52 protein-coding genes, 1 other RNA gene and 2 pseudogenes (1 of these 55 only partly in view) are annotated in these 57,671 nt (G+C 41.5%); 8 read left to right on the top strand and 47 right to left on the bottom strand.

The annotated features are described in order from the left end of the window. From HA044_RS00545 to HA044_RS00530, 4 genes are all read right to left on the bottom strand, one after another. Nucleotides 1–1,707: the 5' portion of a primosomal protein N' gene (locus tag HA044_RS00545; protein ID WP_187538262.1), read on the bottom strand. 678 nt of this gene lie to the left of the window's left edge; 1,707 of the gene's 2,385 nt are visible here — the first part of the coding sequence; the start codon lies at nt 1,705–1,707; the stop codon falls past the left edge of the window. A gap of 87 nt (nt 1,708–1,794) precedes the next feature. Beyond that, complete coding sequence (gene rpoZ, locus HA044_RS00540) at nt 1,795–2,109, bottom strand: DNA-directed RNA polymerase subunit omega (RefSeq protein WP_187538260.1); 315 nt, start codon at nt 2,107–2,109, stop codon at nt 1,795–1,797. 25 nt (nt 2,110–2,134) lie between these two features. Beyond that, entirely contained in the window at nt 2,135–2,767 is a 633-nt protein-coding gene (gene gmk / locus HA044_RS00535) for a guanylate kinase (RefSeq protein WP_187538258.1), read from the bottom strand. A 107-nt stretch (nt 2,768–2,874) separates the two neighbouring features. Then, entirely contained in the window at nt 2,875–4,482 is a 1,608-nt protein-coding gene (locus HA044_RS00530) for a ribonuclease Y (protein WP_187538256.1), read from the bottom strand. A 235-nt stretch (nt 4,483–4,717) separates the two neighbouring features. Between HA044_RS00530 and HA044_RS00525 the strand changes: the two genes are divergently transcribed. Continuing rightward, complete coding sequence (locus HA044_RS00525; protein ID WP_187538254.1) at nt 4,718–5,200, top strand: S-ribosylhomocysteine lyase; 483 nt, start codon at nt 4,718–4,720, stop codon at nt 5,198–5,200. A gap of 77 nt (nt 5,201–5,277) precedes the next feature. On the opposite strand, the gene HA044_RS00520 is transcribed toward HA044_RS00525, so the two are convergent. The 5 genes from HA044_RS00520 to HA044_RS00500 form a co-directional block, all read right to left on the bottom strand. Beyond that, nucleotides 5,278–6,699 carry a cell division site-positioning protein MapZ family protein gene (locus tag HA044_RS00520; protein WP_187538252.1) on the bottom strand — a complete coding sequence of 474 codons (1,422 nt, stop codon included), beginning with the start codon at nt 6,697–6,699 and terminating at the stop codon, nt 5,278–5,280. Between the two features lie 12 nt (nt 6,700–6,711). Then, a complete protein-coding gene (locus HA044_RS00515) occupies nt 6,712–7,869 on the bottom strand; it encodes a class I SAM-dependent RNA methyltransferase (RefSeq protein WP_187538249.1) in 1,158 nt (385 codons plus the stop codon). A gap of 66 nt (nt 7,870–7,935) precedes the next feature. Then, an RNA gene (gene rnpB / locus HA044_RS00510) (RNase P RNA component class B) lies at nt 7,936–8,301 on the bottom strand. A 15-nt stretch (nt 8,302–8,316) separates the two neighbouring features. Then, a complete protein-coding gene (gene gpsB, locus HA044_RS00505) occupies nt 8,317–8,658 on the bottom strand; it encodes a cell division regulator GpsB (RefSeq protein WP_187538247.1) in 342 nt (113 codons plus the stop codon). 69 nt (nt 8,659–8,727) lie between these two features. Continuing rightward, nucleotides 8,728–9,255, bottom strand: a complete 528-nt coding sequence (locus HA044_RS00500) for a DUF1273 domain-containing protein (RefSeq protein WP_187538245.1) — start codon at nt 9,253–9,255, stop codon at nt 8,728–8,730. A gap of 64 nt (nt 9,256–9,319) precedes the next feature. Between HA044_RS00500 and recU the strand changes: the two genes are divergently transcribed. Continuing rightward, nucleotides 9,320–9,913, top strand: a complete 594-nt coding sequence (gene recU / locus HA044_RS00495; RefSeq protein ID WP_187538243.1) for a Holliday junction resolvase RecU — start codon at nt 9,320–9,322, stop codon at nt 9,911–9,913. Next, the gene (gene pbp1a / locus HA044_RS00490) at nt 9,914–12,031 is read left to right on the top strand and encodes a penicillin-binding protein PBP1A (RefSeq protein ID WP_187538241.1); all 2,118 of its coding nucleotides are present in this window, start codon (nt 9,914–9,916) and stop codon (nt 12,029–12,031) included. 172 nt (nt 12,032–12,203) lie between these two features. Here the strand turns inward: pbp1a and pepC are convergent, their stop codons facing one another. From pepC to rsmH, 13 genes are all read right to left on the bottom strand, one after another. Then, on the bottom strand, nt 12,204–13,538 hold the full coding sequence (pepC, locus tag HA044_RS00485) for an aminopeptidase C (RefSeq protein ID WP_187538239.1): 1,335 nt from the start codon (nt 13,536–13,538) through the stop codon (nt 12,204–12,206). A gap of 67 nt (nt 13,539–13,605) precedes the next feature. Beyond that, nucleotides 13,606–14,157: a GNAT family N-acetyltransferase gene (locus tag HA044_RS00480; RefSeq protein WP_187538236.1), complete on the bottom strand. Its 552-nt coding sequence runs from the start codon at nt 14,155–14,157 to the stop codon at nt 13,606–13,608. A 334-nt stretch (nt 14,158–14,491) separates the two neighbouring features. Continuing rightward, nucleotides 14,492–15,316 (bottom strand): ammonia-dependent NAD(+) synthetase, encoded by an 825-nt coding sequence (gene nadE / locus HA044_RS00475; RefSeq protein WP_187538234.1) that lies wholly within the window; start codon nt 15,314–15,316, stop codon nt 14,492–14,494. Further along, nucleotides 15,313–16,773, bottom strand: coding sequence for a nicotinate phosphoribosyltransferase (locus HA044_RS00470; RefSeq protein ID WP_187538232.1), 1,461 nt, complete (start codon nt 16,771–16,773; stop codon nt 15,313–15,315). Before HA044_RS00470 ends, nadE begins: the two co-directional genes overlap by 4 nt. A gap of 141 nt (nt 16,774–16,914) precedes the next feature. Further along, a complete protein-coding gene (gene trxB / locus HA044_RS00465; protein ID WP_187538230.1) occupies nt 16,915–17,826 on the bottom strand; it encodes a thioredoxin-disulfide reductase in 912 nt (303 codons plus the stop codon). 59 nt (nt 17,827–17,885) lie between these two features. Continuing rightward, nucleotides 17,886–18,113, bottom strand: a complete 228-nt coding sequence (locus HA044_RS00460; RefSeq protein ID WP_003003995.1) for a DUF4059 family protein — start codon at nt 18,111–18,113, stop codon at nt 17,886–17,888. Between the two features lie 81 nt (nt 18,114–18,194). Continuing rightward, on the bottom strand, nt 18,195–18,938 hold the full coding sequence (locus HA044_RS00455; RefSeq protein ID WP_187538228.1) for an amino acid ABC transporter ATP-binding protein: 744 nt from the start codon (nt 18,936–18,938) through the stop codon (nt 18,195–18,197). Beyond that, nucleotides 18,938–19,738, bottom strand: a complete 801-nt coding sequence (locus tag HA044_RS00450; protein ID WP_187538226.1) for an amino acid ABC transporter permease — start codon at nt 19,736–19,738, stop codon at nt 18,938–18,940. The genes HA044_RS00455 and HA044_RS00450 overlap by 1 nt, the downstream gene beginning before the upstream one ends. A gap of 196 nt (nt 19,739–19,934) precedes the next feature. After that, the gene (locus HA044_RS00445) at nt 19,935–21,278 is read right to left on the bottom strand and encodes a DEAD/DEAH box helicase (protein ID WP_187538224.1); all 1,344 of its coding nucleotides are present in this window, start codon (nt 21,276–21,278) and stop codon (nt 19,935–19,937) included. 126 nt (nt 21,279–21,404) lie between these two features. Continuing rightward, on the bottom strand, nt 21,405–22,406 hold the full coding sequence (gene mraY, locus HA044_RS00440) for a phospho-N-acetylmuramoyl-pentapeptide-transferase (protein WP_187538222.1): 1,002 nt from the start codon (nt 22,404–22,406) through the stop codon (nt 21,405–21,407). A gap of 1 nt (nt 22,407) precedes the next feature. After that, nucleotides 22,408–24,690, bottom strand: a complete 2,283-nt coding sequence (gene pbp2X, locus HA044_RS00435; protein WP_187538220.1) for a penicillin-binding protein PBP2X — start codon at nt 24,688–24,690, stop codon at nt 22,408–22,410. After that, on the bottom strand, nt 24,683–25,018 hold the full coding sequence (gene ftsL, locus HA044_RS00430) for a cell division protein FtsL (RefSeq protein WP_187538218.1): 336 nt from the start codon (nt 25,016–25,018) through the stop codon (nt 24,683–24,685). The genes pbp2X and ftsL overlap by 8 nt, the downstream gene beginning before the upstream one ends. An 11-nt stretch (nt 25,019–25,029) precedes the next feature. Next, entirely contained in the window at nt 25,030–25,980 is a 951-nt protein-coding gene (gene rsmH / locus HA044_RS00425) for a 16S rRNA (cytosine(1402)-N(4))-methyltransferase RsmH (RefSeq protein WP_187538216.1), read from the bottom strand. Nucleotides 25,981–26,130: 150 nt separating this feature from the next. Between rsmH and HA044_RS00420 the strand changes: the two genes are divergently transcribed. Next, a complete protein-coding gene (locus HA044_RS00420; RefSeq protein ID WP_187538214.1) occupies nt 26,131–26,307 on the top strand; it encodes a hypothetical protein in 177 nt (58 codons plus the stop codon). A gap of 201 nt (nt 26,308–26,508) precedes the next feature. Here HA044_RS00420 and HA044_RS00415 read toward each other — a convergent pair whose 3' ends face one another. The 21 genes and pseudogenes from HA044_RS00415 to HA044_RS00320 form a co-directional block, all read right to left on the bottom strand. Beyond that, complete coding sequence (locus tag HA044_RS00415; protein ID WP_187538212.1) at nt 26,509–27,891, bottom strand: amino acid permease; 1,383 nt, start codon at nt 27,889–27,891, stop codon at nt 26,509–26,511. Nucleotides 27,892–28,059: 168 nt separating this feature from the next. Continuing rightward, nucleotides 28,060–28,317, bottom strand: a complete 258-nt coding sequence (locus tag HA044_RS00410; RefSeq protein WP_187538210.1) for a DUF896 family protein — start codon at nt 28,315–28,317, stop codon at nt 28,060–28,062. Nucleotides 28,318–28,350: 33 nt separating this feature from the next. After that, the gene (gene glyS / locus HA044_RS00405; protein WP_187538208.1) at nt 28,351–30,387 is read right to left on the bottom strand and encodes a glycine--tRNA ligase subunit beta; all 2,037 of its coding nucleotides are present in this window, start codon (nt 30,385–30,387) and stop codon (nt 28,351–28,353) included. Nucleotides 30,388–30,593: 206 nt separating this feature from the next. Beyond that, nucleotides 30,594–31,511 carry a glycine--tRNA ligase subunit alpha gene (glyQ, locus tag HA044_RS00400; protein ID WP_187538206.1) on the bottom strand — a complete coding sequence of 306 codons (918 nt, stop codon included), beginning with the start codon at nt 31,509–31,511 and terminating at the stop codon, nt 30,594–30,596. Between the two features lie 192 nt (nt 31,512–31,703). Then, a complete protein-coding gene (locus HA044_RS00395; protein ID WP_000429572.1) occupies nt 31,704–32,465 on the bottom strand; it encodes a hypothetical protein in 762 nt (253 codons plus the stop codon). Nucleotides 32,466–32,779: 314 nt separating this feature from the next. After that, on the bottom strand, nt 32,780–37,201 hold the full coding sequence (locus HA044_RS00390; RefSeq protein WP_187538204.1) for a S8 family serine peptidase: 4,422 nt from the start codon (nt 37,199–37,201) through the stop codon (nt 32,780–32,782). Nucleotides 37,202–37,468: 267 nt separating this feature from the next. Further along, nucleotides 37,469–38,311, bottom strand: coding sequence for an aldo/keto reductase (locus tag HA044_RS00385; protein ID WP_187538202.1), 843 nt, complete (start codon nt 38,309–38,311; stop codon nt 37,469–37,471). Next, nucleotides 38,308–38,526 carry a hypothetical protein gene (locus HA044_RS00380; RefSeq protein WP_187538200.1) on the bottom strand — a complete coding sequence of 73 codons (219 nt, stop codon included), beginning with the start codon at nt 38,524–38,526 and terminating at the stop codon, nt 38,308–38,310. The genes HA044_RS00385 and HA044_RS00380 overlap by 4 nt, the downstream gene beginning before the upstream one ends. Nucleotides 38,527–38,677: 151 nt before the next feature. Next, nucleotides 38,678–39,829, bottom strand: coding sequence for an N-acetylglucosamine-6-phosphate deacetylase (gene nagA, locus HA044_RS00375; protein WP_187538198.1), 1,152 nt, complete (start codon nt 39,827–39,829; stop codon nt 38,678–38,680). Nucleotides 39,830–39,980: 151 nt separating this feature from the next. Beyond that, on the bottom strand, nt 39,981–41,612 hold the full coding sequence (locus HA044_RS00370) for a Na/Pi cotransporter family protein (RefSeq protein ID WP_187538196.1): 1,632 nt from the start codon (nt 41,610–41,612) through the stop codon (nt 39,981–39,983). A 177-nt stretch (nt 41,613–41,789) separates the two neighbouring features. Continuing rightward, nucleotides 41,790–42,140 carry a 30S ribosome-binding factor RbfA gene (gene rbfA / locus HA044_RS00365; protein ID WP_009732309.1) on the bottom strand — a complete coding sequence of 117 codons (351 nt, stop codon included), beginning with the start codon at nt 42,138–42,140 and terminating at the stop codon, nt 41,790–41,792. Between the two features lie 71 nt (nt 42,141–42,211). Further along, nucleotides 42,212–44,206, bottom strand: a pseudogene (gene infB, locus HA044_RS00360) (translation initiation factor IF-2); the annotation flags it as partial. Between the two features lie 98 nt (nt 44,207–44,304). Continuing rightward, nucleotides 44,305–44,926, bottom strand: a pseudogene (locus tag HA044_RS10135) (translation initiation factor IF-2 N-terminal domain-containing protein); the annotation flags it as partial. A gap of 16 nt (nt 44,927–44,942) precedes the next feature. Next, a complete protein-coding gene (locus tag HA044_RS00355; RefSeq protein ID WP_187538192.1) occupies nt 44,943–45,242 on the bottom strand; it encodes a YlxQ-related RNA-binding protein in 300 nt (99 codons plus the stop codon). Then, nucleotides 45,235–45,531: an RNase P modulator RnpM gene (gene rnpM, locus HA044_RS00350; protein ID WP_187538190.1), complete on the bottom strand. Its 297-nt coding sequence runs from the start codon at nt 45,529–45,531 to the stop codon at nt 45,235–45,237. Before rnpM ends, HA044_RS00355 begins: the two co-directional genes overlap by 8 nt. A 14-nt stretch (nt 45,532–45,545) precedes the next feature. Continuing rightward, on the bottom strand, nt 45,546–46,688 hold the full coding sequence (gene nusA, locus HA044_RS00345) for a transcription termination factor NusA (RefSeq protein WP_187538188.1): 1,143 nt from the start codon (nt 46,686–46,688) through the stop codon (nt 45,546–45,548). 41 nt (nt 46,689–46,729) lie between these two features. Beyond that, nucleotides 46,730–47,209 (bottom strand): ribosome maturation factor RimP, encoded by a 480-nt coding sequence (gene rimP / locus HA044_RS00340; protein WP_187538186.1) that lies wholly within the window; start codon nt 47,207–47,209, stop codon nt 46,730–46,732. A 97-nt stretch (nt 47,210–47,306) separates the two neighbouring features. Further along, nucleotides 47,307–47,942, bottom strand: coding sequence for a tRNA (guanosine(46)-N7)-methyltransferase TrmB (gene trmB / locus HA044_RS00335; RefSeq protein WP_187538183.1), 636 nt, complete (start codon nt 47,940–47,942; stop codon nt 47,307–47,309). Further along, on the bottom strand, nt 47,939–48,733 hold the full coding sequence (gene ccrZ, locus HA044_RS00330) for a cell cycle regulator CcrZ (RefSeq protein ID WP_187538181.1): 795 nt from the start codon (nt 48,731–48,733) through the stop codon (nt 47,939–47,941). The genes trmB and ccrZ overlap by 4 nt, the downstream gene beginning before the upstream one ends. A 40-nt stretch (nt 48,734–48,773) precedes the next feature. Continuing rightward, nucleotides 48,774–49,829: an ABC transporter permease gene (locus tag HA044_RS00325; RefSeq protein ID WP_187538179.1), complete on the bottom strand. Its 1,056-nt coding sequence runs from the start codon at nt 49,827–49,829 to the stop codon at nt 48,774–48,776. Beyond that, a complete protein-coding gene (locus HA044_RS00320; protein ID WP_187538177.1) occupies nt 49,826–50,557 on the bottom strand; it encodes an ABC transporter ATP-binding protein in 732 nt (243 codons plus the stop codon). The genes HA044_RS00325 and HA044_RS00320 overlap by 4 nt, the downstream gene beginning before the upstream one ends. A gap of 67 nt (nt 50,558–50,624) precedes the next feature. Between HA044_RS00320 and HA044_RS00315 the strand changes: the two genes are divergently transcribed. Together HA044_RS00315 and HA044_RS00310 are read left to right on the top strand one after the other, a co-directional pair. Beyond that, nucleotides 50,625–51,038, top strand: coding sequence for an HIT family protein (locus HA044_RS00315; RefSeq protein ID WP_187538175.1), 414 nt, complete (start codon nt 50,625–50,627; stop codon nt 51,036–51,038). A gap of 14 nt (nt 51,039–51,052) precedes the next feature. Continuing rightward, complete coding sequence (locus tag HA044_RS00310) at nt 51,053–51,343, top strand: hypothetical protein (RefSeq protein WP_187538173.1); 291 nt, start codon at nt 51,053–51,055, stop codon at nt 51,341–51,343. A 29-nt stretch (nt 51,344–51,372) separates the two neighbouring features. Here the strand turns inward: HA044_RS00310 and brpA are convergent, their stop codons facing one another. From brpA to HA044_RS00290, 4 genes are all read right to left on the bottom strand, one after another. Further along, nucleotides 51,373–52,575 (bottom strand): biofilm formation/cell division transcriptional regulator BrpA, encoded by a 1,203-nt coding sequence (gene brpA, locus HA044_RS00305; protein WP_187538171.1) that lies wholly within the window; start codon nt 52,573–52,575, stop codon nt 51,373–51,375. Between the two features lie 13 nt (nt 52,576–52,588). Further along, on the bottom strand, nt 52,589–53,119 hold the full coding sequence (locus HA044_RS00300; RefSeq protein WP_187538169.1) for a GNAT family N-acetyltransferase: 531 nt from the start codon (nt 53,117–53,119) through the stop codon (nt 52,589–52,591). Further along, complete coding sequence (gene tsaE / locus HA044_RS00295) at nt 53,112–53,567, bottom strand: tRNA (adenosine(37)-N6)-threonylcarbamoyltransferase complex ATPase subunit type 1 TsaE (protein WP_187538167.1); 456 nt, start codon at nt 53,565–53,567, stop codon at nt 53,112–53,114. Before tsaE ends, HA044_RS00300 begins: the two co-directional genes overlap by 8 nt. Before the next feature lie 288 nt (nt 53,568–53,855). Beyond that, nucleotides 53,856–55,277 (bottom strand): NCS2 family permease, encoded by a 1,422-nt coding sequence (locus tag HA044_RS00290; protein WP_187538165.1) that lies wholly within the window; start codon nt 55,275–55,277, stop codon nt 53,856–53,858. Between the two features lie 174 nt (nt 55,278–55,451). Between HA044_RS00290 and HA044_RS00285 the strand changes: the two genes are divergently transcribed. Both HA044_RS00285 and adhP read left to right on the top strand, forming a co-directional pair. Continuing rightward, entirely contained in the window at nt 55,452–56,267 is an 816-nt protein-coding gene (locus HA044_RS00285; RefSeq protein WP_187538163.1) for a Cof-type HAD-IIB family hydrolase, read from the top strand. 335 nt (nt 56,268–56,602) lie between these two features. Next, nucleotides 56,603–57,625, top strand: a complete 1,023-nt coding sequence (gene adhP / locus HA044_RS00280) for an alcohol dehydrogenase AdhP (protein ID WP_187538161.1) — start codon at nt 56,603–56,605, stop codon at nt 57,623–57,625. Nucleotides 57,626–57,671 lie beyond the last annotated feature (46 nt).

Raw genomic sequence — 57,671 nt, 5'->3', positions numbered from 1 at the left:
TGCTTCAGGAAAGATCTCTTGCAACTCATCATATGCTTTTTGTGTGCCTGTCCCATAATAACGAATGGAACGGCTTTGGCAATTGGGGCAGTGCCGAGGAATTGCCTTGCTATAGCCACAATAATGGCAGTTCATGGTCTTGGTATCCATGTGAAGGGTCAGAGAAATATCACAATTGGGACAAGTATCCACTGTCCCACACTCGCGACACATGACAAAACTAGAATAACCACGACGGTTCAGCATCAGGACCACTTGCTCTTTCTTTTGCAAACGATCAGCAATTGCTTCAACAAGAATCGGAGTATAGTTACCAGCTTCATTTTGACCAATATAATCCCTAAAATCAACCACTTTGACTTTTGGAATGTTGGCTGAGGGATTGGCTCGTTTGGTTAAACGAAGCAATTGATACACTCCTTTTGTGGCACGCGCCCGCGATTCCAAACTAGGTGTGGCTGAGCCAAGAAGCAAAACTGCTTGATTGTACTGAGCTCTTAAGATTGCGACTTCCCGCGCATGGTAGCGAGGGTTGCTATCTTGTTTGTAGGAAGCCTCATGTTCCTCATCAATGATGATGGCACCTATATTCTTCAAAGGTGCAAAGATAGCTGAGCGTGCGCCAACGACTACCTTGGCCTCTCCGCGTTCGACCTTTCGCCACTGGTCATACTTCTCTCCGTTTGATAAGCCTGAGTGTAAAATGGCAACTTCCTGACCAAAACGTGAGATAAAACGGTTGGTCATCTGAGGTGTCAGGGAAATCTCAGGGACCAACATAATAGCTGTTTTCCCCTTTTTAAGGACTTCTTGAATAATCTGTAAATAGACTTCTGTCTTTCCACTTCCAGTCACCCCTTCTAAAAGAAATGGGGTCGAAGTTTTTCCAATTTGGGAAACAACCGCCTCTACCGCCTTTGCCTGTTCTTGGTTTAAAATCAAGGCCTGGCTTTGTTTTTTTCCTTCGAAGTATTGAGCAGCACGATTGACTTCACGTTCGCTAACCTTGAGGGCACCTTGCTCCACAAAATAGGCTACTACCGGCTTTGAAAATTCCTTATACAGATCTGCCAACGGTTTTTCTTGCGTCTCTAATTGCAATTTTTCCTTCAAAACAAGACGCTTTTTAGCTCTGGCAGACGGTTGAAGTTCTTTCAACTTTTCTTGATCAACCCAATACCATTTTTCTGTTTTGATCTGTTTCTGATCCTTAGCCTGGTATTCTAAGAGAAGATCACCCCTCCTCACCAATCGCATCACTTGGGCTTGATCAGCCACATCTAGTGATGAAAAAGCCACCTCTTGTTTCGAACCAAAGAGTTTTGTTTGGATTGATGGATCTAATGAAGATTGCGGATACAAGATCTTATCGTAACTCGAATTCAAAAGAGAGGGCAACATGGATTTCAAAAGAGTGATTTTATAAGAAAACACACTTTTTCGTAATTGGTCTGCTAACCAAAATTGTTCTTGATTTAAAACTGGAGTGTAGTCTAACACCTCCACGATAGACTTCAATTCCTCGGGCATGTCTGCTTCTTTTGATACTTCGGTCACAATTCCTTGAATGAGACGGTTTCCTATACCAAAAGGCACATGCACACGCATCCCTGCTTCTACCATATCTTCAAACTCTGAAGGGATCTCATAGGAATAGGGTTTATCTGTCTGCATCAATGGAACATCCACGATCACTTTTGCTATCATGTTTTCACCTCCTGTCTTCTCTGTGTGCGCTTGACTCTATCACGGGCCCCTTTAAATAGCAAAAAATAAGATTGAGAAGCCCCAACCTTAAATTTTTTCACCTTCTTCTTTTTCTTTGGCAATTTGTTCCTTAATTTTGCGCTCTTCTTCTTCCTTACGAATGCGCTCTGCTTCCATACGGCGACGAAGCGATTCCCGTTTTGCTTCTGGATCAGGATGGACAACGACATTTCCTGATTCAATTTCTTCAAGTGCTTGCAAGGTTGCTTTCACCGACTGAAATTCTTGGGTTGGAGCCGCACCACTTTCCAATTCATGAGCTCGTTTTGCTTCAAGAATAACCAATGAATATTTTGAAGGTACTTTGTCGAGCAACGTATCAATAGAAGGTTTTAACATCATAATTTTTTACCTAATTTCTAATTTTTTATCTCGTAGCCACGGTTTGTGTTTTGGGCAACATGTCCATGTAATGGCCAATCACACGGTCCACACGGAAGTGTTCAGCTTCGATCACCCGTTTAACCCGTTCAGCTGCAAGAGGAACTTCATCATTAACAATCGCATAATCGTATTCACGCATCATAGCAATTTCTTCTTTCGCTCTCTCAATACGCTGTGCAATCACTTCTTCACTATCTGTTCCGCGTCCCACCAATCGATCTTGCAATTCATCCAAATCAGGCGGTGTTAAGAAAATAAAGACAGCATCGGGTACTTTTTTCTTGACTTGGAGAGCGCCTTGAACTTCGATTTCTAGGAAAACATCAATGCCCTTGTCCAAGGTTTCATTGACATAGGTCAAAGGAGTGCCGTAGTAATTTCCAACATACTCAGCATATTCCAGCATCTGACCTTGACGGATCAACTCTTCAAACTCTTCACGTGTCCGGAAGAAATAGTCTACGCCATCCACTTCACCAGGACGTTGTGCACGTGTCGTCATAGAAACAGAATACTGGAACTGATTGTCCGAGTTTTCAAAAATCTCTCGTCTGACCGTTCCTTTTCCAACCCCGGATGGGCCTGAAAATACGATTAATAAACCACGATCCGCCATGATATCTCCTTCAATGTCTTTCTATCTAGTGTAACAAAAATCAAGCGATTTTTCAACTGCTTTATGATTGAAAAAAAGCTTGAGATGCGAAATCTCAAGCTTTTCGGCTATTTTGCGTAATCTACTGCACGCAACTCTCGAATAACCGTAACTTTAATATTTCCAGGATATTCGAGGTTGGACTCGATCTTCTCACGAATATCATGCGCTAAGATCGTAACCTTATCATCCTTGATTGCCTCAGGGCTGACCATAATACGGATTTCACGTCCTGCTTGAAGGGCGAAACTTGTCTTGACTCCTTCAAAACTATTTGCAATTTCTTCCAGATCTTGCAAGCGTTTAATGTAACTTTCAAGCGATTCACTTCGTGCTCCAGGTCGAGCGGCACTTAAAGCATCTGCTGCAGCGACAATGACTGCAATAACACTTTCAGGTTCCACATCTCCATGGTGACTAGCAATGGTATTGACAACCACTGGATGTTCCTTGTACTTCCGTGCCAATTCAGTCCCAATTTCAACGTGACTACCTTCAACCTCGCGGTCAATGGCTTTCCCAATATCATGCAAGAAACCTGCGCGGCGTGCTAGTGTTGCACTTTCACCCAATTCACTCGCAATAATACCAGAAAGTTTTGCAACCTCAACTGAGTGGCGCAAAACATTTTGACCATAGGAAGTCCGAAATTGCAACCGTCCCATGATTTTCATCAAATCTGGATGGAGGTTTGGCGCACCGATTTCATAGGCAGCGGCCTCACCGTATTCACGAATACGATTGTCAATTTCCTGACGATTTTTCTCAACCAACTCTTCAATACGAGCTGGATGGATGCGACCATCTTTGAGAAGACTTTCCATTGTCATACGGGCAATTTCACGACGAATCGGATCAAAGCCTGACAAGGTGACAACTTCCGGAGTATCGTCAATAATCACATCAACACCTGTCAAGCTCTCAAAGGTACGAATATTACGACCCTCGCGACCGATAATACGGCCCTTCATGCTATCATCTGGCAAATGAACTGTTGAGTTTGTTTGCTCAGCAACAAAATCACCTGCCATCCGTTGCATGGCTTGGACGAGAATGTCTTTTGCCATCTTATCAGAACGTTCCTTCACTTCCAACTCAGCATCACGAATGCGTGACGCAATTTCTTTGGAAAGTTGATCTTCCGTCTGATTTAAAATAATGTCACGCGCTTCTCCTTGACTCAAAGAAGCAACACGTTCCAGTTCTTCCACTTTCTTGTGTTCAAGCTCTTCCAGCTGTTGTTCACGCGCATCAATGTGTTTAGTTCTATCTGTAAGACTTTGCTCTTTGTGTTCAAGAGACTGTTCTTTGCTTGTTAAATTGTCATCTTTACGATCAAGATTGCTGGCACGATCTGCCAAACGGCTTTCTAACTGCTTCAATTCTTGTCGTTCTGACTTAAACTCAGCATCGACTTCTTCACGATATTTTCTGGCTTCTTCTTTTGCCTCCAAAAGTGCTTCTTTTTTAAGTGAACTTGATTCATGCTTAGCTTCTTTTAAGATCAAATCAGCTTCGCGTTCTGCTTGTCCACGTAAATTCGTTGCTTCTTGTTCAGCATTTAAAAGAGTGAGTTCTGCTGCTTCTTTAGAAGCTTTCATTTTTAGAGCAGTTCCCACATATCCAATGACTAAACCAATGACCGCGGCAAAAACACCTGTAATTAAAAAATGCATGCTTTTACCCCAAATCTAATTTCATTAGTTGAATTAAAAAATTCTTTATCATTTTACCATAAATTACCAAAATTAACAATCTAAAAAAACAAGAAGAAGCTAGGATATTTTTGTTCTATGATTCCTATTTTAAACTGTTTTTCCTGATGCTATCCCTCTAAGAAATCCAGCGATTTCCACTTTGTTGATTCTTCTTTTTATGCTATAATCAAGAAAAACAAAGAAGGAAGAAAGTATGTCAAAAGAAGTCATCGTTGAAAGTTTTGAATTAGACCACACAGCTGTAAAAGCCCCTTATGTCCGCTTGATTGGAGAAGAAACAGGTCCTAAAGGAGATATCATCTCCAACTTTGACATTCGGTTGGTGCAACCAAACGAAAATGCCATTCCAACTGCGGGACTCCACACCATCGAACACCTGCTTGCAATGCTCATTCGTAAACGAATTGATGGCATGATTGATTGTTCACCATTTGGATGCCGGACTGGATTTCATATGATTATGTGGGGCCAACATTCGAGTACTGAAATTGCTAAAGTGTTGAAAGAATCTTTGGAAGAAATTGCAACTGTCAGCACCTGGGAAGATGTTCCAGGTACAACCATTGAGTCTTGTGGAAATTACAAGGATCACAGTCTCTTCTCAGCCAAAGAATGGTGTCGCCTGATTTTAGATCAAGGAATTTCGGACGATCCATTTGAACGTCATGTTGTTTAAGACTCAAAAAAGATGAACCTGTGGTTCATCATTTTTTTATTGTCATTTTTCCCAGAAATGGTAAGTTGGCTCATGCATTAATAATCCAAAGCATCTGAGTGACCTTTTCCATTTCCAACAAAATAGCCAGTTTTAGCATTTATACTAAAGAGGTAGGTTCCATCAGGTTTGAAGAGATTGTAATAGCCATTTCCCTTAATGATATTGACACGTTCCAAAATGTACTGGTCACCAGTGATATAACCACGTTGACGGGCAATATTCAATACTTTTTCAAGAATACCATCTCCAAATACCCAAGCCGGGTTATTGACATCATCAATTGCAGCTTGGTTGTATGGTACACGGCTCAAGCTGCGTTGAAGGGCAACACCATTGCTTGAAAGTCCATATCCTGAATAGCCTGGTTGAGCAGCTCCTGAAGGATTTGCGGCAGAACCTCCAGCTGGGATAGCCGACTGAGCAGGCGTTGCAGCTGCATTAGAAGCTTCTGTACCACCAGTTCCTGTTACAGGTGCTGGTGTCGCCACTTGTTGCGAACGGCCTTGTGCAATTGCATTGTTCAATAAGCTATCCAATTTTTCATTACCGGTCTTTGTATCGCCAAAAGTCGCATCACTTTTTGCTTTAGCATTTTCGTCAAGAACACCATCTTTGATCACAGGAGATGTAAATTGTGAATTGACTTTCTGAATAGCAGAGACCTGTTTCACTAGATCATCATATTTCGTTTTAGCTGCCTGATACTCACTGCTTCCTTCTAGCTTATCAAGTAACTTCTTCAGATTTTCTAGATCTCCGAATTTATCATTTTTAAGGGCACTTTTTGAGTCATCTACGAAAAAGGCATCATAGGCCTTCGTAAACTCTTCCAGTTTTTGAGCTTGTGTTTCACTGCTACTTGATTTTGCAGTCGAAGTTGATTTGCTTGATGAAGAGGATACAACAGTTGTACCACCAGATTTTCCACGACTGTGCATCCAGTTATAAGTTACAAATCCAGCTGAAGCAATAATTGCTAACCCTAAGGTAGAATACAAAATCGTTTTGAGGCGTTTACCACCATTTTGGGGTGTTTCCTCTGGAAGATCCACTGGTTCAGTGATTGGTTCTGTCGAAACAGGACCAAACTTTATCTTGGTTGGAAGCTCTGTTGAAATGGCATCCATTTCCGGCCTTTGCTCCAAGACCGTTTCCTTCACTTCTGGTATTTGGGCTGTTGGTGCTTCTACTACTTCAGTAGCTGCCTCCTTAGCTGCTAACTCTTCTGCTTTGGCTAATTCTTCTTGAGCCAAAATCTTTGTATCGTATTTATCTGCCTCAATTTCTGCCCGGTGTTGCTTGATGTATTTATCCAAGACATTATCGTCTTCTGTCACACCAGCTTCTATCTCTTCTGCTTTTCGATTGGCCTGTCCAATCGTCATATCTTTAGCATCTTCAAAATCCAAAATAGATTCCGTTTCTTGCTCCAATGGTTTCTTGTCCTTCTCTGTCATAAAAAATCCTTTCTACGCCTTTATTTGCCGTTTCACACGTTCCCCAAAATATTGGTAGAGATCAACTTTTAAGGTTCCGTTATACAGTTTTCGTTTTTTGTCAGCTTTACTTCCGTATTTCGCTTCAAAACCTTCATCACTCGTCAAGATAAATTTGCTCCAGGTTTTGAGAGGAGCAAAAACTTGTCCCATTTCCGCATACAACTTCGTGACACCTTGATCATCTGATAAGCGCTCTCCATAGGGAGGGTTGGAGATGATCACCCCGTTGATCTTATCCGAGCGAAGATCTTGGACCCGCATTTGTTTGAAGGTGATATCATTGCCAACACCTGCTTTTTGGGCATTTTCTTTGGCAATTTCAATCATTCGCGCATCAATATCAGTCCCCATGATGTCCAAAGTGATATCACGATCAATTTTTTGACTTGCTTTTTGACGGATTTCGTAAATCAACCGATCATCTATCCAATTCCATTCCTCAAAAGAAAAGGTCCTGCGCAAGCCAGGTGCCATATTGCGAGCGATCATCACTGCCTCAATACAAAAAGTTCCAGAGCCACATGTCGGATCAATCAATGGCTTATCAGGGTACCAATTAGACAACTGAAGAATGGCTGCCGCCATATTTTCCTTGATGGGAGCGCCTCCTTTTTCAGTCCGATAGCCACGTTTGAAGAGGCTACTACCTGTTGTATCGATAAAAACAGTTGCCTGATCTTTCAGAATGGACACTTCAATCTTGAACTCTGGACCGTTTTCCATCAGAGGAATTCCTTCTGGACGAGCATAGTACTTTTGCAACTTTTTAACAACAGCTTTTTTTGAAATGGCTTGAACACTTGGCTCATTATGAAGTTTGGATTTAACACATTTGGCTTTTGAAATAGGGAAACGTGCCCACAGGGGCAAATAATATTCCCAATCCAAGGCAAAAACACCTTGAAAGAGTTCCTCAAAGGTTTTGGCTGGAAAACTTCCAACGACAATCTTCACTCTATCCGCCGCTCGCAACCAAAGATTGGTCTCAATAATCGCGCTACTATCCCCTTGAAAGCGAACCCGTCCATTTTCAACCTGGCAATCATAGCCCAGCTCTCTCAGTTCGCGACCAACCACCGCTTCCAAACCCGCTGCTGCCGTTGCCACCAATTCAAATTGTTTTTTCATCTTATTCCTATCATTTTAAAAAAGGAGGTTGAGATCTCTCTCCCCCTCAACAACCTATATGCAATTTTCTATAAGCCATGTTTTGTTCCAGAAATGACTAGGTACCATTTCCTTCGATAATCATCTGTCTACTGTTTCCAGTCAGAATGCTATGTTCGTTTCCACGCATCCCATGCCCCGACCAAAGTTTGGGTTGCTAGCTTGAGGGGTTTACCGCGTTCCACTTTTTAGGTTTCCCTAAAAACTACGTCACTGTGGCACTTTCAGAGTTACTAAAACCTATCCTAAGACTTAGCTCCTTCGCTCGCCGTAACTTGAAGATCAAGTCCCTAGGCTTATGGATTCACCTAGCACAAACACTACAGGCATCACAGCCTGTGCTAGCATGGACTTTCCTCATGAGAAAAAATACTCACGCGATTATCCAAAAATTGCACGATCAATTTGTTAGAAATCCCGATCTACAATTTGTTTACCAAACACTTCTTTTTCCAAACGATTCAGTCGTTTCAAAATATCAAAGTTTGTGGCAGTTGTCACTTGCGGAAATTCTTGCCCAGTACTACTTGCTACAGAAGCTGCTTGCGGTACTTCCTGTGCATGTTTCGCAAGTTCTTCACGAAGACGCGCATTTTCTTCACGCAACTCCTTTACCAAAGCCGCATAGGTTTCATAGTCTTTTATAACATCATCTAAAAATTCGTTTACTTCAACCTTACTAAACCCGCGAACTTCTCTATTAAAATCTTGATCATAAATATCTTTCGCAGTAAAATGAATACTTGCCATTACTCTCTCCAATCTAGTTCATCAACTCAATTATATAAAAAAATGGTAAGAAAAATCAAGGTATAACACTTAATTTTCGTAAAAATTTTCAGCAAGATCATTTAGGTCATCAAAACTTAATCGTTTGACATAGAAGGGATCTTTTTCTGCCATCATTTTGTAAAGATAGTTTAAATTTGTTTCGTTTTCAGGATCATAAAAAATATAGCCACCATCCGCATTGTCGACTAAAAATTGATTGTATTCTTTCAATTGCCCAGGATTGGTGTAGTGTGGATAGGCATATTTTACAAAATCTACCTGCTTGAAACGAGCCAGTATTTCTCGGTTCGCTTCATTCCAATTTTCACCCACATTTTCGAACAAAAAGATCGTCGCCATTTTAAAATCATAATCCTTCTTTAAATCAATGGCGACCTCCAAGACCCAAGCTTCAAATCCCAAATTACCTGTAAAAATCAGCCACTGAACTCCTTCTTCAAACAAACGCTTAAGATCCCTTTCGATGGCTTTTTTGATAATGGTTAGTCTTGGATCCTGCTTGGAAAAGATTCCTACTTCAAAGTTTTTATAGCCTACAACAAGTATGGTATTCATTTTTTCCTCATTCTTCTATTTTGTGATATAATAGAGTGATATAATTGTACCAATAAGGAGAACAATGGTCAACTATCCACATAAAGTAGCTAAAAAAACAGTCGTCTCTACTCAAAGGAAACAGCCGATCGACTTTGCCAATCGTGGAATGACATTTGAAAAAATGATCAACGAAAGTAATCAATACTACCTCTCTCGAGGCTTGGCGGTCATTCATAAAAAACCGACCCCCATTCAGATTGTAAAAGTAGATTATCCACAGCGTAGTCGAGCAAAAATAGTAGAAGCTTACTTTAGGCAGGCCTCTACTACGGATTATTCTGGAGTATACAAGGGACATTATATTGATTTTGAAGCCAAGGAAACACAGCAAAAGCAGTCCATGCCAATGAAAAATTTTCATCAACATCAGATCGATCATATGGCTGCGGTTGTCCAGCAAGGTGGGATCTGTTTCGTACTATTGCACTTTGCAAAGCTGAATGAAACCTATTTGCTACCGGCTCTTGCTTTAATTTCCTACTACAATATCGATCATGGCACTAAATCCATGCCCCTCTCCTACATTCAGGAGAATGGCTTTCTTGTGGGGAAGGATCAACTTCCAAGTATTCCTTATCTTGATATTATCGAACAGAAACTTCTAGGCGGTATTTAAATGAATAAACAAACAGTCATCCAATGGTTGAAATATGTTGCAATCGCAGCCATTTCATTCTTCTTACTTTTATTTGTTCTAGGTGCTCTCATTTTTGGCTACTATGCCATGAAGGCTCCAACCTTATCTGAAAAAGATTTGGTTGCTACCACATCGAGTAAGATTTATGACAACAAAAATAACCTAATTGCAGATTTAGGGGCTGAAAAACGCATCAACGTAACAGCCAATGAAATTCCTACAGATCTAATCAATGCCATTATAGCTATTGAAGACCATCGTTTCTTCAATCACCGGGGGGTTGACATTGTTCGGATCGGCGGTTCCTTCCTTCACAACTTGCGAGGAGGAAGTCAAGGTGGATCAACCTTGACGCAACAATTGATCAAATTAACCTATTTCTCTACTTCGGCCTCTGACCGTACCCTCTCTCGTAAGATCCAAGAAGCTTGGTTAGCAACTCAACTAGAAAAGAAAGCAACCAAACAAGAAATCTTGACCTATTACGTCAATAAAGTATTTATGGCGAATGGGAACTACGGAATGCAGACAGCTGCGAAAAGTTATTACGGAAAAGATCTAAAAGATCTTTCGCTCCCTCAAGTAGCGCTTCTAGCAGGGATGCCTCAAGCACCGAACCAATATGATCCTTACTCTCATCCTGAAGCAGCGCAACAGCGCCGAAACTTAGTATTAAAAGAAATGCTCGATATGAAGACCATTTCTAACAAACAATACGAAGCAGCGGTCAATACACCTGTTACAGATGGTCTGCAAAGTCTTAGTTCTTCAAGCAGTTACCCAGCCTATATGGATAATTACCTGAAAGAAGTCATCGAGCAGGTCGAAGAAGAAACAGGCTACAATTTGCTCACAACTGGGATGGATGTCTATACTAACGTTGATACCGAAGCGCAAAAGAAATTGTGGGACATCTACAATACAGATGAATATGTCAACTATCCAGATGATGAATTGCAAGTAGCTTCAACAGTTATCGATGTTAATAATGGTAAAGTCATTGCACAACTTGGCTCTCGTCACCAATCTAGCAACGTTTCCTTTGGTACAAACCAAGCCGTTGAGACTAACCGTGACTGGGGTTCTACTATGAAGCCAATCACAGACTACGCCCCAGCCCTTGAGTATGAGGAATACACTTCTACTGCAGCTACCATTACAGATGAACCATATAATTTCCCTCATTCCTCAACACCATTCTACAACTGGGACCGTTCTTACTACGGTAGCATTACTATGACTTATGCCATCCAACAATCTCGGAACGTTCCAGCGGTGAAGGCCCTCGAAAAAGTCGGGCTTAAAAAAGCCAAGAAATTCCTAAATGGACTGGGAATCGATTATCCAGAAATGGTCTACGCTAATGCCATCTCAAGTAATACTAGCGATTCAAGTAACAAATACGGAGCTAGCAGTGAAAAAATGGCTGCTGCCTATGCTGCTTTTGCAAATGGTGGTACCTATTACAAACCGAAATATGTCAGTCGAGTTGTCTTTAGCGATGGAACCACAAAAGAATTCGATTCCGAAGGAACTCGCGCAATGAAGGCAACAACCGCCTACATGATGACAGATATGATGAAGACAGTTCTCATGTCTGGTAATGGTACAAATGCGGCTATTTCAGGAGTCTACCAAGCTGGTAAGACCGGTACTTCAAATTACTCTGACAATGAATTAAACAAATTAACAAAGAACTCAAGTTATTCAAGTATTGTAATGCCAGATGAATCATTTGTCGGATACACACCTGAATATGCTATGGCCGTCTGGACAGGTTATTCAAATCGCTTTACACCAGTATTGGATAATGGAAAACAGGTCGCAACGGATGTCTACCGTCAAATGATGCTCTATCTTGCTAATAATAATAACTCTGGTCATACGGATTGGACGCAACCAAGTGGACTGTATCGAAGTGGTTCTTATCTCTACTTAAACAATGGTAAGAACAACTACAATAACTACTACTATGAGCCAAGTTATTCCACTGATCAGTATTCGTATGAAGAACCATCGTCTAGCTCTTCGAACGAAGAAAATCAATCTAAACCATCTGAGCCTTCTTCGCAAGACTCTAACAATCATAACGAATAATAGAATGGAGAAGTCGGGCTTTTGCCCGGCTTTTTTAAAACAATGATTGAAACATCAGAACCTTCTGCTTCTTGATTTAGATGCCAGAACGAATAAAGCTGGTTTATTTAGATTAATTTCCCAGCTATTTTTGAGCATATAGAAAAGAGCCTTCCGGCTCTTTTCTATATCATTATTTTGCTAAAGCTCCCATTGGATCCCACGGTGCTAGGACAATTGGTTCTGCTTCATAGGCTGCTAATTCGTCTGAGGTTAAGAATTCTTTACGAACCACGATTTGGTAGGTATATTCATCCATCCAAGCATCAGAAGCCACAAAGTAACCATCTGTACCGACCTTGTCTCCCCATGAATTTTCAACCTTCCATTTACGAGACTGACCTGCTTCGTCTAAATCAACTCCTGTCAAGACCATAGCATGTGTCATGAGGCTTTCTGCATAGTCCAAGCGCCCCGCCTTGTCTTGTGTCAAATGAATGTCCATGCCTGCTTCAAAATCGTAGACATCTGTTGCCAGGATTCCGGCTTTACGGTTGCTGACTTGGCCTACATCTGAACCAAACCAGACAGTTTCTCCCGCTTTCATTTGAGCGATGGCTAGTTCTTTCAATCGATCCATTGGAACATTTAGATAACGGACTGGACGGCTACCAACAACATTGCCCAGCATCTCAACTGTGTAAGATTTTCCATATGGCTTATCTGTGGTTGGGGCATTGATAATGGAGACGTAATCATCTAATTGAAGGTCTACATATTTTTTGTAGAAGCTTTGTGGAGTTAAGCCACTTTCGCTATGGAATTGGTTGTCCTTATCACGGTATGAAAAGTCAAATTCACGTGGAGGCAATCCTAAAGACATGGCTAAGAAGTTAAAAATTTCTTGCAACAAGGCTTGTTTCTTGCTCGCAACCGCCTCTTTATCTGTACCTGAATGGATCAAGTCACGCAAGATTTGCGCATCTTGACGCAAGAGTTTATTGAGGTAGGTGTTCAATTCCCGGCTATTGCTTGAAGAAATCGATTCTGGATAAACTGATTTTGGAACCACTCCATATTTTTCAAAGAGAGATACTACCATATCCCATTGACCGCCATCTTGTTGAGGGGTTTGTAGGAGAAAAGCCACCTTACGGCTGGTTAATTCTTGGTCTGCTGTAGCAATCACTTGCTCCAAAAACCAGTTTGATTTTTCATACTTATCCCAAAAGAAAGTATGTGCTTGAGACAATTCAAAATCCTCCAATTGGAAGCTTGAAATCATCTTGTGACGGAAGGTATTTAAAGCAGCAAACATCCAACAACGTCCAGATGTTTTTTGGTTTGTCACCTTATCCTTGGTCAAATCAAGTGAAAAAACTGGTGTATTTTCTACTGCACTCTTGCGCGTTTCAAGTGATGCATGGATCCCATTGTGGGTAACAGCATTTTCAAGAGCCGCATATTTCACATTTGCTTCATAATTAGCATAGAGCTGGTCTGTAAATTCTTTCGTTAATTCTGACATAGCAATCTCCTTTTTTCGTTATTTACTATTATAATCCTTTGAGCAGAATCTTCAAGTAAAAATCACCCTATAGAGAGGGATTCTGTATAGAATAGATGATTTTATCCCCACAATATCCTTTGCGTTTAATGGCATGAGGGATGGTTTCTACATACTGCATTCCAGCCTTAATCATGACTTTCCCTGAAGCAGGATTTAAACTGACATAAGTGGCTTTGATTTCTTTAAATCCGACTTCGTTCAATAAGAAATCCAAAACAGCTGTGAGCGCTTCTGTCATGAATCCCTTCCCCCAGAATTTCTTGCCAAGGATATAACCTAGCTCGCAAGATTGACTTTCCTGGTCTTGAGAAACCACGCTAATATCTCCAATTACCTGATCCGGTGATGTTTTCAAACAGATCGCCCATTTATAAGTATACGGTTTTTGATACTGTTCGACCCATCTTTTGATCGATTCTCTGGTCCTCTCAGATGATGTATGGGCATCCCAGGTGACATATTTCAGATTTTCAGGATCAGAAGCCCAATTTTCAAACATTGCTGGCGCATCCTCCAAAACGAAAGGCCTCAAGTATAAATGCTCTGTCTCTATGATAAGACTACCAATATGATTCATATGTTGTCCCCTCTCATTTTTTCATGCAACTTGAACGTTGCAAGTTGGTTACTTTAATCTAGAAGAAAAGGACGGATGAAACCGCCCTTCTTTTTGATGCTTTTCACAATATTGTATGATGAGACTACGAAATAGAACTCTACGAGTTACCGATTTCTGTCTAGTATTAATAGAAAAATTCTATTTGTTTCCACCTCATCCATGAGCTTTTCAATGATACATTGACGCAGTAGCTGGCTGATTTGAACGGAGCTCTTTGAGCACCTTTCAAATCTAGACAGCCTTGCGGGGGTGAGACTACGAAATCGAACTCTACGAGTTACCGATTTCTGTCTCACTCCCAGAAATGATCAAATACTGTGATTGGCAAGTGGCGTTTGTGTTGGCCTTTGTACCACCATTTTTCAATAGTTGCTTGAGCTTCTGGGCTCACTTGTTTGCCTTCTAGGTAATCATCGATTTCATTATAGGTGACACCCAGCGCTACTTCATCAGCAACACCTGGTTTTTCTTCTTCCAAATCTGCAGTTGGGATTTTCTCATAGAGATCAGGATCAGCTCCTAGGGCTTTAAGCAATTGTTTTCCTTGGCGCTTGTTCAATCGGAATAGAGGTAAAATATCGGCACCACCATCCCCAAATTTGGTGAAGAAACCTGTAATGTTTTCCGCTGCATGGTCCGTCCCAATTACGGCTCCACTCCGCGCTCCTGCTAAAGCATACTGAGCAATCATACGGCTCCGTGCCTTGATATTGCCCTTGTTGAAGTCGGAGATATCCGTTCCTGTTGCTTCAACAGCACGTTCCATGGCATCGACCGATTCCTTAATATTGACAACTAAGCTCACATCAGGCTGGATGAAGGCCAAGGCTTTTTGGGCATCTGCTTCATCTGCCTGCACGCCATAAGGAAGACGAACAGCAATAAATTGGTAAGAGGTATCTCCAGTCTCGCTCCGCATTTCTTCCATGGCTAGTTGGGCTAATCGTCCAGCAAGAGTCGAATCTTGTCCTCCTGAGATTCCTAATACAAATGTTTTCAAGAAGGGATGTTTTTTTAGATATCTTTTTAAGAAATCAACCGAGCGGCGAATCTCTTCCTGAGGATCAATGCTAGGCTTGACACCCAATTGTTGGATAATCTCTTCTTGCAAACTCATTTTGTTTCTCCTTCTCCATTGGCCTTGTTTCGCATTTTCTCGATCAGATCCATCTTATCCTGCCAAATATCTTTGGCCAAGTCAACTGGGTAATGCTGTGGATTGAGGACTCGCTTGTATTCGTCCCACAATTGCTCGTAATTCTTCCGAGCATATTCTTGAATTTCTGACAATGTTGGCAATTGATAAACCAATTCTCCCTCTTTGAAGATCTCTACTAAAAGAGGAACAGCCTCAAAATTCTGAACTGTTTTATTGATGTAGGTATATGTCGGATGGAACATCTTAAGCTCGGTCAACTGGGAAACATCTACACCATCATAGGTGATGTAATCCCCTTCCGACTTGCCTTTTTCACGGCTGGTAATTCGCCAGACTTGCTTCTTACCAGGAGTAGAAACTTTCTCTGCATTATTAGAAAGCTTGATGGTATTGATCATCTCGCCTTTTTCATTTTCTACAGAGACAATCTTGTAGACTGCCCCTAGAGCTGGCTGATCATAAGCAGTGATTAATTTTGTACCGACTCCCCAAACATCAATCTTAGCCTTTTGCATCTTGAGGTTGAGAATGGTATTTTCATCAAGGTCGTTCGATGCATAGATTTTAGCATCTGTAAAACCAGCCTCATCTAATTGCTGACGAACTTTTTTAGAAATATAGGCAATATCTCCTGAATCAATCCGGACACCTAAAAAATTGATTTTATCACCCAATTCACGTGCTACCTGAATAGCTGCTGGTACTCCAATACGAAGAGTATCATAGGTATCGACGAGGAAGACACAATCTTTATGGGTTTCCGCGTAAGCCTTAAAGGCTTGGTAGTCATTTCCATATACCTGTACAAGAGAATGGGCATGGGTTCCTAAAACAGGAATTCCAAAGAGTTTTCCTGCCCGAACATTACTAGTCCCATTTGCACCTCCGATGACTGCCGCACGAGTTCCCCAAATCGCAGCATCCATTTCTTGCGCACGACGGGTTCCAAATTCCATCAAAGGTTCATCTTCTATCACCGAACGAATACGAGCTGCCTTTGTTGCGATCAAGGTTTGAAAATTGACGATATTCAAAAGGGCTGTTTCTACCAACTGACACTGAGCCAGAGGGCCTTCGACCTGGACAATTGGTTCATTGGCAAAGACTAAGTCTCCTTCTTGAGCCGAGCGTACTGTCAGTTCCAGCTTGAGATCACGGAGATAGTCCAAGAAGGCCCCGTGATAACCAAGTGACTCTAAATAAGCAATATCACTCTCTGAAAATTGCAGATTCTTTAAATAATCTACAATTCGCTCTAAACCGGCAAAAACAGCATAGCCATTTTTGAAAGGTTGGTTACGGAAAAACACTTCAAAAACAGCATGTTTATTGTGAATTCCTTGATCAAAATAGACCTGCATCATATTTATTTGGTATAAATCAGTATGCAAGGTTAAACTGTCATCTGGATACATATGTACTACCTCTTTTTTTATTGATTTGTTCTATGAAAGACTACCATAAAATTAGTACCATTATAGCATATTTCAGCCCTATTGAATACTGAAATAAAAGCAGAAAAAATCTGAGACACAAAGCCCCAGATTTCTTAAAGTTTAATCATTTTCTGTGATATATTTATAAACTTCCTGTCCCGCAATCGCGCCATCTCCGACTGCTGTCGTCACTTGACGCAAGTCTTTTTGACGGACATCTCCGACTGCAAAAATACCTGGAACAGCCGTTTTCATATGATCATCTGTCACCACCCAACCGTTCTCATCCAAAATACCAAGATCGTTTGCAAAATCGCTAACAGGGTCTAAACCGACATAGATAAAGACGCCACCAACGGCTTGCTCTCTGACCTCTCCTGTCTTGACATCTTTTAAAAGAACAGAGGTTACCTTTTGATCTCCCTTAATTTCTTCAACAACAGTATTCCAAGCAAAGTGGATTTTATCATTGGCAAAAGCTCGATCTTGAAGAACTTTTTGGGCCCGAAGCTCATCTCGACGATGGGCAACGGTCACTGTTTTTGCAAATTGCGTCAAAAAAACAGCTTCTTCTACCGCAGAATCGCCACCACCAACGACTAGGAGATCCTCATCTCGAAAGAAAGCTCCATCACAGACAGCACAATAAGAAACTCCTCTGCTATTCAGTTCCGCTTCACCAGGGACATTCAATGAACGGTGGTTAGATCCTGTTGCAATCACAAGAGTTTTAGCTTCAAATTCCCCATCATCTGTGACAATCTTTTTGCTTGCTCCGTGGTCTTCAATACGCTCTACTTGACCAAACAAATGTTCCACACCAAGGTTTTCTAAAGGTTCAAACATTTTTTCAGCCAATTCTGGACCACTGATATTTGCATAGCCAGGATAGTTTTCAATGTCAGACGTATTGTTCATTTGACCGCCTGGAATCCCTCTCTCAATCAATGCGACTTTTAAATTACTTCGTGCCGCATAAAGGGCAGCGGTCATCCCTGCAGGACCTGCTCCAATAATCACTGTATCAAACATACTCAACCTCTTTTCCGTTTCGTTGTCATCATTATAATTCTAACACGATCTTTTTGCAATTACCGTGCTTGAAAGATAAACAAAATCCCTATGACCGCAAAGGTTAAAATAGGAATCGTCATGATATCAATTAAGAGGATATCATACAAATGCGCTTGTCGTTGCTTGGCTGTTTTATCTTTCTTCTTAAGGGCACGGTAGCCAATCCAAATACAAGAAGCGATCCCAACTAAAATCGTTGTCGTCACTAAACTTTGTAAATATAAGGACAATAATTTATTTAACATCACGACTCCAAATATTTTTACATTTTCAGAAAACAAACCCAGCTAGCACCGCCAGCTGAGTCTTACCTCTTTTCTATTATATCAAACATAGGTCCGTTTGTAACTAGCAAAGAATTCTTTTGTCCGTTCTTCTTTTGGATGTTGCATGATTTCCTCTGGTGTTCCAGATTCAAGAATCCGTCCTTTATCCAAAAACAAGACCTTATCTGCCACTTGCGCTACAAAAGACATATCATGGCTGACCAGTACCATGGTTTGCCCTGATTTGGCTGCATTAGCAATGGATTTTTCCACTTCTCCAACTAATTCTGGATCCAAGGCTGAAGTTGGTTCGTCCAGCAAAAGAACTTCTGGTTTCATGGCCAAGGCACGAGCCAAAGCCACCCGTTGTTTTTGTCCACCTGAAAGGTGACGAGGATAGTGATTTTCACGATCCGATAGGCCGACTTTTGCTAGTTCTTCCCGTGCAATTTTCGTTGCTTCTTGATCGGATAAGCCCTTGACAACAACGAGCCCTTCTTTCACATTTTCAAGAGCTGTTTTTCTTCCAAATAAATTAAACTGTTGGAAAACCATGGCCAATTTTCTTCTTAAGGTTAAGATTTGATCTTGGCTAATGTGCTCAAAATCAACCTCGAAATCATCAATCTTAATTCTACCGCTATCCGGTGCTTCCAAATAGTTTAAACTACGTAAGAAGGTTGATTTCCCGGCTCCCGAAGACCCAATCAAGGCTACGACTTCCCCTTTTTGAATTTCCAAACTTAGATTATTTAAAACCTTTTGACCTGAAAATGTCTTTGATAATTCTGAAATATAAATCATTAGATCCGGACCTCCTGATCTGGTAAATCAATTGCTACGGGAGTCTCAATATCCAGTCGACGTTCAATGTGACGGCCTAGTATTTCAATGAGAATGTTCACAATCCAGTAAACAATCGATACCGTGATAAAGCGTTCAAAGTACTTCAAATCGCTTCCCCCAATAATCCGTGCTTGAGCAAAAATTTCAACCACACTGGCACTAAAGGCGAGCGAGGTCCCCTTGGTCAAGCCAATGAGAGAGTTGATTAAAGTAGGAGTTGCAACGACTGCTGCATTGGGAATAATAATCCGGCGATAAACTTGACGATTGGTCATCCCAAGACTACGTGCTGCCTCAATTTCACCAGGATCCACCGATAAAATGGCCGCTCGAATAGTCTCACTCGCATAAGCTGCCTCGTTAAAGGCAAGGGCTACAATGGCAAATAGCTCAGCTGGAATAGCATTAATATTAAAAGCAGTGCCATAAGACTGATTGATGGCTTTTAAAATAAGAGGAATCCCATAATAAGTCAACATCAACTGAACTAACAAAGGAGTCCCACGTAAAAAGCTGACAAAAACAGCTTGAACTGGGTAAAGAATACGTACACGATTAATTTTAACCAGAGCAAAAATCATGGCAAAAATAATCCCAAAAAATGCTCCTCCTAAGGCAAGAAGAATCGTCACTGGTAATTTGGCGATGACCGATGGGAACGCGTCAAATACAGCTCTTAAACTAAACAACTTGCTATCTGGAACGTGTTTTAAAAAGTCAGCATACCAGTTGGCAGCTAAAAGATTAGTTGTAAACATTTTTGTTACTTCCTTTCTCGAACATAAACATTCTATCACATTCACTATCGGAATTCCAAAAATTGCTACAGAAATAGAAAAATGATAGACTACTCGAATTTAGTCTATCATAATTTTAGATAAGTTCCTAATAGTTTTTCTTTATGGAGTTCATAAAGAAAATTTATGTTTTCTTCTGAACATTTGAAAGAAGGGGTTAGAAAGTTTGGCGTTTGGCCTTTCGTTCCGCCCGGCCACGCGCACGGTTTTCAGCCCGCTTAGCTTTTCTCCGCTTTTCATCAACTGCCCATTTGATTTTTTTCTTGTAGCCTGGTTTGATTTTTTTCTTTTTCTTCTTCACCAGACCAATCATTTCGATGTCGAGTTTCTCTTGCTTTTTCTCACGATTGGCCCGTCTGTCCCGATCATAGGTATCTTCAATAACCCCATTTTTCAACACTTTCGGTACGAAACGAATGCCCATTTTTTCTAGTTCACGGATATCTGAATCATCACTCGGTTGATAAAGAGTAATAGCGACACCTGGTAGACCATTGCGCCCTGTCCGGCCAACACGGTGAACAAAGAAGGAAAGGTCTTGTGGAATAGCATCGTTGATGACATGGCTCACTCCTTCGATATCAATTCCACGAGCCGCTAAATCAGTAGCCACAATATACTCAAAATCAAGATTTTTAACCTGATTCATGATCCGTTTCCGTTCACGTGGTGGGATATCTCCGTGAATCTTCGTCACTTTTAATCCCTGAGCCACTAAATAGGCATGGAGATCATCTGCTCTCGTTTTGGTATTGACGAAAACCATGGCCAAATAAGGTTGCAAGGTCTTGGTCAATTGGTAAATTTGCTCATTTTTATCCCGACCCTTGGTCGAAACCAGCCAATTATCGATGGTATCTGAAATCACCGTCTTGGTCTTAATTTGCTCCATGACTGGGTTTGAGAGATATTTTTTCAAGAATGGCTGCAATTTTTGCGGAATGGTGGCTGAAAAAACTAAAAATTGCAGTTGCTGCGGAAGCCTTGAAGCAATCTTATCCACAGTAGACAAGAATCCCATGTCCAGTGTCATATCTGCCTCGTCTACTACAAAAGTATGGGCCTTATGAATAGCCAGATCACCCGATGCAACCAGATCATAGATCCGGCCTGGAGTTCCAATCACGATATGTGGTTGTTTGACCTGCAGTTTTTCAATCTGACGGCTTTTATCCGTTCCTCCAACATAATTTGCAATCCGAATCTCTTTGTCAGAATGACTAGCGATTTGACGAGCCGCTTGGTAAATCTGTGTGGCCAACTCCCGACTAGGCGCTGTAATCACCACTTCGACATGGCTACTATCCTCATTTAAGGTTTGAAAAATTGGCAAGAGGAAGGTATGGGTCTTCCCTGATCCTGTTTTGGATTCACCGACCAAATCTCGACCTGCTAAAACAATCGGGATCAGTTTTTCTTGAACTTCTGTCGCTTCGATAAAATTAATCTCTTTTAAGGCCTCTTGGATATAGTCCTTAAACTTAAAATCTGTAAATTTCATTCTCTTATCCTTTCATCATCTCTACTATTATATCAGAAAAGTCCTCTTCCCGCTCTTCTTTTGGACAGCAATTCCTAGCCAGCGAAAAAGGTTGAGATAATATCCCAACCTTTTATGATTCACGACTTATGAATTGGTCAAATAGTAGATCAAGAGAGTCAAGGCACTCATTCCTGCACCGACGCTCCAAAGAAAGGCATCGACCTTCCACTCAGACCATTTAGGCCCATTCCCAGACAAACCACCCAATTCTAAATGGTGATGGAAAGGCGTCATGCGGAAGATCCGGCGCCCTTCTCCTGTCCGTTTCTTGGTCCATTTGAAATAGGACACTTGGAGCATGACCGAGCTAGTCTCAAAGACGTAGACAATCCCAATCAAGAGCAAGGTCCACTCTGCATGGAGAGCCATGGATAGAGTCGCAAGCATTCCACCTAGGGCTAGGCTTCCAACATCTCCCATGAAAATCTTGGCCGGCTTATGGTTGTAGACGAAGAAACCTAATAGAGCTCCAATCATACTGATGGTCACAAAGAGGATATCGATTCGTCTTTGCCAAACAGCGATGATGGAATAAGCGATTAAACTGATCGTCACCGAAATGCTTGCCAACCCATCAATCCCGTCCGTCAAGTTGACAGCATTTGAAAAACCAACCAACCAGAACAAGGCAAAGACAATGTAGAAATGCCCCAAATAAAGATCCCAACCAAAGACATTGAGAAGACTACCGCCTCCATGGCGTTCAGAAAAGAGATAGAAAATGATTCCACCCACCAATTGCAGGGCTAATTTTTGCTTGGGATTCAAACCTTCATTGATCTTACGAAAAACTTTTAAGAAGTCATCCAAGAAACCGACGATTCCATACAAGACTAAAATAAAGAGGATCAATTGAACAGGGCGCGTAAAGTTCCCTGTTAAAAAGCTAAAGACAAGAGTGACAAAAACCGAAGTGATTAAGAAGACCACTCCCCCCATGGTAGGAGTGCCCGCCTTGGCTTGGTGTTGCTTCACATCTTCGTGCATTTGTTGCCCTGAAATATGGGCTCGTTGATAGAAACGGATAAAGGCAGGAATACCAATAACCGTTAGAATAAATGATACTACTAAGGTAGCAAGTAACATATCAGTCTCCTAATGTAATTGTTATTTTCTTTGTCTTCTTGAGAGAGGTATCCATTTTGACACTTTGCTTCATGACATGAGAGCCTTTGCCCTTATAGGTGACTTCCATATCCGTCCATCCAGCAAAGATATCAACATTTTTCTTGGTCCATCCATACATATCAGGCACTGTATCAAGGTCATCCGTCAGCAAGAGGACTTGTTGATTTTCTTTTAATTTGGTACCTACTGACACAGACATCTTTTTAATATTTTTTCCAGTACCTAGGACGACAGGCTGGATCAAATTACGACGCAATTCATCTGCAAAGCCACCTGGGCTGATAGTTTGTTTCAACTTCAATTCTTTAGACAGAGATTCTGCTGACGGCATCTTATAGGTGTCCTCTTTCGTGACCCCATCCAAGGCTTTGGTTTCCGTTACCAGATTCAACTCATCCTTCAAAGCAACCGCATCTTCCAAGACTGGATTAACCAGTTCCTGCCAGCTCTTTGGACTAAAGCTGACTTCAGGTTGTTGAACCGTCACATACATGATAAAATCTGGATCCTCGGCAGGCGTCATGACTACAATGGAGTTGATATTGTTATTTTCTCCATCCAAATACCCGTTAGCCGTCGCAATTTGGGCTGTCCCTGATTTAACAGCAACATTTTGGCCAGCTACTTGAATAATCGGACCTTCCGAAGAGTAGAGAGTACCAAATTGGGGATCTGTCCCTACCGTAATCATATAATTACGGGTCTGTTGGGCAGCTGATGCCGGCACTGGATTTCCGACAACTTCTTTTTTGGATTTACGAGCTGCATCATTTTTAGCATCATAAATTCCACTGATAAACTTAGGTTCTAACATCACGCCATCATTGGCAATGGCAGAGAATGCTCGCAACATCTGCGTTTGGGTCACCGAAATCCCCTGACCAAAAGAAGACATAGCTTGACTAACATAGTCACCCGGAAGGCTTCCAAAACTCTCATCGCCCATGCCAAAACGGGTAGAGAGACCAAATTTGAAGCGGTGGAGGTAATTCATCCAGACGTTATGTCCCATCTTCAGCTCTAGCTTGGTCATCCCAATATTACTAGAATAGGCAAAGGCCTGAGCAATGTTCATATAGCGACCTTCAGACAGTCCCATATTGACATCCCAGTCACGGATGGTCGCATCTTTTACTTGTAGTTCGTTACTGTAGTATACCTCATTATAAGCCGGGAAGGTTCCATGATCAATCGCCGAAGCTAATAACATGACCTTCATAGTCGAACCTGGTTCGTACTGATCCTGGTAAAGAATCGTGTTCCAAGTTCTCAGATTCTTGATATCCAGACCTTCTTTGGTATCTGCATTATAGGTTGGCCGTTGCGTCGTTGCAAGGATTTCCCCCGTTTTGGCACTCACTAGGGTCGCATTAACATATTTGCCTTTTACCTTTTCTTGGAATACATCCATTCTGGTTTCGAGATAGGTTTGAAGTTCCGCAGAAATGGTCGTGTAGACATCTTTGCCGTCTTCTGTTTTAACAGAGATCTTATCTGAACCAGGGACAATATTTCCGTTTCGGTCTTTATCATAGGTGATAATCCCATTTTGACCTGCAAGAATACGATCCAGAGATTTTTCCATCCCCGATTGTCCCTTCAAGGTTTTATTGCCATCTTTGTCTTCCTGAAGAGAAGCTTGGCCAATAAATTGAGAGGCAAAGACTCCATTTTTATAGCTCCGATTTGGACTCGTTGTAAAAGCGATCCCTTCAATCTTTGCTGCTTCAAGGGCGTCACGAATGGCTGTCATATTGCTATAAGTAATCCCATTACCGTTGGATCCAAAAGAAACCTGTTTTAATTTCTTTTGAGACAATTGTTGGACAACATAGTTTTCATCCATCCCTAAGTACTGCTTAAAAATCTCCGCTACTTTTTTGAACTGATTCTCTTCTACATATAAGATCTTTCCTGTAGCAGACTTGTACTTTTTATCGATAACTGCATAAACATTATAGGTGGTTGCGTCTTCTGCAATCACAGCACCATTTCGATCGTAAATCGTGCCTCGTTTTGCAGGAACAATGACGGTTTCTTCATGCACCTTTTTGGCCTGGTCCGATAAGGTGACACCAAATTTCTTATCGGTGCCTATAATCAGAGCAAAATTTAACAGGAAGAGAAAAAAGAGGAAAATCGCCATTACACTGAGGTTTTTCCCAACTTGTTTTCGATTTTGAGCCGGTAAACGGCGTTTTTTCACCGAATACCGAATCAAAAACTTTTTAAATTTATTCATCACTACTTGCACTCACTGTTTTTCGATTTTCTTTTTGTAACTTCATTCCTTGCGAACTGGCAAGTTTCGACAACCGATCATAGCGCGTCAATTCATTGACCTCTTGACGAACATCTGCCAATTCTGTTTTCTTTGCTTCCAGTTCTGTATTTAAATCTGTCAATTGATTCTGAACTTGCAAAATCCGCGTTTGCATAAAGACAATACTGATGGCTAAAATCACACCCGTTAAAACGATCGAGCCATAAAAAGCCTTTTCTACTCTGGAGAAACGTCGAAAGTGATCTTGTAAGATCTGTGCTCTTGTTCTCTCTTCTTTTGCTGGCATATTCATTCCTCTTATTTGTGTATTTTTTGAGCGACCCGCAACTTAGCAGAATGGGACCGATTGTTTTCCTCAAGCTCCTCTTGACTAGGTAGGATTGGCTTGCGGTTGACCAATTCCATTTTGGGTTTCAACTCATCTGGAATAAAGGGAAGTCCTTTGGGTACTTCAACAGTTGAAGCTTCTTTAAAGAGTTGCTTGGTCAAGCGATCTTCTAGCGAATGAAAGGTAATCACTGAAATGCGGCCTCCGATGGCAAGCAAATCCATAGCTTGTTGAATCGATTCATCGGCTGCTCCCAACTCATCATTGACTTCGATACGAATAGCTTGAAAAATCTGTTTAGCAGGATGGCCCTTTTTCTTGAGTTCCTTAGCTGGTTTAGCTGATTTAATGATCTCTGCTAATTCCGTTGTCGTTTCAATCGGTTTAATAGCTCGCGCCTGCTCAATTTTCCGAGCAATTTGCTTTGAAAATTTATCCTCTCCATACTTGAAAAAGATTCGGACCAAATTATGATAATCATAGGTATTAACAACTTCATAAGCTGTCAAGGAAGCCTCTTGGTTCATGCGCATATCCAAAGGGGCGTCTTTCTTATACGAAAATCCGCGTTCCCGTTCATCCAATTGAGGGCTGGATACTCCTAAATCGTAACAAATTCCATCGATTTCCGTCACTCCCAATTCATTTAGGCGCTCCTTCAATTGACGGAAGTTTCCCTTAATAAAGGTTACCATACCTTTCTCAATGAAAGGAGCCAAGCGAGTTTTCGCATTCTCAATCGCATGCTGGTCCTGATCAAAAGCGTATAAATGGCCGGATTCACTTAACTTTCCTAACAAATATTCACTATGTCCTGCTCCCCCCAATGTGGCATCCACATAAACTCCATCTGCCTTAACATCCAGCATATCAATGGTCTCATGGAGCAAAACGGTTACATGATGAAATTCTTTACTCATATCTTTACTATTTTACCATAAATAGGGACAAGATGCACTCCTGAAAGAATGTTCATTAAGGGATATTTTTTCTTATGTCTGTCTCTTCGAATGCCCTAATGAAACCTTGATTTTACTTGTTTCCTCTGTATTTTATGATACAATAATCTTATGAAAATAAAAAAACAAATACTAATTCCACTATTACTGGTTGATTTGATCGCCCTCTACTTATTTTTCACCACTATTGAAGCTTGGATTTTTTGGCTTGCCGCTACCATTCTTGTAGCCTCTTTTTGGGGATTCAAAAAAGCCTACCAACAGCAAAAAATGAAAGATAAGGAATGATGAGCGCTCTTCATTTGATTTTCTAAATCCTTTTGAAAGCTGAAGAAAATGCGCTTTGAAAACCATATTCGTAACCTTATATAACGCTGATGATCGATTGAAGCTTGGGACGGTTCCCAGCTTTTTTTGTTGGATGATTCTCTTAAAAAGTGACGATCATTTTTGGCAATAGAAAAACCCACCACCGGGTGAGTTTTCCGGTTATTTAGCGTGTTTCCAATTACTATAAATTCCAAAGAGGACAATCCAGATCGTAGCTCCGATCGCTCCAATATAGGTCGATTTTTGTAAGAAGAGACAAACAAACACAAAAAGGAAAAAGGCGATCGTAAATGGGTTCAAAATTTTATAGGCTGGCATGACAAAACCATCTGGCATAAATTCTTTTGATTTACGGTACTTAAGATGGGCGAGCATGGTCAAAATATAAATAGCAATGTAGACACCAGAAGAAGATGCCGTAATCAAGGCAAAGGCATCTGAAACACCTGGCAAGATATTGATAAAGGCTGAAACAGCCACCACAATCGCAGAGGAAATAATAGCACGACTTGGAATTCCCATGCGAGACAAGCTATTCAATTTCAAACGATTCATCACTTTGCTGTTTGGTGTTTCTTTTGCAATCTGGTACAAGTGACGCCCTGTTGAATAGAGAGTGGAATTCAAAGAAGATGCGGCAGCTGTTAGGACAACAAAATTAATCAAACCTGCTGCCCACTTGATTCCAACCATTTGAAAGACGGTCACAAATGGTGATTTATCGACAGGAAGCTGTTGCCAAGGGAAGATAGCCATAATGGCTAACAAAGCTCCTACATAAAAGATCACAATACGGATCGGAATTTCCTTGATCGCTTTTGGTAACACTTGACGAGGATTAGCGGTCTCTGAAGTGGTAATCCCGACAAACTCAATTGCCTGATAGGCAAAGAAAACCATTTGGAAGGCCATCACAAACTTAACCCAACCATTTGGAAACATCTGAAATCCATTGGTAATATTGGCTAAGCTGGCATGTCCTGCTGGTGTCTCAAAGTTGGTCATCACCATAAAAACACCTGTTGCGATTAAGGCTAGGATGGTAATAATTTTGATCATACCAAACCAAAATTCGACCTCTCCAAAGATCTTGACGGCTATCAAGTTCACACAACTCAACAGCACTAAAAAGACAATTTGAATCTGCCAAGCAGGCCAATCAGGAAACCACAATTGAACATAGTTTGAAACTGCTGTGATTTCTGCCATTCCAAGGAATATCAAGGAAACCCAATAGGACCAACCCGAAAAGTATCCCCAGCCTTTTCCTAAATACTTGGTGATAAAATTGATGAAGGTATGTTGGTCAGGATCCATATAGAGCATTTCCCCAATGGCCCGCATCATTAAATACATAAATCCGCCTGTCAGCAAATAGACTAAAATTATGGATGGACCTGTTAGAGAGAGGGAACGCCCTGCTCCTAGAAAGAGTCCTGTCCCAATGGTCCCTGCAATCGCAATCAGCTGCACATGCCGATTTTGCAGACCCCGGACCATCCCATTTTCAGTTTCTTCATTCGAGTGAAGTTTTTTTGACATAACACTACTCCAATTCTCTTATCTGTATTCTAGAAAAATACACTTTAAATTTTTCACAATCTATACTATACCATGATTTTTACAATCGGTCAATATAGTGCAGAATATTCTGAATTTTTGTTTTCAAAACGAAGAGAGTGTCGAAATTTCTCCGACACTCTTCTTCTATCATGAGTTTGGATCATCAAGGCTGCGTCCGTGCAAGCCTTTTTCACGTTGCACCTGGCGAAGTTTTTCAGGTGTCACATCGTTTCCTTCTTCATCCACAATTTTGATTCCTTCGATGTGGTGACGAACGGAGCGACGATAACCTTCAATATATTCTTCGCGAAGTTCAGCTTGTTCAACTGCTTCTTCCGGTGTTAAGCCAACTTCTTTTTTCTTTTTTGCAAGCTCATTAATCCGAGCGATTTTTTCAGGTGTCATTATCAGACCTACTTTCTACCTGTCACCAGGTCATTATTTAGTGTTCAATTGATTAAAGGCAGCGACTTTATTGGCTTTTGCTACTAGACTGGCAAGAATAGCTAAACGGTTATTCTTCAAAGCTTCATCTTCTGCCATGACCATGGTATTGTCAAAGAAGGCATCGATAACTGGGCTAAGAGCAAAGAGTTGAGCCAATTTATCACTAGCTGAACCTGTCAATTCGAGATTTTCTGCTGCTTGAGCGAGAGCTTTTTCTTGGTTATTTTCAAAGAGGCTAGCATCGACTGCTACTGAAGCATCTGCTTTTTCAGCCAAGTTAAAAGCACGAGACAGTGACTCAACAGCTGCCTTGTAACCGTCCGTCTTCGCAGCTTCTGAGAGGGCATTTGCTGCTTCAAGCATATCTGCAACCACGAAGTTTGAACCAGCAAGAACAGCTTCTTTGATATCTTTAGAAGTACGTCCCATCATCTTGTCCACACGGGCCTTGATGAAGTTAAGCACTTCTGCTTGATTGTCATAAGAAAGGCTATCAAATGAAAGTCCGTAAAGGCTGTCGATTAACTCATCCATAGGAATGTGCCAACCAAAGGCATCTAAGATACGAACAATCCCTTGTGTTGCACGACGAAGCGCATAAGGGTCGTTTGAACCTGATGGGATCAAACCAACTGAGAAGAAGGAAAGGAGGGTATCCAACTTATCTGCAAGCGCAAGGATAGCACCAACCTTGGTCTCTGGAAGGGCACCATCTGCTGCATCAGGAAGATAGTGCTCACGAATAGCTGTCGCAACGGCTGCATCTTCACCAGCAAGGAGGGCATATTTTTCACCCATAATTCCTTGTAATTCATCGAACTCTCCGACCATACCCGTCAGGAGGTCAAATTTATAAATTTCAGCTGCACGCGCTAAGGCTGCCCTTTCTTCAGCAGTCAAACCAGCTTGCTCAGATAGTGACGCAGCAATGACACCAGCACGGGCCATGTGTTCTGAAAGAGAACCAATTTTTTCATGGAAGGTTACGTTGGCCAATTTAGCCACGAGATCTTCAATCTTGAGTTTTTGGTCTTCACGCCAGAAGAATTCACCGTCTTCAAGACGTGCCACCAAGACTTTTTCATTTCCTCGAACAACATTTTCCAAGTGCTCAGCATTCCCATTACGGACTGAGATGAAGTTTGGTTTGAGCTTACCATCTAGGTCACGTACAACAAAGTAACGTTGGTGGGTTTCCATTGAGGTCACCAAGACTTCTTCTGGAACGTCCAAATATTTGGTGTCAAAACTTCCCATGAAGGCAGTTGGGTATTCCACCAAGTTCAAGACTTCGTTCAAAAGTCCTTCTTCGATTTGCACTTGAACACCTTGTTCTGCTTCAATAGCTTTGATTTGCTCACGAATCATGTTTTCACGTTCCTTACTGTCGGCAATCACGTAAACAGTACGAAGGTCTTCTTCATAAGAATCGGCATCGGTGATTTCCACTTCATGTCCAAGGAAACGGTGTCCGCGACTCACACGACCTGAATGGATATCCAAGAAATCAAGGTCAAGCGCTTCGTCGCCCAAAAGGACAACCAAAGTGTGGACAGGGCGGATGTATTCAAAGGTGTTGTTCGCCCAGTGCATGCTAACAGGGAAGGTCAATGAAGTAAGCACTTCTGGAACGCCAGCCAAGACTTCTTTGGCAGGTTTTCCAGATTCATGTTTCGTCACGTAGACGTATTCTTCCCCTTTAACTTCACGGAATTCAATGTCGTCAACGGTCAAGCCTTTTCCACGGACAAAGCCTTGCGCCGCTTTTGAGAAGTTTCCATCAGCATCCAAGGCGATTTTCTTAGAAGGTCCTTTAAAATCTTCTGTCAAATCAGATTGTTGATCAGCCAAGCCAATGACACGGACAGCCAAACGGCGAGGTGTTGAGAAGGTTTGAATACTTTCGTATGAAAGACGGTTGTCATCCAAGAAGGCTGCCATTTTTTCACCGAGTTGTTTTTCACTTGGTGTGACAACGTAGGCTGGCAACTCTTCAAGTCCAAGTTCTACTAATAAGTTTTTTGTCATGTTTTTTCTCCGAAAAATATCTTTTTTTCCAGTTTGCCTTATGTGATTGGCACGCAAGCAACCGACTGTGTCGTTTCATTGCTAAAATTGGAGCCTATAGTCTCCAATTTTGCCTGGTATCGTTAGTTTCTCTAACGATACCTTTATCACTGCGGCAACTGGTTCTGTAGGATTACTCTATTAGCCAATCCCATCTAATACTCTTTTTATTCTTCCTCTTCTGCTAGGAGTTTGGCGCGTGTGGCTTCGTCGAGAAGTGGGTAGCCGAGTTTCTTACGTTCTGCAACGAAGGTCTTGGCTACGACACGGGCCAAGTTACGGATTCGGGCAATGTAACCGGCACGTTCTGTGACAGAAACAGCGCCACGAGCATCTAGCAAGTTGAAGGTGTGTGAACACTTCAAAACGTAGTCATAGGCTGGGTGAACAAGACCCAATTCCAAAGCACGTCCTGCTTCCTTTTCAAATTTTTCGAAGTTTTCAAGAAGCATGTCTTGGTCAGAAACCTCAAAGCTGTATTTTGAGTGTTCATATTCTGGTTGAAGGAAGATTTCTCCGTATTTAACGCCTGGAGCCCACTCAATATCATAAACTGAATCTACTTCTTGGATGTAAGATGCCAAACGTTCCAATCCGTACGTAACCTCAGAAGTTACCGGACCGGTTGCCAATCCACCAACTTGTTGGAAGTAGGTGAACTGGGTGATTTCCATCCCATCAAGCCAAACTTCCCAACCAAGACCAGCTGAACCAGTTGAAGGATTTTCCCAGTTGTCTTCAACGAAACGAATATCGTGCTCCAAAGGATTGATACCCAATTTTTCCAAAGACTCAAGGTAAAGCTCTTGGATATTTGATGGAGAAGGCTTCATAACCACTTGGAATTGGTGGTGTTGGTAGAGACGGTTAGGATTTTCCCCATAACGACCGTCAGCAGGACGACGTGATGGCTCTACATAAGCCGCATTCCATGGCTCAGGTCCGATAGCACGAAGAAAAGTGTAAGGACTCATGGTTCCCGCACCTTTTTCATTGTCATAAGCCTGCATAAGCATACAACCTTGGTCATTCCAAAATTGTTGCAAAGTAAGGATGATTTCCTGGAAAGTCAATTTTTTAGACATTATTTACTCCTTTTTATATAAATTACTTGCGACACGAGTCTGCCTCGTCGATCATACGAGGCAAGACGAGTTAGTACTGCGTCTAGCTCAGGCACTCTAGTGCTGAGCGTGGGGCAATTCGACTGTAAGGAGGTCTCTGCCACTGACGCAGTGAAATGTTAATTTCTTAGACATTGTTTACTCCTTTAGTTTTTATATTTCTTTTTCAATTAATTTCTGCTGAACAAACCAATTTAACAAGGGTAGAGTTTTATCTGTATTTGCCCATAAATGATAAGAATCGAAGACCGCTTGTACACTACCTAGATTTTCTACCAACTTATCTATTGTCAAAAAACTACGCCAGTATTCGTAAAAAATACTTGCATAGTTCTTATCATAAGTCGAAGAACCAAAATCATTCAATGAATGCCAACCATACTTCTTCTGAAAAAGTTCTACAAGAGATTGATTACAAATTTTTTCCGCTTGAAATTCCTCTTCTGTCAAGAAATACTTGCGACTAATATATTCAACCATCCCCTCTTCGAACCATATATAAGAGTCGTAACCATCAAAATCATCTAAAAAATGCTCCGACCAATGAGCTAACTCATGTCCTACAATCTGCAAGAGGAAATTTTCAGATAAAGAATGATAGTGACTTTCTATTGCTTGAGTTTGCTGAGAACACTCGTAGTCCATCAACTGATACAAATACAACTCTTTCCAAACAGCTAAATCAGGCGTCATAACCATTCGTCTATTATTTGTATAGGCTGGAACAGCACTTTCCCTAATAATCTGTGTAGCAGCATTAAAACTTGACCAAATAACGGCTTGCGGTAAATCACAGACTGCAAGTTCATTCTTTAAAAAAGATTGATAATCTTTCAACTTTTCAGTATTTCTTACTACAAAATCACGAAATGTAGCTAGTTGACTATCGTCTTTTACAAGATAAAGGTTTTCCACGTCTCTCCTTTCTTTCACATAATAGACTGAATAAGCGAAAGAACCGCGTCCGACAATCCTAGGTTGATTTAACCTAGGGGCGTCAAAAACGCGGTTCCACCCTAATTTATTACTTCATTGTTTTTGAAAATACTACAGAAAGCGCCAGCTCTTTATTTTGTCCTACTTGGCTCCCACTATCCCAAGCTCGCTTGAAGAACGCCATAAGACTTTCTTTCTTGTCAGTATTATAGCAGATTTTTGCCTATTTGTAAATAAAAACCAGCTTGAAACTTCTGTTTCAAACTGGTTTTAGGCTAACAAACTATCTTATGTCACTTATGACGTTTTGCAGCTTTTGGTTTTTTTCCATGCAATTTTTTCTTTGCATTTTTTAAAGCTGTCAAAGCATCTTTCACATCTTGTTGGCTAGATCCTGGATTTGAAAGAATAGCTTGTGCATCCTTGAAGGCTACAAGATACGCTTCTTTGTCTTCTTTCGCAGCATAGAGGAATTTAGCATTTTTAGCTTGGAATTTCAATTCTTCTTTAATGTATTTTTTAAGACTTGAAAAATCAGTTGCTTTTCCATTCAATTTAGCTTCGGCATTCTTGAAACCTGCAAGAGCTTGATCAATTTGTTCTTGTTTCACAGTTGGATCAACTGCAAGCAAGGCTACTGTTTGGAAAGCACGATCATAGTCGCGACGTACTTTTTCTTTGGCATTGGCATAACGGCCAGTTTTCGTTGCCGCATCGTAAGCCTGCATCGCTTCTTTCAAGGCCGCAACATTGGAGTCTTTTCCATCCAAAGCTTGATTTGCGGCTTCCAGAGCTGCAACTGCTTGGTTGATTTGGTCTTGACTTACCTTCTTCGTCAAAACAGTTTGGGCTGCTTGCAAGGCCTGATCGTAAGCTGCTTTCTTATCAGCACTAGCATTGAAGTAGAGGGCTGTCTTTGTAACATCCGTTTGTTTATTCAAGGCAGCCAAGAGATCCACTTTTGAGATCACTGCAATGTGGTATACATTGTTGCGTCCTGCGACGACCGTGATCTTAGGTGCGTCCTCAGCTAATTCATAGCCTGTAGGAAGAGTGGCAATCAAGGTGTATGTTCCAGTTGCTACTGTCTTACCAAAGCCATTCTTACCATATTTTTCAGCTGGCAATACAAAGTTTTCACCGTCAGCTCCTTTCAATACGATGGTTGCTGCTTTTGAAACAGGTTGATTAAATAGGAGGCTAACTGGCGCATATTCCAAGGTATTTGCTAGGAAAGTAATGGTTTGGAAACTATTGTCTTCTGTCAGATCAAACTCTTGACTTAAGCTGCTAACAAATTTCACTTCTGTACGATCATAAGTGAAGATTTCTGCTGTATAATGACCAAAGTTCAAGAAATTGATATTTTTTGTTTTATCAACAGAGACGTAGTGTCCATTGCTATCCTTGATACGGTATACATACATGGTATCCAAGTCTTTATTGGTCTTGGCATCACGAACCGCAATCTGTACCCGACCACTATTTTGGTCACGAACCAAATCAGCCAGTGAAATGTAATCGACGTTTCCAGCAAAGTCTTCTACATAGTAGTAGATATTCTTCTTATCAATGTTTTCAGGAAGATTAAAGCTACCATCTTCATTGGCCTTGATGATATGGTAATTTTCGAGCGCCCGACTACCACTTTCATCATTGTCTTTTTGGACCATGGTACCTTTATCATCAAATGGTGTTACATAGACCAATTTTTCAGTTTGGATACCACCATCCCCAACGTCTTTGGCTTTACGTGCAATAAACTGTTGAGCGCCATCTTTGAAGCGAATGTATCCAGAAGTAATCACTGGTTTTTGAGTATCGACTTGAACCTTGAAGGTTGTTGATTGTTCATCTGCTCCAGGAACCATTGGTGTATAACGAATCACATAATCATAAACACCATCTGCTACGGCGTTGCCGTTGGCATCGGTACCATTCCACGCTGTACTATCTAAGGTATAGCTACGAGGATTTTTATCATTCCCATCAAAGAAATTCTTACGAAGTTCTGTAGAAGATCCTTCCCAAATTGGATTTTGATGCTCTGTATCACTTGCAGCATAGACACTAGCATGAAGATTTTCCAAATTCCGAAGAGCTACTGTCTTGTATTCTACAAAGTCTTTGTTGCTATCTTCATTTGGTGAAATGGCAATCCGAACATTTCCGTTAGCATCCAATTGAAGAGAATGGGTTCCATCCGCTTTCTCATCAATACCAAGGACTGTGATACGACGTCCATCTCGTTTGCCTTGGGTGAGAAGAAGATCATTTTGAATCGTTAACAAAGCAGACATATCTGCATTGTAAGGGATATTCAAGTCTTCTGGCACATTGTAATAGAAACCATTTTTGCCTTCACGTACCAAATCGTAAATTGGTTTTTCTACTGCTGGAAGATTTTGGAATTCTCCCTTGAATCCCATAAATGGTAAGCTAACCACATCGCCATCATCAGCTGGATCAACAAAACGGACAAATCCTTCAAGGAAATAACCATTTGGCATTTCTTTTGTCAATTCTTCTGTAAATTTGCGGGTATCAACTTTAACCGTTACCGTCTCAGAACTATGAGCTTTGACAGTTACTTCAGGCCAAGCTGTTTCTGTTAATTTACGAGGGCGGAGGGTGAATTTACCTTTTTTGACTTCATCTGTATCCGTATTGACCAGCATCTTCAGTGTACGATCTGTATCTGAAATATTGTGAACTGTAACATCAAATGTAAAGGCATCTTCAACATTGCCAAGAGTCACACTAGGATAGTTGTTGTCGCCAGTAACATACAAGTCCGTTGAAACCGCAGCAGCTGTATCAACAACACCTGCACCTTGTTGACGAGGAGAAGTATAAACACCGGTTTCTTTGTTAACATGTGGTTTCGCCGTAGACATAATCAGGGCTTTAACAGTCGCAGAGACTTGTTCAGGAGTCAATTCTGGGTGGTTCTTAACAAGGTATTCTTTGACCAAAGCAGCAACACCTGCTACGTGAGGGGAAGCCATACTCGTACCGCTCATATCACCGTAAGTATTGTCATTTAGTGAAGAGAAGATATTTCCACCAGGTGCTGTGACATCAGGTTTCAACTGACCATCTGTTGTCACACCCCAACTAGAGAAATCAGACAATTGGTCTGCTGCAGGTGATGGACGATTGGCCAATTTATCGTTAAAGACAATCTTATAAGAACCGGATTTTAGAAGTTCACCATAGTGTTTTGAAATAAAGACAGAAGGAATCTTTTTAGCATCACCGTCAATCGCCATTCCAAGGTTGGTTCCTTCTACATTGTTGTAGACCAAGGCCCCTACAGCACCATGATGGAAAGCATTCGCAATCTTTTCAGAGAAGGTCAATGAACCACGTTGAATGAGGGCTAATTTACCGGTTACATCAACATTTTTGAAGTCTTCTTCTTTCCCTAGGCCAACCGCTACGTATTCATATTCTTTTCCTTTTTCAAAGTCAGTGTCTGTAGCAGATTTACTGTAATCAAATTTACCATGATCAGCTTGAGCGTTATCTTCCAAGCCCTTCACTTCAAATACTTCAGAAGTCACGACATTGTTATTGATGGAAGCTACAGAGATAGAATCTTCTACGGTTGACGGATTTCCGACTACACCATAGTCTGGATTGTCAGCCGATGGTCTTGAATAACCATTCCCAAAGGTATTACTATTTCCGGCAGAAATCAACACAGAGACACCTTTTGCACGTGCCCGTTTGATAGCATCAATAATATCTGAACCTGCGTTGACCGTGGAACCAGTAGAAGATCCCAGACTCATATTGATGGTATCTGCACCAAGGGCAACAGCATCATCAATTGCTTTTACATAAAGGGCAGAACCAGTCGTTTTTTGACGATCGGAGAAGACACGCATAAACATCACTTGTGCTTCCGGAGCTACACCATAGATCTTTTCGCCGTTTGCTGCATCTTTATCAGGGTTCCCTGTTGCAATCCCTGTAACGTGCATCCCATGAGATTCTCTCTCAGCTTCCTTGATATTATCTGTACCGTCAAAGTAATCGTAAGCGTAGACTACCTTGTCGTTGTACCATTTACCATAATCAATTCCTGCCTTCTTCTTAGCAGCTTCAATATCATTTTGGTTTTTAAACTTAGCTTTTGAAGGATCTGTGATACGAAGAACTTCGTGGTTGACATCCAAACCTGAGTCAATGACAGCAACCACCATTCCTTCACCCTTGTATCCTTGTTTCCAAGTTTGTGGGACAGTAATGATTTCATCGCTCTCAATACTTTGAGGTTTTTCTGCAGCCTCATGACGGGCAGTCGTTTCAGAACTTGTAGGAGTCGCTACTTCTGTAGCTTTTTCTACCGGTTTTGCAGCTTCTGCTGATTTTGTTTGTGAAGCATCTGCTCCTTCTCTAGGTGCAGTCGCCTTTTCAGTTGCATCTGCCTCTGCAGGAGCAGATTCTGTCTTCTCAGTTACAGCCTCTTTAGCAACTGCTGTCTTTTCAACAGTAGCTACACTTGTCGGTGTTGTTGCTTGCAAATTCTGTTCTTGCGATGGTAGTCCTTGACTAGTAGCTACTAGCTGTGTCTCAGGACTCTTTTGCCCACTTGTTTGTTCTTCTGCACTTGCTTGTGCAGATCCAAACACCAATACAGACCCCAATAATACTGAAGCCACGCCAAATTTGTATTTTCTTAATGAAAAACGCTCTTGTCTGTTCATAGGAACTCCCCTTTTATTTTAATAGTTCCTATTATAGCGCAAAATTGTCTGAAAATTCATTCAAACTGGAATTGTAACAAAAATGTAATATTTACGAATGTTACTAGTTAAAGATTTATTTTCGTTCGTTATCTGGCTATTTTATATGGGAAAGTATTATAGAACGTCTGTTTTAGTTAGAGTGTTAAAATTATTTTATACCAAAAAGAATAGCAAAAAATCCGAGAGTCCCCTCACTCTCGGAAATGATAATTATCCCACTTTCTCTTAAAAATCTTTCTGATCTGGATCCGGTGCACCTGCTTGAACCGGTAGATTTTTCAGATAGTCGCAATCCTCTTGGGTCAGTTCAAAACCAAAACAGTCCAAATTGCTAGCAATTCGTTCTGGGGTCACTGATTTTGGCAAGGGAAGAAAACCTTCTTGCAAACTCCAGGCTAAAGCCAGTTGAGCAACCGTCTTCCCATATCTTGTAGCCATTTCTTTTACATGTTTATTTTGGAACAATTCTCCTTGGCCAAAAGGTCCCCAAGCTTCTAGTAAAATACCCTGTTTACGACTAGCTTCAATGGCCTCTTTTTGGTAAACACCAGGAGAGAGGCGAATTTGATTCACAGCTGGGATGATCTGAGCTGTTTTTAAGAGGGCTTCCAGATGATGGGGCAGGAAGTTACTGACCCCAATGGATCGAACCTTGCCAGCCTTTACCATATCTTCCATTGCCCGCCAAACCTCAGCATTTCTCTCTTTCCAGGCATCCTCCTCACGAAGTGGTTTTGGATTTGGCCAATGAATCAAATAAAGATCTACATAGTCAAGGCCAAGTTTTTTCAGGGACTCGTCCAGAGCGGCCTGAGCTTCTTCGTAAGTGTGATTGGTATTCCAGAGTTTGGTCGTTACAAATAATTTTTCACGCGAAAGGCCACTATCTTGAATCGCCCGACCAACACTTTCTTCATTCTGATAATAAGCAGCTGTATCAATATGGCGGTACCCCGCTTTCAAAGCAGCCAAAACTGCTTCATAAGCTTCTTTCCCATCAGCTGCTTTCCATGTTCCAAATCCCAGAACAGGAATCTCTAGCCCATTGTTTAAACGATAGGTGTTCATTTTTTCTTTTCTTTCTTTGATTTTGATTTCTTAGGCCCTCGAAGTTTGAGCTCTGGTTTAAACCGATTTAGTTTAGTTGGCTCCATTTTCTTGCTATAAAAACTATAAACTAAAAAGGCTCCTCCAACCACCAGGATAAAGGGACTTTTCCTTACCAAACCATAGAGCAAGAAAAAAATTCCCATCGCTAAAAACCGTAAATCTATTTTCTTCATAAATTACCTCACATTTCAGTCTCCATTATAGCATGAAAGGGCTTTATTCACCAACTGTTAAGAGTCCCAAACAAAGAATACAATTCCTCCTACAAAAACCCCCTTTAGGTCTAAGCCTAAAGAGGGTTGGACTTTCTATTTCAATCTAGTTTCATGCTTGGTAACGTTTGACACCATCAAGGTAGGTCGCAACCAGTTCCAAATCCTGATCCAGTACAATAAAGTCAGCATCATAGCCTTCCCGAATTTGTCCACAGACATCGTCAATATGAACGGATTTTGCAGGATTGAGACTGGCCATCATGACAGCTTCATAAGGATTGGCAATTCCCCATTCTACTACATTTTTCAAGCCATCTTTTAATTTCAATATAGAACCAGCAAGATTGCCAGTTGATTTCAAACGAGCAGTTCCATCAGCAACTACCACAGGAAATTCACCAAGCATATAGTCCCCATCTGCTAAACCACCAGCAGTCATACAGTCCGTTATTAAGGCAACATTTTCTTTTCCTTTTTGCTTCATCAAGATATCACAGGCTAAAGGATCTACATGGTGACCATCACAAATCAATTCTGCAGTTGTATGTGGCAATTCATACATCGCCCCTACCATTCCGAGTTCACGGTGATTGAGGCCTCGCATACCGTTGTAGGCATGTACCCAAACACTTGCTCCTGCATCAACCGCTTTCTTTGCTTCTTTAAAGGTCGCATTGGAATGTCCTAAGGCAACTGTCACCCCTTCACCTGTAATGGTCCGGACAAAATCTTCGACACCCTCACGCTCTGGTGCCAGTGCAATCTTATTCAAAAGACCATGAGAGGCTTTTTGCCAGGCTCGGAATTCCTTCAGACTTGGATCTTTCATATACGCTGGGTTTTGAGCCCCCTTGTATTTTTCTGTAAAATAAGGTCCTTCAAAGTAGATACCACGAATTTTAGCACCCGTCGCCTCTTTGTATCGTGCGCCGATATTTTCTGTAACAGCCAGTAGTTGTTCATAAGAAGAGGTCAAGGTCGTAGGTAAAAAGCTGGTCACCCCTGTACTCAACAGGCCTTCACTCATGGTATGAAGGGTCCCTTCAATGTTGTTATCCATAACATCAACGCCACCAAATCCATGGATGTGTGTATCAACGAGACCTGGCGCAATGCTATAGCCAGAATAATCCAATACTTCTGCACCTTCTGGCAAGTTTTCTACATGCTTTCCGAATTTGCCATCCACAAGTTCCAAATAACCTCCACGACGGACTCCGTGTGGATAATAAAATTGATCTGCTTTAATATATGTAGACATAAGAACGTCCTTTCCATTGTAGAAACAAAAGTTCCTTTTTTTTCATACATATTATAACGCTTTCAGTTTTATTTGTAAATGGTATAGACCTATTTTTAAAAAAGAATCTAAAAAACAGAGTAAGTCAGCTCCTTACTCTGTTCATCATTCATTAAATTTGTTCCATTTGTACTTTTTCAGCAATATTCATGGCATGATCCGCTACTCGTGTATAGTGAGAGATGATATCAATAAAGTTGACCCCTGCTTGTGGCGTACATTCTCCCTTGTTTAAACGAGAAATATGTGTCTTTCTCAATTTCTTTTCAAGTTTTTCAATAGCTTCATGGCGTTGTTGCAATTCAGCTGCCAAGGTTTGGTCATCTTCTTCCACACTCCGAAGGGCGTCTTTAACAAAGATCGCTGTCTTTTGGTAGATATCCTCTAATTCAGCCAAGGCATCTGCAGAGAATTCTACTTTCTTGCGAATCAAATAATCCGTCAAGTTGATTAAAGCTTCTGCGTGATCTCCAATCCGCTCCAAATCCCGTGAAGAATCCAAGATATTGGTCAAGGCTTCACTTTCTTTGGTACTCAAGGCTTCACTCGACAGACGAATTAAGTAGCGAGTCAAATCATCATCGATTGTATTGATCGCTTCTTCTGTCTTATGGCCTTTTTCAGCCATTTTTTCATTTTGCTGAACAATATAGTCATAAGAGAGGCTGAATGCTTTATCTGCATATCCTCCCAAATGAAGCAATTCTTTTTTAGCATTTCCAAGGGCAATCGAAGGAGCTTGTTTGATCAAATGTTCATCCAAGTAAAGTGGTTCGTATTTAACAACTTCGTCTTCTCCAGGAATGAGCTTAGTCACCAAAAAGGCAAGGGCTCCAATAAACGGAAACTGGATGATGGTATTGGTTATATTAAAGGTTCCGTGAGCAAAGGCTATGGTCATTTCTGGAGACAAATGAAGAGTCGTTTCAAACCATTGAATCAAAGATGTAAACGGAACAAGGAAGACAAGACAGATAATGGTTCCGATAACATTAAAGGCTACATGGGCACCCGCCACACGTTTGGCCGCAATATTCGCTCCCAAGGAAGCAATGATAGCCGTAATGGTTGTTCCGATATTATCACCGAAGAGAACTGGGAGGGCCCCTTTCAGGTCAATCAAATGACTAGCATAGAGATTTTGCAAAATACCAATGGTTGCAGAAGAGGCCTGAATCAAAAGAGTTAATCCTGATCCGACAAAGACACCCAAGATAGGACTTTTACTTAACTGTACCATATAGTCACGAAAGACTTGCAAATCTTTAAGAGGTTCCATAGCCCCACTCATCAAGTTGAGGGCAAAGAAGATACCACCGACCCCAAAAACGATTCGTCCAACATTATTAACCAAACGATTTTTGGTAAAGAAGAGACAAACCGCTCCGATAAAGAGCATGGGAAGAGCGTAGTCTCCTAATTTAAAACCAATGATAAAGGAGGTAATAGTCGTTCCAATATTGGCCCCCATAACAATACCAATAGCTTGGCGGAGGGTTAGAAGTCCTGCACTCACCAGACCGACCGTAATCACTGTAACCCCTGAACTCGACTGAATCAAGGCAGTCATTCCAATCCCTACTAGAACCCCTAGAAAGGGATTACTCGTATATTTATCAATATAGTATCGAAGTCGATCTCCTGCAGCCTGTTGCAAGCCTTCTCCCATGGTTTTAATACTATAGAGAAAGAGACCCAGGCCTCCCAAAAAGTTAAATACAATTTCCTGCCAGTTAATCGACATGTTCATTCCTCCAAATTTGAGATCAGAAATAAAACTCCTCTCCTATTGTAAAGGATAATTTCCAATCACACAAGAGATTTCTGTAAATTTCTACAATTTTTTGAAACCGCTTTTCCTTTTGGCTCTATTTTTCTGTATGGAGAGACAAAACAAGGAGGTGGGAAATTCCCACCTCCTCTAGTCTTTATTCAAATTGCGCAACATGGCATCAATTTTATTACCATATTCGATTGATTCATCTTTCACAAAGGTTAAATCCGGAATTTTGTACAATTTCAAATTCCGACCTAATTCACGCTTGATGGTTCCTGTTGCTTTTTCAAGCCCTGTCTGAGCTTTTTGATTGTCAGAAGCCAGGTCACTCATAATCGAATAATAGACCTTCGCCATAGACAAATCGCCTAGCATTTGAACATCCGTGATGGTCACGCCTTGAACACGCGGATCACGAACTTTCTTTTGCAAAATTTCGTTTACTTCACGCTTGATTTCCATCCCTACTCGGTCTGTCCGAAAATGACTTGCCATAGGAACTCCTTTCTGCTCTGTATTGAAAAACTAGGAAACGAGAGGAACCCCCTCTCTTCCTAGTTAACTTCTTATTTTTTGATTTCTTCCATGATGTAGGCTTCAATGGTATCATCTGCTTTGATATCATTGTATCCTTCAATCATCAATCCACCTTCACGGCCATTTGTCACTTCTTTCACATCATCTTTAAAGTGCTTCAAGCTTGCTAAAGCACCGTCATAGATGACAACTCCGTCACGAATGACACGAACTTTGGAATCACGAGTTACCTTACCACTAAGGACCATAAATCCACCGATAGTCCCCACCTTAGAGACTTTGAAGGTTTCACGAATGACCGCTTCCCCGATGACTTTTTCTTCATATTCTGGATCCAGCATCCCCTTCATGGCGTCTTCCATTTCTTCAATCACTTTGTAGATGATGGAGTGAAGACGGATTTCCACCTCATCAGCTTCTGCCTGTTGACGAGCTTGTGGAGTAGGGCGAACGTTAAATCCAATGATGAAGGCATTGGAAGCTTCCGCAAGGGTTACATCTGATTCGTTGATGGCACCAACAGCTGAGTGAACAATGGTCACTTTCACACCTTCTACCTCAATCTTTTGAAGAGAAGCAGCAAGGGCTTCAACAGAACCTTGTACATCGGCCTTGATGATCACATTTACAGATTTCACTTCCCCAGCCTTCAGGGTATCAAAGAGATTTTCCAGGCTGACACGGTTGGTTACTTGACGTTGTTTCATCAATGCACGTTTGGCACGTTCTTCACCTGCTGCACGCGCAGATTTTTCATCTTCGTAAACCGCAAAGTGGTCACCTGCCATTGGGGCTTCGTTCAAACCTGTGATAGATACAGGTGTTGATGGTCCAGCCACTTTCACACGACGTCCAAGGTCATTGGTCATGGCACGAACACGTCCGAAAGTATTTCCGACAACGATTGGGTCTTGCACATTCAAGGTCCCTTGTTGAACAAGAAGGGTTGCCACCGCACCTTTTCCTTTATCCAAACGAGCTTCGATAACCGTACCAATGGCACGAACAGTTGGGTCTGCTTTGAGTTCTTGGATTTCAGCCACCAGAAGTACCGTTTCCAAGAGTTCATCGATATTTTGGTTGAACTTAGCTGAGATTTCTACGAACTCAGAATCTCCACCCCAGGCAGTTGACATAACACCATGCTCTGCCAATTCTCCGATCACACGTTCTGGATTGGCACCTGGTTTATCAATCTTGTTAATCGCAACGATAATTGGAACGTTTGCCGCTTTTGAGTGATTGATGGCTTCAATAGTCTGAGGCATTACCCCATCATCTGCCGCTACGACCAAGATGGTAATATCGGTAACAGATGCACCACGCGCCCGCATAGAAGTAAAGGCCGCGTGTCCTGGTGTATCCAAGAAGGTAATCTTCTTGCCATTCTCAACGATTTGGTAGGCACCGATATGCTGGGTGATCCCACCTGCTTCACCTGTCGCAACACGAGAATTACGAAGCGTATCCAAGAGGGTTGTCTTCCCGTGGTCAACGTGTCCCATGATGGTGACAACTGGTGGACGTTCTACCAACTCATCTTCGTTGAGATAGCCATCTTCTACGAAGAAGCGTTCAATATCCGCATTATCCACTTCAACTTTTTTCTTGGCTTCGATGCCATAATCGACCATCAAGAGTTCAATGGTATCGCCGTCAAGCGATTGGTTTTGGGTCGCCATCACGCCCATCATGAAGAGTTTCTTGACAATTTCAGCCGGTTCACGCTTGATTCGTTTTGCGATTTCTGCAACCGTCATGCCATCTGTGTACTCAAATTCACTTGGTAATTCATGGAATTTACGCTCTGTTACTGGTTTTGGAGCTTCAGGACGATTGTTCTTGCCTTTTTTATTTTTCTTATTTGTGTTCCAGTTACTATTCTTCTGATTTCTCACTTGATTTTGACTACTTCGATTCCTTTGTTGTTTTCTTGGACCATCTTCTTCACGATCAAAATCATCGCGTTTTTTATCTGGTCGCGCTTGTTTTTTACGGCGTGTATCTACTTGAGCCGGTGCAGTTGCAACAGCTGGTTTTGCAAAATTCTCAACACTTGGCTCTTGCACTGGAGTTTTCACTTCTGGAGCTTCCACTCGCTTCCGACGTTGTTGACGCTCTTGTTCTTCTTTGGCTACTTGTTGTTTAAAGCGATCTTCACTACCACGAGCATACTCAGCATTTTGTTCAGCTTTCAGAGCTGCTGCACGCGCTTTGAAGTCCATTTTTGGTGAAATTGGCGCTTGAGAACCCCGTCTTTGGTCTTGTCGGTTAGTGCGACGATCAGCCCCTTGATTTCGTTGTTCATTACGATCCTGTGGTCGTTGATTTCGGCTATCTCCATTGCGCTGATTGTCTTTGCGATCACGTTTTGGACGATTGTCTTGTTGTTTTCTACGTTCTGCCTGCTCTTTTGCACGTGCTTCCCGTTCTGCTTTAAAGTTCCGACTCTTTGGTTTTGCAGCTGGTGCTTGAGCTGTAGTCTCAGTCGCTTTCTTTTCTTGCGGTTGAGCTACTTCTTTTTTTTCTACAACAGTCGCTGCCTTAGTTGCTACTTCTGCAACTTTCTTTTCGACTGTTTCTTTTTTAGCTGCAAAGCTCTTGATCAACTTTTCAGCCGCTTCTGTATCGACACTAGAGGCATGACTTTTTATATCCAAACCTAATTCTTTCGCACGAGTGACGACTTCCTTACTTTCCTTGCCCAATTCTTTGGCAATTTCGTATAATCTTTTCTTAGACAATTGCTGTCCTCCTCTTCTATTCCATAAGAGACCTCATTTTCTTTGAAAATCCAGCATCTACAACAGCGACGACCTTCCGGGCACGTCCAATTGCAGTGCTTAATTCTAGTGTTGAAAACACGGTAGATACTTGAACCTCATAATAGTGACCCTTATCCGTCACTTTCTTTGTCAGGTTACTAGCAGCATCATTTGCTAGAAAAACTAATTTTGCTTTTTCTTCCTGGATTGCTTTGATCACGAGTTCTTCTCCAGAAATGAGTCTTCCTGCTCTTTGTGCCAAACCTAACAAATTGCTCAATTTTTGCTTATTCAAGGCCTAACTCTCTTCTCTTCACCTTATGATCTACATATGCGATCAATTTATCATAGAAAGCTTCTTCTACTTCCATATTAAAACTACGATTAAAAGCTTTCTTTTTCTTGGCAAGTGCCGCTTCTTCATTATCTAATTTGATATAGGCTCCACGACCATTGGCTTTGCCAGTTGGATCGATAAAGACTTGTCCTTCTTTATTTTTGACAATGCGGAGCAAATCGCGCTTATCGATAATTTCGTTTGAAACGACTGATTTTCTCAAAGGGATTTTTCTTGTCTTAACCATTTTCCCTCCTTCTCTTAATCGACCTGCTCTTGATCACTTTCTACTTGGTCTTCAAAAGTTTCTTGAGCTTCTTCCATTTCTTCAAACTCACTCGCAGATTTGATATCGATCCGGTAACCGGTCAAATGAGCTGCCAAGCGAACGTTTTGCCCACGGCGACCAATGGCCAGAGATAATTTGTTATCCGGTACCACGACAAGTGCATGCTTGCTATCTTCATCGTCAAAGATAACTTGGTCTACTTCTGCAGGAGCAATCGCATTGTAGATGAATTCAGCTGGATCTGGAACCCATTCAATGACATCGATGTTTTCTTCTGTTGGAACCATGCGGTCCAATTTTTGATCATAGCGTGCCGGATGGAATTTGCTCGTAATCTTTTTAATGTTCGATCCACCACGACCAACGATGGTCCCAATCGCATCCACATTTGGATTATGGCTACGAACCGCCACCTTGGTCCGGTCTCCAGCTTCACGCGCCACGCTCATGATTTCAACTGTTCCATCATAGACTTCAGGAATTTCTTGCTCCATGAGGCGTTTGATCATTTCTGGATGGCTCCGGCTAACGAAGACATTGACACCTCGTGGGTTATCTTCTACCTTATAGACAAACACTTCGATGCGATCATGAGATTGGAAAATCTCACCTGGAATCTGATCTTGTTTAGACAATTGCGCCTCGATTGTGCCAAGATTGACATAGATAAAGCGATTGTCAAAACGTTCCACCGTACCACTCATAATTTCATTTTCATGTTCTTTATAAGTATTATAAGTGATGGTGCGTGTTTGCTTGCGCATTTTTTCCATGATCGTTTGTTTAGCGGATTGCGCTGCAACTCGGCCAAATTCAGCAGGAGCTTCTTCAAACTTGATCTTATCTCCCAACTCATAAGCTGAATTAATTGCCAAGGCATCCTTCAAGCTGATTTCCAATCGGCTATCAAAGACTTCATCCACCACTTCACGAACTGTATAAACCCGGAAATCTCCAGTTTTTTCATTAAATTCAATGGCTGCACTTTCTGCTTGACCATAACGACGGCGATAAGCTGAACGCAATGATTCTGTGACCGCTTCAATGATATCTTCTTTCTTGATCCCTTTGTCTTCTTCCAAGATACGGAAGGCTTCTCGCATTTCTTTACTCATGTTTTTCTTGCCTCTTCTAAGGCTTCCTTTCTTTCATTCAGTTACAATTTTACAGCCAATCTTGCTTTAGACACAAGATTGTAAGGAATAGCTACTGTTTTTTTCCGCGTTTTATCCATATACTCAATGGTCAAAACATCCTCTTCAAAACGCACCAAGGTTCCTTCAAAGACCTTTTGTTTCTCAACAGCCTTGTATAAACCGACGTGGATATACTTCCCAACAGCACCTTCAAGAGCTTCCTTGGTTTTCAAGGGCCGCTCCAAACCAGGACTGGTCACTTCTAAGAAGTACTGCTCTGGGAAAGGATCCGGCTTGATTTGATCTAACAGCGGACTAATCACCTCTGTCAAATCTGCTGTATCATTTAAAGTGATCCCTTCTGGTTTATCAACAAAAATACTTAAGATGTAGTCACCACCCATCTTGCCATATTCAACATCCACCAATTCAAATGGAGCCTGAATTACTGGTTGAATCACTTCTGTTACTAACTCAACTATCGTTGCGATGGTTGCCACCTCCTCACAGATAAGAGGCGAAGATATATCCCCGCCTCTCCTTTTCTATTCATTTTAAATATTATAACACGATTCCGCAGTGATTGCAAGGAATATGCTAAAACTGCGCTTCCACACGGTAAATGACCTGCCCTTTGCTAGAGAACTTCTTCTCGTATTCGGTCATAACATTGCCTTCAAAATCACTAGCATGAAGGTCCAACCAGACCCCTTTCAAGGTCATTCCATATTGTGAAAAGCTGACCAAACTGTATTCAAACAAGCCACGATTGTCTGTCTTGAAGTGAATTTCTCCGTGTTCTGGAAGAATTTGCTTGAAGGTATCAAGGAAACTCTTGTAGGTCAAGCGACGTTTTTCATGACGTTTCTTTGGCCAGGGATCTGAAAAATTCAGATAGAGTTGATCAATCTCACCGTCTTCAAAGTAATTGGTCAAGCTATCGCCGTCTACCCAAAGCAACTTAATATTGGGTACATCCGCTTCTAAGACCTTATCCAAGGCATAGCTCAAAACAGATTTTTGGATATCAATTCCAATGTAGTTGAACTCTGGATTGGCCTTGGCCATACCGGTGATAAAGGCACCTTTACCACTCCCCACTTCGATATGGATGGGATGGTTATTTCCAAAAATCTCGTGCCACTTTCCCTTAGCATCTTCTGGGTTCAGCACCACATATTGCGGATTGGCCTCTAATAATTCTGTCGCCCCTTTGCGATTTCTAACTCTCATATTTCCTTTCCATATTTCAACCGGAAATTGCGCAGAGCATAGATCTCGCGATTGACATTTTCTAGATCATTATTTTCATAGTACTTGGCAATTTGGCACAAGAAAGAATATTGACCAAACCAATAGAGTTTCGCAAATACTTTTTGATTGTACTTGTAGCCGTAATAACCCAACCAATCGCGCCAATTCGAATCTGGAATATAGTGACTCAAGATATGGGCCACATCCAGCATCCGGTCTGTCAAACGAACGGAATCCCAATCGACTAAGTAAATCAAGCCACTATCCGTTTCAATCCAATTGCTGTGTCGGACATCCCCATGAACAATGGTCGCATAATCCTCTCGAAAAGCAGGAACTGTCTTACGCAGATTCTTCACCACTGATTGAATGTAATGGTTTTGACGAAGAGCAATCGGCAACCGGTTACTCCAAGAGTTGAGCAATTCTAGAGGTGATTCCACAGAATAACCTAATTTTTTCAATTGGGTCATTAAAGGTCTAGAGCGATGCAAACGTGTTAGAATATTGACCACTTGCTTTTTGGACATCCCATTTGGGGTAAGGATCTCCCCATTTAGCCATTCTTGAGCACTCATCACATTGCCATCCGGTAAGCGACGGCTCCATAACAATTGTGGGGCGATCTGTTCTTTTGCAAGACCCGCAAGAATTGGAGTCGTATTCATTTTAACAAAAACAAGCTCACCATCTGGATAGGTGCCCTTGTAGGCCTTCCCACTCTTTCCTGGAATAGGGGTGAGGCTTAGCTCTTTTTCATTCGAGTCCATCTTATCCTCCGTAAAAAGTTTCCAATCTATTTTACTAATTTTAACGACTTTCGTCAACCAAGCGCGCTAACTTAAATGAAAGATAGAGCAAGGTTAAAATAAGGGTATAAGCCAGTAAGCCCAGCAACAAGAGCTTATCCCCAATAAAGAATAGTCCAAACAAACCTTCTGCTAGTATTTCTACAAACATGACAAACCGAATTGTCTTGCGCAAACCAACTTTTTTACTCCCTTTTTTCATTGGAAATAAGAGGGTTAACGGTTGGTAGTCAAAGGCACTATATAAACCGAGCAATTGGAAAATAGCCAAGTAATTCAGTAGAGCCACAAGCGCTATAACCACTAAGTCTTGGGGAATAAAGATCATAGCAAGAATCGAAAGGATGAGGAGCCTTAGCGTCATCGAAAAGAGATCGCCATTTCTGAAAAAGGAGCGCATATACAGATGAAGCCAAGTATTCCCATGTGTTTTAGGAAACAGAGTGAGGAGGCTGTCTAAATACACTCTCCTTTTAACACTGTTGGTAATCCCTTTGACGGTTGTAAACAAGGCGAAAAAGCGAAGAATCAATTGTTTTCGAGCATTCTCCCGAGAAATAGCGAACTCCCATTTGAGGTTCCCATCCTGGTAGAAACGCGACGCCTTTAGCCAAAAGGCAAGCCCTTTAGCCAGTCCTAAACCGATCCAATAAGCCACGACTCCCATTTCGCTGACTCCTGTAGCGAGAAAAAGTGGCGTGAGTAGTAAGAGGACCAGACTTTGAATGACAAACCAATATCCAAAAGACTTTCTCACCTGTCCCTTGATATAGCTTTTCAGTTCTTCTTCTTTCACTAAAAGAAACAAGGCATCCGGCTTCTCCAAATAAGTCGCAATATTCCCAATTGGAACCAAGAGTAGCAAGCCAATCAAGAGACTCCAGCGGATCAAGCTTGGATCCTTAGGTAAGTGTTGCAAAAATTGACTGTATTGAACTGCCAAAAATCCGATAAAAATCAACAGAAACAAAACAAAGTGATCGTTCAGAACATAACGACTGTATTTGATGCATTGATTTTGAAAGGTTTGCTGGCGTTTTTTCATCAACTCTTTCATGCTGTACCCTCTTCTGTCAAGGTCATATAGATATCATTCAAACTGGCTTTTTCATTTCCAAATGTTGCACGCAACTCGTCCAAAGTTCCTTTTGCTCGAACCTGGCCTTTATGAAGGATCACAAAACCATCGCACATTTTTTCAGCCGAATCTAGAACGTGGGTACTCATCAAAATGGATTTACCTTTCGCCTTTTCATCTGAAAGCAACTGAATCAAATCCGCTATGGCTACAGGGTCCAATCCTAAAAAGGGTTCATCCACAATATAGAGACTTGGATCCACTGCATAGGCGCAAATAATCATGACCTTCTGCTTCATTCCTTTTGAAAACTGGGTTGGAAACCAATCTAATTTTTCAGCAAGGCGGAACTGTTGCAACAAGGGTTGCACACGCGCCATTACTTGATCCAGGTCTAAATCATAGGCCATGGCTACTGTTTCAATATGTTCTCTTAAAGTTAGCTCCTCATACAGACTCGGTGTTTCTGGAATATAACCAATTTTCTTGCGGTATTCCGTTGGAGCTTCTGGAAGGCTCAAGCCATCAATCCGTACTTCCCCAGCATACGGATGCAATAGACCAATAATTTCATTAATCGTGGTAGACTTTCCTGCTCCATTTAGGCCAATTAAACCGACCAGTTGGCCATCAGGTACTGAAAAGCTCACCTCTTTCAAGACAGGGATATTGATATAGCCCCCTGTCAACTTGTTGATTTCTAACATATTTTCTCCAATTTCTGGTATAATGTTCTTATATTATAACAAAATTTAGTCTAAATGAGGTGTATTTATGGTTGATGATTGTATTTTTTGTAAGATTGTAGCAGGTGACATTCCGTCTTCTAAAGTCTATGAAGATGAGGAAGTTCTCGCCTTTTTAGACATCTCTCAAGTCACTCCAGGCCACACCTTAGTGGTTCCTAAAAAGCATGCTCGCAACCTCTTAGAAATGGATGAAACCACTACTGCTCAATTGTTTGCCCGTGTTTCTAAAGTTGCCCAAAAAGTAAAAGCTGCAACCCAAGCTCCTGCCATGAATATCATCAGTAACATGGAAGAAATTGCTGGACAGACTGTTTTTCATACCCATGTCCACATCATTCCTCGCTATACCGATCAAGACGAGCTCACGATTTCCTTTACTGAACACGAGCCAAATTTTGAGCAATTAGCAAGGCTAGCAGGAAAAATTCAAAACAGCTAAAACAAGGAGGCCATATGAAACTAAGAAATCTCTTCTGGTTTGCAACAGGAGCTAGTATCAGCTATCATCTAGTCAAGAACCGCCATGAAATGAAGTCGGATGTACAGGAAACGGGACAGTTGGTCAAAGGCATTCAAGAGAACCTAGCAAAAATCCAACACAACCTTGATATTATTCAAGAACAAAAAGCCAATCTCAATGAACTCGTGAACGATTTTCAATACAAGGCAAAACTCTTTAGCCAACAGGCAACTGCTTCGCTAAAAGAAATTCAAGCCATTTGGCAAACAAATAAAAACGATTGAGAAATGTCCAACTCTCAATCGTTTTTTTATTATTGCGACGGCACTGTTGGTGCGACACTACTTGAATCTGAGGCCGCAGGCGCAACAGGTGTAACAGGTGTAACAGTGGCTGCTGAACTTTGAGCTGTCACCCCTCCTGTGTCTTGACTAGAAGGCACAACCGGTTGTTGATAATACTCTTGATAAACCGGAGCTCCCTCAGAAGCAGCGGATGGGGCTTGCTCCTGAGATGAGGATTCTTTCAACTCTTCATCACCATCCAATAGATAAGCATTGGTTTTTAGCGTTTTAACTTCTTTCATTCCCAAGGCTTTTCGGATAATGTTTTGAATTTTTAAGAGATGTTTGGAGGTCACAATCTGATAACTTCCACCATCTGCTAAGGTAGCATCTTCCCCTTTTAGCTGGTATTGATGGATGGTAGAAAGTGCATCCTTGTAGCCCAACAATTGAAGAAGACTATTGCTGTCTAAGGAAATATTGGTTTGCATATTGTCACTAACAGAATCAATAATTCCCTTATAATGACTTAAGCTATTTAAGCTCAAGACCTTCTCCACAATTTTTTTGATCACTTCACGTTGACGCTTCTGACGCCCATAATCCCCTTCTGGATCCTGATATCGCATCCGTGAATAAACCAGCGCTTGTTCCCCATTAATCTCATGACGTCCTGGTGCAATCTTAGCCGTGTACTCCGGCTCATTTTCTTCAATGGAGATGTCAAAATCAAAGGGATTATTGACCGTGATCCCTCCAATTTTGTCAACCAATTGGATGAGCCCCTTCATATTGATCATGACATAGCGGTCAATATGAATATTTAAGAGATCCTGAATGGTCTTAATGGCAAGTTTAGCGCCGCCTTGAGCATAGGCCGCATTTAATTTTTCTTGCACTGTTTGACCATCCGAGCTAACATTGGTTAAAATATCTCTTTCTAGGCTTGTCATAGTCGTTTCTTTGGTACGAGGATTGACCGTCACTAGAATCATGGTATCACTATTTCCCGCCCAAGGATCTTCTCGCGAACCATTTCCGGTATCAACCCCCATTAAAAGAATGGTCATGGGTTTATTTTCTGCAATGACATTGGTTTCATTTCCAAAACTTTTATAGGTCTTACTGAGTGTCCCTGTCGTTTGATTGAGAATCGTTAAGCCGTACGCTCCAATTCCGATCACAGTTACTGTCAATAAGCTCAAGAACATTAAAATAATTTTTTTAACCATATAGAATCTCTCTTTAATCTATGAGTTTACCCATAAGGTAAACATCCAAAAATTCCCCTTCTGCTGAATAAGCTCCTCGAGCTTGGCATCCTTCGATGTCAAAGCCCAATTTTTGATAGACATGTACTGCCCGTTTATTGCGCACTTGAACAGTTAAAACTAATTTACGAAGAATCCCTGTTGAGCGAGCCCACTCGACTCCTTCTTCCAGTAAGATCTGTCCAAGTCCTTGATTCCAATAACTTTTTTGAATCACAATAAACACTTCACCAATGTGTCGAACAGAACGCTGCGAAGCAGCTGTAATATTGAGCAAGCCCACCAACTGTTGATCTAGAAATAGCAAGAGACAAATACGATTGTCTGCTCTTTCCTGAAGCAGGAGAAATCGCTCCATATCAGGTGGCGTCATCCCGATTCCCGCTTCATCTAGCGTCATATAATCACTCTCTGCGCCAACCTGATCTAGGAAATCAACAAGAAGAGTCGCGTCCATACTTTCAGCTTGTCGTATCTCTAATACAACTTCCTTTTGCTTAGTCATCGGTCGTTCTCACTTTTTCAAAGGAAGCGAGCAGAGCCTCTGCACGTGCTCCCACGGCCTCAAACTCTATCTTGCGTCCATCCTCCAATTTTCGGATGAATAGTTTCAAATAGCCATCTGGAAGATTGGAAGCAATGAGCTCACCCCATTCAATAACGGTGACACCTTCTCCATATATAAAATCATCCAAATCGATAGAATCTGGGTCGTTTCCAATCCGGTAAACATCCATATGATAGAGCGGAAGGCGCCCTTCGTATTCACGAACGATGGTATAGGTAGGACTTTTAATCATCTGTTTGATCCCGAGCCCTCTTGCAAGTCCCTTTGTAAAGGTTGTTTTTCCCGCTCCTAGATCACCCGACAAGATTATCACATCCTGCTTATCTAGCAATTTTCCTAGTTGTTCCCCTAGAGCCATCAGCTCCGTTTCATTATGACTAATCATTTTTCTATTATACCAAACTTTTTTAGATTCTGCTCTTACTTTTAGAAATTGTTGCTTAAAATTTCCATGTTGATAGACAAAAAAGGAAGAGAGTGGGACAGAAATCGGTCATTCGTTAGAATTCGATTTCGTCGTCCCACCTCCGCACAGTTGAGTAGGGCTGTAAAAGCTGATGAAATCAGCGTAGTAGAGCCCACTCAACCACTGCGTCTTGCTCGACAATCCAAAGACAATTGAGAGGCTAGGACTTTTGTCCCAGCCTCTTCTTCGTTATTCGTTTCTGATCAATTAATTCAAAGCCATGCTGATATAGTTCAAAATAAAGAGAAGATCTAATATCCAAATCATGCTATGCACGTCTTTTGCTTCCCCTTTCACCACTTTTACAAAGCTATAGGTAATAAATCCAGCCGCAATCCCTTGTGTGATAGAATAACTGAAGCCCATAAAGATCGATGTGAAGAAAGCAGGAATCGCTTCTGACATATCTTCCCAATGGATATTTTTCAAACCACTTAACATCATGATCCCCACAACAATCAAAATTGGGGCAGTGGCAGCTGTTGGGACAATGGCCAACAACGGACTAAAGATACTTGAAACAGCAAAACAGATCGCAACCACTAGAGCTGTCAAACCAGTACGACCACCAGCACCGATACCTGCTGCAGATTCAATATAAGTTGTCACATTTGAAGTACCGGCAATGGCACCTACTGAAGTTGCCACCAAATCAGAGTAAAGAGCCTTATCCAATTTAACTGACTCATGATTTTCACCACTTGTCGCGATGATTCCAACTTTTTCACCCGTACCGATCAGAGTTCCGATCGTATCAAAAATATCGGTCAAAGAGAAGGCCAAAATGGCCATCAAGGTCTCAGGTAAACGAGACGTATTGGAAATCAAAGAACCCAATCCTTTTGATCCCAAGGCTTGACCAAAGATGGTACCCAAGTCTTTAAAAGCAGCTCCTAGATGGGTACTTGCAAAGTCGATTTTCGACACATCTACGACATGGACCAGAATTCCCAAAACAGTCGTCGCGAAGATGGAAAGGATAATCCCTCCCTTGACTCCCTTCACGACGAAGAAAATGGTAATCGCTAGACCTGCCAGAGCTAAAAGTACCGCCGGATTATTAAAGTCTACCAAACCTGGAACTGCTGCTGCATTGGCCGCAATCGTCGCATTGGCTTGGTCCGCTCCCTTCCCAACAACGGTATAGGTATGGGGGTCAATCGTAAATTTCAAAAATCCGGCATTTTTGATTCCTACATAGGCCAAGAAAATTCCAATCCCAGCTGAAATCGCTGAACGAAGGGCTGTTGGAATCGACTCGATAATCATCTTACGCACTTTTGTCAAGGTGATGATCAATGAAATCACACCACAAATAAAGACCATTCCCAAGGCTTCTTGCCACGTATAGCCCATTCCAAATACAACAGTGAAGGTAAAGAAGGCGTTCAAGCCCATTCCTGGCGCTTGAGCATATGGCAAATTAGCATAAAAGGCCATCATCAAGGTACCAACAACCGATCCAATAATCGTTGCAAGAAAGACCCCTTGAGCTGGCATTCCTGTTTGTGACAATATTTGCGGATTTACGAAGAGGATATAACTCATCGCAAAAAAGGTTGTCAAACCAGCAAGAACCTCTGTTCGAACAGTTGTTCCATGTTCTGAAAGTTTAAAAAACTTATCCATTTCAGAAAAAACTCCTTTTTCATCATTCTCGCTCCCAATCAATTTGCGAACGTTATTTCTATTTTATCAAAATATATTTCGGATTTCAAGAATTTCTCCTTCTCTTTTTATTTTCAAGCAGTTTTTCTTATTTTCTGATATAATGATCTCATTCTTCTCGAAAGGAACCTACATATGAAAAAGAAACTAATTGCTCTGGATTTAGATGGCACTCTCCTGAATTCAGAAAGTCAATTAAGCGACTTCACTGTTGAGACCATAAAGAAAGTTAGCGCCCTTGGACATAAAGTGATCATTACAACAGGCCGTCCCTATCGCATGGCCCATACCTACTACCAAGAACTCGAACTCGATACCCCTATGATCAATTTCAACGGCTCCCTCACCCACCTTCCTGGAAAAAAATGGAACGAAGAACAATGTTTGACCTTGGATAAAAAATATTTACTAGACATGGTTGCCCATCGTGACGCCATCCAAGCAGACTTCATTGCCGGTGAATACCGTAATAAATTTTTTATAACAGATCCTAATGACCAGATTGCCGATCCTCAATTATTCGGAATTGAAGCTTTCCAGCCCGAAAATCAATTTCATCCAGAGAGGGTAACGAGTGATCCAAACTGCATTCTTTTTCAGACAAAGGCTGAAGATAAATATGCTCTTGCAGAGGATATGAATCGGTATTATAACTACAACCTATCCATCAATACCTGGGGTGGCCCCTTAAATATTTTGGAGTGCAATCCTAAAAATGTAACCAAAGCATCAGCCCTGACTTACCTTCTGGATAAACTCAATATGGATCGGAAGGATTTGATTGCTTTTGGAGACGAGCACAATGATACTGAGATGCTAGCTCTTGCTGGGTGTGGATACGCGATGAAAAATGCGAGTTCAGTCTTACTTCCCTATGCAGATTTCATAACAAACTACACAAACGACGAAGACGGTGTCGCACACCAATTAAGAGAATTGTTCATAGACTGATCCAGAGGCTGGGACAAAAGTCCTAGCCTCTTCTTGTTTTTTGATTGTCGAGCAAGACGCAGTGGTTGAGTAGGCTCTACTACGCTGATTTCATCAGCTTTTACAGCCCTACTCAACTGTGCGGAGGTGGGACAACGAAATCGAATTCTAACGAATGACCGATTTCTGTCCCACTCTCTTTTGTCCTTCAAATTCTTAAGCGGTTAACATTTTCTTCCCTTTTTTTCCATTTTTTTTATTGCTCTCCCTAATAGTTTGTGATATTATTAACATAGTTATTAAAGAAGCGTTTTCAAAAATCTAATACGCCTCTTGTTCACTTAAGGAGGAACAAAATGAAAGCTGTTGTTGTAAACCCAGAAGGTACTGGTGTAGAAATCGTTGCTAATAAAGAAGTCCGTCCACTTGAAACTGGCGAAGCTCTTGTTCAAATCGAATACTGTGGTGTCTGCCACACTGACTTGCACGTTGCACATGGTGACTTCGGAAAAGTTCCAGGCCGCGTCCTTGGACATGAAGGAATCGGTATCGTCAAAGAAGTGGCTCCTGATGTAAAAAGCTTAAAAGTTGGTGATCGTGTCAGTGTTGCTTGGTTCTTCGAAGGTTGTGGTACTTGCGAATACTGTACAACAGGTCGTGAAACCCTTTGCCGTACTGTAAAAAATGCTGGTTACAATGTTGATGGAGGAATGGCTGAGCAATGTATCGTTACTGCAGATTACGCAGTGAAAGTACCTGAAGGATTAGACCCAGCCCAAGCTTCATCTATCACTTGTGCAGGGGTTACTACTTATAAAGCTATCAAAGAAGCAAAAGTTGAACCTGGACAATGGGTTGTCCTCTATGGTGCTGGAGGCCTCGGAAACCTAGCTGTTCAATACGCTAAAAAAGTATTCAATGCACACGTTATCGCAGTCGATATCAACAACGATAAACTGGAATTGGCCAAAGAAGTTGGAGCTGACATCGTAATCAACGGTAAAGAAGTTGCAGATGTTCCAGGATTGATCAAAGAAAAAACAAATGGTGGAGCTCACTCTGCTGTCGTAACAGCTGTTTCTAAAGTAGCTTTCAACCAAGCAGTCGATTCTGTTCGTGCAGGTGGCCGCGTTGTCGCAGTTGGTCTTCCTTCAGAAATGATGGACCTCAGCATCGTGAAGACTGTCCTTGACGGTATCCAAGTTATTGGTTCACTCGTAGGTACCCGTAAAGACTTGGAAGAAGCCTTCCAATTTGGTGCAGAAGGCTTGGTAGTCCCTGTCGTTCAAAAACGTCCAGTAGAAGATGCTGTTAAAGTCTTTGACGAAATGGAAGCTGGAACCATTCAAGGACGTATGGTACTTGACTTTACAAACTAAAAGGCACGGATACGGAGTCTAGTGTCCTTAATAGAAAACTATTTAT

Origin of the sequence: Streptococcus sp. IMAU 99161 (assembly GCF_014435245.1) — a bacterium.
In the GTDB taxonomy this organism is placed as follows: Bacteria; Bacillota; Bacilli; order Lactobacillales; family Streptococcaceae; genus Streptococcus; species Streptococcus lactarius.
This window is presented reverse-complemented; position numbering and strand designations above follow the sequence as displayed.

What these genes read in the sequence shown, in the direction of transcription:
- HA044_RS00530 (WP_187538256.1), bottom strand. Translation starts at nt 4,482, where the DNA reads ATGCATTTTTTAATTACAGGTGTTTTTGCCGCGGTCATTGGTTTAGTC.
- pepC (WP_187538239.1), bottom strand. Translation starts at nt 13,538, where the DNA reads ATGTCAGAATTAACGAAAGAATTTACAGACCAGCTCTATGCTAATTAT.
- pbp2X (WP_187538220.1), bottom strand. Translation starts at nt 24,690, where the DNA reads ATGAATAAATTTAAAAAGTTTTTGATTCGGTATTCGGTGAAAAAACGC.
- gpsB (WP_187538247.1), bottom strand. Translation starts at nt 8,658, where the DNA reads ATGGCAAGTATTCATTTTACTGCGAAAGATATTTATGATCAAGATTTT.
- HA044_RS00415 (WP_187538212.1), bottom strand. Translation starts at nt 27,891, where the DNA reads ATGTCAAAAAAACTTCACTCGAATGAAGAAACTGAAAATGGGATGGTC.
- HA044_RS00520 (WP_187538252.1), bottom strand. Translation starts at nt 6,699, where the DNA reads ATGACAGAGAAGGACAAGAAACCATTGGAGCAAGAAACGGAATCTATT.
- HA044_RS00385 (WP_187538202.1), bottom strand. Translation starts at nt 38,311, where the DNA reads ATGAACACCTATCGTTTAAACAATGGGCTAGAGATTCCTGTTCTGGGA.
- rnpM (WP_187538190.1), bottom strand. Translation starts at nt 45,531, where the DNA reads ATGGTTAAGACAAGAAAAATCCCTTTGAGAAAATCAGTCGTTTCAAAC.
- gmk (WP_187538258.1), bottom strand. Translation starts at nt 2,767, where the DNA reads ATGGCGGATCGTGGTTTATTAATCGTATTTTCAGGCCCATCCGGGGTT.
- glyS (WP_187538208.1), bottom strand. Translation starts at nt 30,387, where the DNA reads ATGACAAAAAACTTATTAGTAGAACTTGGACTTGAAGAGTTGCCAGCC.
- HA044_RS00370 (WP_187538196.1), bottom strand. Translation starts at nt 41,612, where the DNA reads ATGTCGATTAACTGGCAGGAAATTGTATTTAACTTTTTGGGAGGCCTG.
- adhP (WP_187538161.1), top strand. Translation starts at nt 56,603, where the DNA reads ATGAAAGCTGTTGTTGTAAACCCAGAAGGTACTGGTGTAGAAATCGTT.
- HA044_RS00470 (WP_187538232.1), bottom strand. Translation starts at nt 16,773, where the DNA reads ATGTATCCAGATGACAGTTTAACCTTGCATACTGATTTATACCAAATA.
- HA044_RS00455 (WP_187538228.1), bottom strand. Translation starts at nt 18,938, where the DNA reads ATGATTTATATTTCAGAATTATCAAAGACATTTTCAGGTCAAAAGGTT.
- ccrZ (WP_187538181.1), bottom strand. Translation starts at nt 48,733, where the DNA reads ATGGACTCGAATGAAAAAGAGCTAAGCCTCACCCCTATTCCAGGAAAG.
- brpA (WP_187538171.1), bottom strand. Translation starts at nt 52,575, where the DNA reads ATGGTTAAAAAAATTATTTTAATGTTCTTGAGCTTATTGACAGTAACT.
- ftsL (WP_187538218.1), bottom strand. Translation starts at nt 25,018, where the DNA reads ATGCCAGCAAAAGAAGAGAGAACAAGAGCACAGATCTTACAAGATCAC.
- trxB (WP_187538230.1), bottom strand. Translation starts at nt 17,826, where the DNA reads ATGTTTGATACAGTGATTATTGGAGCAGGTCCTGCAGGGATGACCGCT.
- rbfA (WP_009732309.1), bottom strand. Translation starts at nt 42,140, where the DNA reads ATGGCAAGTCATTTTCGGACAGACCGAGTAGGGATGGAAATCAAGCGT.
- nusA (WP_187538188.1), bottom strand. Translation starts at nt 46,688, where the DNA reads ATGAGTAAAGAAATGCGAGAAGCCTTCCGTATCTTGGAAGAAGACAAA.
- HA044_RS00285 (WP_187538163.1), top strand. Translation starts at nt 55,452, where the DNA reads ATGAAAAAGAAACTAATTGCTCTGGATTTAGATGGCACTCTCCTGAAT.
- HA044_RS00410 (WP_187538210.1), bottom strand. Translation starts at nt 28,317, where the DNA reads ATGACACCTGAAAAAATCGCTCGGATTAATGAGCTTGCAAAAAAGAAA.
- rsmH (WP_187538216.1), bottom strand. Translation starts at nt 25,980, where the DNA reads ATGAGTAAAGAATTTCATCATGTAACCGTTTTGCTCCATGAGACCATT.
- HA044_RS00310 (WP_187538173.1), top strand. Translation starts at nt 51,053, where the DNA reads ATGAAACTAAGAAATCTCTTCTGGTTTGCAACAGGAGCTAGTATCAGC.
- HA044_RS00380 (WP_187538200.1), bottom strand. Translation starts at nt 38,526, where the DNA reads ATGAAGAAAATAGATTTACGGTTTTTAGCGATGGGAATTTTTTTCTTG.
- HA044_RS00515 (WP_187538249.1), bottom strand. Translation starts at nt 7,869, where the DNA reads ATGAAAAAACAATTTGAATTGGTGGCAACGGCAGCAGCGGGTTTGGAA.
- HA044_RS00290 (WP_187538165.1), bottom strand. Translation starts at nt 55,277, where the DNA reads ATGGATAAGTTTTTTAAACTTTCAGAACATGGAACAACTGTTCGAACA.
- HA044_RS00320 (WP_187538177.1), bottom strand. Translation starts at nt 50,557, where the DNA reads ATGTTAGAAATCAACAAGTTGACAGGGGGCTATATCAATATCCCTGTC.
- glyQ (WP_187538206.1), bottom strand. Translation starts at nt 31,511, where the DNA reads ATGTCTAAAAAATTGACTTTCCAGGAAATCATCCTTACTTTGCAACAA.
- mraY (WP_187538222.1), bottom strand. Translation starts at nt 22,406, where the DNA reads ATGTTACTTGCTACCTTAGTAGTATCATTTATTCTAACGGTTATTGGT.
- HA044_RS00445 (WP_187538224.1), bottom strand. Translation starts at nt 21,278, where the DNA reads ATGAAATTTACAGATTTTAAGTTTAAGGACTATATCCAAGAGGCCTTA.
- HA044_RS00500 (WP_187538245.1), bottom strand. Translation starts at nt 9,255, where the DNA reads ATGAATACCATACTTGTTGTAGGCTATAAAAACTTTGAAGTAGGAATC.
- recU (WP_187538243.1), top strand. Translation starts at nt 9,320, where the DNA reads ATGGTCAACTATCCACATAAAGTAGCTAAAAAAACAGTCGTCTCTACT.
- HA044_RS00315 (WP_187538175.1), top strand. Translation starts at nt 50,625, where the DNA reads ATGGTTGATGATTGTATTTTTTGTAAGATTGTAGCAGGTGACATTCCG.
- HA044_RS00420 (WP_187538214.1), top strand. Translation starts at nt 26,131, where the DNA reads ATGAAAATAAAAAAACAAATACTAATTCCACTATTACTGGTTGATTTG.
- HA044_RS00390 (WP_187538204.1), bottom strand. Translation starts at nt 37,201, where the DNA reads ATGAACAGACAAGAGCGTTTTTCATTAAGAAAATACAAATTTGGCGTG.
- HA044_RS00480 (WP_187538236.1), bottom strand. Translation starts at nt 14,157, where the DNA reads ATGAATCATATTGGTAGTCTTATCATAGAGACAGAGCATTTATACTTG.
- HA044_RS00450 (WP_187538226.1), bottom strand. Translation starts at nt 19,738, where the DNA reads ATGTTTACAACTAATCTTTTAGCTGCCAACTGGTATGCTGACTTTTTA.
- tsaE (WP_187538167.1), bottom strand. Translation starts at nt 53,567, where the DNA reads ATGATTAGTCATAATGAAACGGAGCTGATGGCTCTAGGGGAACAACTA.
- nadE (WP_187538234.1), bottom strand. Translation starts at nt 15,316, where the DNA reads ATGAGTTTGCAAGAAGAGATTATCCAACAATTGGGTGTCAAGCCTAGC.
- trmB (WP_187538183.1), bottom strand. Translation starts at nt 47,942, where the DNA reads ATGAGAGTTAGAAATCGCAAAGGGGCGACAGAATTATTAGAGGCCAAT.
- HA044_RS00525 (WP_187538254.1), top strand. Translation starts at nt 4,718, where the DNA reads ATGTCAAAAGAAGTCATCGTTGAAAGTTTTGAATTAGACCACACAGCT.
- HA044_RS00300 (WP_187538169.1), bottom strand. Translation starts at nt 53,119, where the DNA reads ATGACTAAGCAAAAGGAAGTTGTATTAGAGATACGACAAGCTGAAAGT.
- rpoZ (WP_187538260.1), bottom strand. Translation starts at nt 2,109, where the DNA reads ATGATGTTAAAACCTTCTATTGATACGTTGCTCGACAAAGTACCTTCA.
- HA044_RS00460 (WP_003003995.1), bottom strand. Translation starts at nt 18,113, where the DNA reads ATGTTAAATAAATTATTGTCCTTATATTTACAAAGTTTAGTGACGACA.
- HA044_RS00325 (WP_187538179.1), bottom strand. Translation starts at nt 49,829, where the DNA reads ATGAAAGAGTTGATGAAAAAACGCCAGCAAACCTTTCAAAATCAATGC.
- pbp1a (WP_187538241.1), top strand. Translation starts at nt 9,914, where the DNA reads ATGAATAAACAAACAGTCATCCAATGGTTGAAATATGTTGCAATCGCA.
- nagA (WP_187538198.1), bottom strand. Translation starts at nt 39,829, where the DNA reads ATGTCTACATATATTAAAGCAGATCAATTTTATTATCCACACGGAGTC.